This is a genomic window from Paraburkholderia bryophila (genome assembly GCF_003269035.1).
Taxonomy (GTDB): domain Bacteria; phylum Pseudomonadota; class Gammaproteobacteria; order Burkholderiales; family Burkholderiaceae; genus Paraburkholderia; species Paraburkholderia bryophila.
The window spans coordinates 225,619-282,064 of record NZ_QLTK01000004.1 but is presented as its reverse complement, the minus strand read 5'-3'; the positions used below and the strand labels follow the sequence as shown (position 1 = coordinate 282,064).

Here is a 56,446-nt window from a genome sequence, read left to right as displayed (position 1 = left end):
TGGACCGCGTGCTGTCCGCGCCGTTGCGGCGCTTCAAAAAAGCTCGCCGCTGGGCCGATTTCAAGGCGATCGCGGCGTCGATCGCCGAGTTGCGGGCGTACCGTTACGACTACGTCATCGACATTCACGGTGTCTACAAGAGCGCGATCATCGCCTTTCTGGCGCGTTCGGCGCGGCGTATCGGCTATCAGAACCAGGATCTGGGCGAGCGCGGCGCCGCGTTCGCGTACACCGGGCGCTTCGGCCCGCGTCCGCAGTGCGATGCGTGGCATGGCATGCGCGTGAGCACGAGCGAGGCGCTGGGTTATGTCGTCGAAGGCCCGCCCATCTATAACCTGCGTGTGCCCGAGCCGGCCAAACCACCGTTCGGCGGCGAGACCGCGCCGGTCGCGGCGTTTTTTCACGCCACCTCGAAAGACGATAAAAAATGGCCGCTCAGCCATTGGGCCGCGGTGGGTCGCGAATTGGCGCAGCGCGGTTTCAAGGTGGTGTTGCCGTGGGGTTCGGAAGGCGAGCGCGCCGAGGCGGAGCAGATTGCCGCTCAGGTGCCGTGCTCGACCGTGCTGCCGAAAATGAGCGTGACTGAAATCGCGCAAATGATCGACGCCTGCGCGCTGGTGGTCGGCACCGATACCGGCTTCGTCCATCTGGCGCATGCGCTGCTCAAGCGCACCGTCATGATCTTCGTGGCGACCTCGCCATCGCATTGCGGTATCCATGCACCGTTCCGCTCGATCTCGATCGGCGACGGCGGCGCCATGCCGTCCGTCAGCGAAGCGCTCGAAGCAATCGACTACGTCCACGCAGAATCGCACGACGTGGCCTTGCATCATCACGATTCGGCAGCCTGAGCGTTTCTTCTTGCGTCGCAGCGCAATCGTTTGCTGAAAAAGAAAAGAGGCGCGACGCACAGTCCGCCCGAGCGAACGGACGCTGCCACGTTGCGCCTCCAAAAAACGCCCGCGTCGGGGAACAACGGGCGGAGAGGAATCATTGCGAAGAATACGTAGCGCGTGGCGAAGTCGGTTTGCGGCTTCGCGCGCGCATTACACGTCTGTTAAAACTGTCGCTATTCGTTGAGCACCTGATCGTCTACGGCTTGAATCGTGACGCTTTGATTCGCCCGCCTAACCGTGTGCGACGGCGTGTAAATGGATCGCTGCAACCTCCGCGCTCAGGTTGCCGCGCCGCGTAACCGCAGCCAGCAAGGCATGCGCTGGATATCGATGGTCAACCCAGTATAGGCGGTGTTTTCCTCCGATGTGAATCTCACGAAGCGTCAGCTTGGATAGCGCGAAAACGCGCCGCCGAACCTGTAACACCCGCGTGATCTTCCTTTACAAATGGCAACGCCCTTGCGGGGCGCCATCGTGTCCAATCAAATCATTCGGGGTTTCGGCTCGAATGAATCTGACTCGATGGAGAACAACATGAAACGCTTGATCCTGACCCTGATCGCAGGCACTTTGCTCGCCACGGCCCTCGGCGGCTGCATCGTCGCGCCGGCGCCCGGCTACTACTATGGCGGCGGCTACGGCTACTACCATCACGGCGGCTATTACTATCGCTAAGCCTTCATGCCAGCAGCATTTCGAACGCGATGACCGCCGTAATGGCGGCCGCGTTCGCGGCTAGCGCTTCGATCACGATGCCTTTCCAGGTGGCCGGGCGAAAGCGCAAGGCCAGCAGCAGCGAGCACAGCAGCGCCAGCGCAATGATCATCACGACATCCGCGTTGTGGAGATGAATGTTCATCCAGGCCTCCCTGCTTGCCTTAGGGGTATTGAAGTCGAGTATAGGCAAGTCAAAAAGACGCGCAAGGCAGGGAATTTACCCAGAAGTCCGCTGCCTTGCGTCGCTGCGCGTTACATCAGTTGGGTGTCGCGCGTTTCGCGCATGCACAGCACGCCGATCAGGCTGACCGCGGCGGCGATCGACACATACGCGCCGACCCACGGCAGCCCGCCGTGCGCCGCCAGCACCGAGGCGATATAAGGCGCCACCGACGCGCCGAGAATTCCGCCGAGGTTGTACGACACGCCTGCACCGGTATAGCGCACGTTGGTCGGAAACAGCTCGGGCAGCAGCGCACCCATCGGCGCGAAGGTGACGCCCATCAGGAACAGCTCGATCACGAGGAACAGCAGGATCAGCGGCGTCTGTCCGCTGCCGAGCAGCGGCGCCATCGTGAAGCCCGACAGGATCGCGGCGACGATGCCGACGATCAGCACGGGTTTGCGGCCGTAGCGATCCGCCAACCAGGCCGACAGCGGGGTGGCGAGCGCCATGAAGACGACGGCGATGCACAGCATGCCGAGGAACGTCGGACGCGGAATGTGCAGCACCGAGACGCCGTACGACAGCGAAAACGTCGTCGCGTTGTAGAACAGCGTGTAGCAGACCACCATGGCGAGCGCGCCGAGCAGCGTCGGCAGGCCGTGCTGCGACAGCAGCGTCGCGATCGGTACCTTGACGCGTTCCTTGCGTTCGATCGCGGCCTTGAAGGCCGGCGTTTCGGCGATTTTCAAACGCACGTACAAGCCCAGCGCAACCAGTACCGCGCTGACGAGGAACGGCACGCGCCAGCCCCAGCTGCGGAATTGCTCGTCGCTCAACGACAAGGCCAGCGCGAAGAACAGTCCGTTGGATGCCAGAAAACCGACCGATGGCCCCAACTGCGGGAACATGCCGAACCAGCCGCGTTTGCCGGCCGGCGCGTTTTCGGTGGCGAGCAGTGCGGCGCCGCCCCATTCGCCGCCGAGGCCGATGCCTTGCCCGAAGCGCAGCACGCACAACAGGATCGGCGCGAGGCTGCCAATCGAGTCGTAACCGGGCACGAAGCCGATCAGCGTGGTCGACACACCCATCACGAGCAGCGACGCCACCAGCGTCGATTTACGGCCGACCCGGTCGCCGAAATGGCCGAACAGGAACGAGCCGATCGGTCGCGCGACGAACGCGATGCCGAATGTGACGAAGGCCGACAGAGCCTGAGCGGTCGCCGAGCCATGCGGAAAAAACACCGGTCCGATCACGAGCGCCGCGGCGGTCGCATAAACGTAGAAATCGTAGAACTCGATCGCGGTGCCGATAAAGCTCGCGAAGATGATGCGCGTGCTGCTGTTCTGCCCGGCCGCATCGGGCTGGGCCGCGGAAATCGGCGAAGTGGACATGCAAGGTCTCCTGTTGTCGTGGATGCCGGCGGTCACCGTGTGTCTCGACGCGGTGGCGTGCGTGTGCCCGGCATCTCTGTTTGGGTTCGTGCGCTTGGGGCCCTGCTCCGGCGACGGCCGTGGGCCGGGGTGCGGCCACCTGCGGCGTGGGCGACGAAGCAACAGCTTACAACGGCGGCTGGCCGTGTTCGCGCAGGAATGCGGCGATACCAGGGAATAACCCGGGAAATAAGCAGGGGCTTGCGTGACGCGTGCGGGTAGCGCGCCAGCGCAGCATCAGGGCCGACGCCGCGCCGACGGGTGAGTGGGCGGCGTGAGCCATGCCGGATCGAACCGGCGCAGGGCGTCGCAAAATTATAGCGAGCTTGCGGCGAGCGCGGGCTCGGCCCTGCAAGGCGGGGCGAGGCGCTGTGAAGGAGCGCGTCTGGCTCGACGCGGCAAGGCGCTTTCAGTCGATGGTTTGCGCTTGCGGCGAGGCCAGCTCGCGCAACTGGAATTTGCCGTCGTCGTTGAAGAGCCAGTCTTCGAACAGTTCGAGCTGGCCGCGTCCGTCGAGCAATTTGCCGGGCGGTTGCGGCAGCGGCGAAGCGCGCCGCAAGGTGGCGAGCGCGGTGCTTTCGGCTTCGTCGTCGCCGTTGGTGCGATACACCGACGAGTCCAGCACGCGACCGTTGCGATCCACCGTGAACGACACCACCACCAGCGAGCGCAGCATGGCTTGCGGCGTGCCGCGCAACACATAGGACGGATTGCGTTCGATGATGCGTCGCGCGACGGCGTCGCGGTACTGATCGAGCGTCGCGCTGTTGATGGCGGCGGGCGGTATCGTGAGAGCGGGGCGGGTCGGCGGCGTGAACGTGCAGGCGGTCACGGCGAAGGCCATCGCCATCAGGAGGGCCTTGGCCCATCCCGACATCGCACTCCGCGCGCAGCGGGACAAGACGCCGATGCACGAGACGAGCCATGCGCTGAAGCGCGCCTTGCAGGGTCCGGTGAAGCGGCGAACGTGACGTGTGCGGGTAAGCATGGTCGCGGCGGCATTGAGGCGGGGTGTAGTTGGATGGTAGTCAAAAAGCGCCAGGTTTCAATGAGCGTTGTCCCTGCGTGCCATCGAAACTGCCAGCGAAACGCCTGCGCCGCGAACTGACCTATCATGTGTCGCGCCACTCCTCCATTCACCCATTCCGACACGGAAACCGGCAACCATGGTCACCTGCTATCTGCGCTACATCATCGACCCGTACAAGCTGAAAGAATTCGAGCATTACGGCAAGCTGTGGATTCCTCTGGTGGAGAAATTCGGCGGCCGGCATCACGGCTATTTCTTGCCGTCCGAAGGCGCGAACAACGTCGCGCTCGCGATGTTTACATTCGACTCACTCGCGGCTTACGAGGCTTACCGTATTCAGTCGATGGACGATCCCGACTGCCAGGCCGCATTCGCTTATGCGCAGGAAACGCGTTGCATCGAGAGCTATGAGCGCAGTTTTTTTCGTCCGGTTTTTGCCTGAGTTCGACCCGTTCGGCTCGCCGGCGCGGGCCACACCGCAGCTTGTAATAGCCTGAAATATGAGCAGATTTGTTTGTGGCGCAAACGCGCCTACACTCTGCTGGCCTCTTTCGGGAGGCATCGGTGGAAGTCTTTCATTTAGCCCGCTTTATGCGGGCTATTTTTTTGCGCGGCGCATTTTCGCGTCAGGCTCAAGACGAAAAAAAGCGAACCCGGTTCAAGGATTCGCTTTCTATCGCGCCAGCAATGAGCACGCGGCAAGGCGCACTCATCGCCCACCGCGCGCGCCGCATTATTGCAATGCCGCCCGCGCTGCCTTCACCGCCGCCAGCACCTGTTCCGGCGCCGTACCGCCCGGATGATTGCGGCTCGCCACCGACCCCTCCAGCGTCAGATACGAGAACACGTCGTCGCCGATCAGATGCGCGACGTTCGGCAGTTCCGCGCGCATTTCCTCGAGCGACAGATCCGCCAGATCGCAGCCACGATCCGCACAGACCCGTACCGCCAGCGCGACCGCTTCGTGCGCGTCGCGGAACGGCAGGCCGCGCTTGACCAGGTAGTCGGCCAGATCGGTTGCGGTGGAAAAGCCTTGCAATGCGGCATCGCGCATGGCTTGCGGCTTCACCGAAATACCCGCGACCATTTCAGCGAAGATGCGCAGCGTGTCCGCGACCGTGTCGACGGTGTCGAACAGCGGTTCCTTGTCTTCCTGATTGTCTTTGTTGTACGCGAGCGGCTGGCCTTTCATCAGCGTCAGCAGCGCGATCAGATGGCCGTTCACACGGCCGGTCTTGCCGCGTGCGAGTTCCGGCACGTCCGGGTTTTTCTTCTGCGGCATGATCGACGAACCGGTGCAGAAGCGATCGGCCAGATCGATAAAGCCGACGCGCGGGCTCATCCACAACACCAGCTCTTCGGAGAAGCGCGACACGTGCGTCATGACGAGGGCCGACGCGGCCGTGAATTCGATCGCGAAGTCGCGATCGGAAACGGCGTCGAGCGAGTTTGCGCAGATGCCGTCGAAGCCCAGCGTTTTCGCCACCGCGTGACGGTCGATCGGATAGCTGGTGCCGGCCAACGCGGCGGCGCCCAGCGGCAGGCGGTTCACGCGCTTGCGGCAATCGATCATGCGCTCGGCGTCGCGCGAAAACATTTCGACGTAGGCGAGCAGGTGATGCCCGAACGTGACCGGCTGCGCGACCTGCAGGTGCGTGAAGCCCGGCATGATGGTCGACGCGTTCTTCTCGGCCATGTCGACGAGCGCCACGCGCAGTTCCGTCAGCAAGGCGCCGATCCGGTCGATCTCGCCGCGCAGCCACAGACGGATATCCGTCGCGACCTGGTCGTTACGCGAGCGGCCGGTGTGCAGGCGCTTGCCAGCGTCGCCGATCAGCGCGGTCAGGCGCGCCTCGATATTCAGGTGGACGTCTTCCAGGTCGAGTTGCCACTCGAACTCGCCGCGCTCGATTTCACCCTTGATCTGCGCCATGCCGCGTTGGATCGCGGCGAGGTCGTCGGCGGCGATGATTTTTTGCGCGGCCAGCATCGAAGCGTGCGCGAGCGATCCCTCGATATCGACGAGCGCCAGACGCTTGTCGAAGAAGACCGACGACGTATAGCGTTTGACGAGCTCCGACATCGGCTCCGAGAAGCGAGCCGACCAGGCTTCGCCTTTTTTGTGCAGTTGGGACGTCATGGTGTTGGGCAGTTAGGCAGCGGTTAGGCAGCAGTTAGGCAGCGGTTGAGCGAGCGGTGAAGAGGCTGACGGCGCGATTGCACGATGCGTGCAAGGTGCCGCCGAAGCGCGGAAAGACAGGGATTTTAACACCGGCAGGGCGGCCCGAAGACGGGGCGATGAGCAGCGAACCCGCTGCCATCCCGGCGAACGGGTCGGGACACGCACGCTGAGCGGCGTCTCGAGTGCTACATGCGGCTACTCGCGCACTAGCACCACCAGCTTCAGATCCTCCCGATGCGCGGGTTTGAACGTGATCTGGTCATACACGATACGACCGTCGCGCGGATGGTTGAATTCGCGCCGCCCGCCCTCGCGGCCGCCGACGTCCTGCGACGCCCAGAAGCGCGTGAACGCGTCGCTGGCGGCGCTCAGCGAGTCGATCAGGGCGCGCGTGGGCGCGTCGTTCAGATGCCGGATCGAGTCGGCGCGAAATTCGGCGGCGAGCCGCCGCGCGCGCGTTTCCCAGTCGACGATCAGCTCGCTCGCGGCGGGTTCGGTGAAGGTGTAGCGCAGCAGATTGCGGTCGTGCGCGCCATCCAGCCAGCCGACGAACAGATCGGCGGCGCGCTCGTTCCACGCCAGCGCGGTCCACTGACGGTCGAGCACGTAGGCCGGCGCGTTGACCAGCCGCACGGTTTCGAGCAGCGTAGCGGGCGCCTCGGCGGCGGCCGGGTCCGGCTCGGCCGGATCGCGCTGGGCGGCCAGCTCGAACAGATAGGCCCGCTCGGCGCGCGACAGCTGCAACGCGACCGCGATCCGCGCGAGCGCTTCGGCGGAGGCCGACACCGGCCGTCCTTGCTCGATCCACGTGTACCAGGTCGGGCTCACGCCGCACAATTGCGCGACTTCCTCGCGCCGTAGGCCGGGCGTGCGGCGGCGCGGGCCCGGCGGCAGGCCGACCGCTTGCGGCGACAGCCGCTCGCGGTGGGCGCGGATGAAGTCGCCGAGCGCGCGGGCAGGCGTGGCGTCGAGCGGCGGCGGGTGGTCGGCGGTAGGCGGCGTGGTCATTCTGTGCGGGCGGTGCGTAGCGGGAATTATCAGGCGATCTTTTGGGGGTGCTTTCGATACCAGAATAATTGCTTAACTTGTACTGGTACACGACGCGCCCTATTGTAGCGGCAGGAACGCTGCAACGCCTTCCCGTGTCAGCTGGGTTTCACCCTTGGGTTCGACCCGATAACCGATAACCGGAGCCTCCCCATGAAGCATCACGAACAGGTCGCCGACGCGTTCGGCTCGACCGCCGCCGCGTACTTGACGAGTCAGACCCATGCCACCGGCGCCGATCTGCAGACGCTGGCCACGGCGATCGCCGCCACGCCGGACGCCACGGTGCTCGACATGGGATGCGGCGCCGGCCACGCGAGTTTCGCCGTCGCGAAACAGGCGAAAGAGGTGGTCGCCTACGACATCGCGCCGCAAATGCTCGCGACGGTCGAAGGCGCGGCGAACCAGCGCGGCCTCGCGAACATCCGCACGCAGCAGGGCGCCGCGGAAAAGCTGCCGTTCGCCGATCACACGTTCGACTGGGTTATCAGCCGGATGAGCGCGCACCACTGGCACGACGTGCCGCTCGCGCTTACGGAAGTGCGGCGTGTGCTGAAGCCGGGCGGCAAGGTATTGTTCATCGATATCGCCGGCAGCGATCATCCGTTGCTCGATACGTACCTGCAGGCGGTCGAAGTGCTGCGCGACGGTTCGCATATCCGCGATTACCGCGCGGACGAATGGGTCGCGTTTTTCGAGGCGGCGGGATTTCAGGCATCGATTCGCGAGCGCTGGCGCATCGATATCGAATTCGATTCGTGGGTGGCGCGCATGCGCACACCCGAACCGCGAGTCGTGGCGATCCGCTCGCTGTGGGCTCATTCACCGGACGAAGTGCGTGCCTATTTCGGCGTGCAGGAAGACGGCTCGTTCAGGCTCGACGCGCTGATGGTCGAAGCCGCCTGAGTTCTGACGCGGCATGGCGCCATGCCTGCGGCGAAAGTTCGCAATCTCACGCGCTGGCCAAATTGTGGCGCGGCGGGCTGATACGCTTGCGGTCGTTGAATAACCGGAAGCGTCGTCAGCATGCTGCGTCCAATCGTTTGTTTCGCCGCGGCCGTGGCCGCGTTGCCGATGTGCGTATCGGCGGAAAACTATCAGGACTATTATCGCCAACGCGGCACGACCCTGCCGCGTGCCATTGCGTCAGACCCGATCAACCAGCCCAATGACGTTGGCCGCCAGCCCAATGGCATCGTCGACGGGGCGACCATCAACATGTCGCGCGAAGCACGCCGCGAATTCGAAGCGCGTCAGCGATCCGAACTCGACGCGCGCAACGCGGCCGATCAGGCGCGCCGCAATCCCGAGATCCAATTCAACATCCGGCCGCCGGAAATGCCGAAGCCGGTCACGGCAGACTGATCCGCGACCGGCTTCGGTGTTCAAGCAAGCGCCCCGGGCGGGCGCTTAACCCGTATTGCGCAACCCCGCCGCAATCCCGTTGATGCTCAGGTGAATCCCGCGCCGCACGCGCGCGTTGGTGTCGCCCGCACGGTGACGCTTGAGCAACTCCACCTGCAAGTGATTCAGCGGATCGAGGTACGGGAAGCGGTTCTTGATCGAACGTGCGAGCAGCGGATTCTCCGCGAGCCGCTCGTTCTTGCCGGTGATTTCCGACAACACCTTCGAGGTGCGTTCCCACTCCGCGACGATCCGCTCGAACACATGCTTGCGCAGTTTCTTGTCGGACACCAGCGCTGCGTAACGCGAGGCGACCGCGAGATCGGTCTTCGCCAGCACCATGTCCATGTTCGACAGCAGGTTCGAGAAGAACGGCCAGCTCTTGTGCATCTTCTTCAGCAACGTGAGACGGCGCGCGCGTTCGGCGTCGCTCGGCGCGCTATCCAGATGCGCGGCCACCGCGCTGCCGAAACCGTACCAGCCGGTCAGCAGCAAACGGCATTGGCCCCACGAAAAGCCCCACGGAATCGCGCGCAGATCTTCGATCTTGCGTTGCTTCGGATCCTGCAGCTTGCGCGAAGCCGGCCGGCTGCCGATGTTCAGTTCGGCGATTTCCGCGATCGGCGTGGACTCGAAGAAGTACTCCTTGAAGCCCGGCGTTTCATAGACCAGCGCGCGGTACGACGCCATTGCCGCGTCGGACAACTGCTGCATGGTTTCCTCGAACTCCGGCAACTGCGTGGGCGTATTGCCGTGCGGCAGCAACGACGCTTCGAGCGTCGCGGCCACGACCGTTTCCAGATTGCGCCGGCCGATTTCCGGATTGCCGAACTTGCTGGCGATCACTTCGCCCTGTTCGGTCAGACGGATCTGACCGTCGACGGTGCCCGGCGGCTGCGACAGAATCGCCTGGTAGGTCGGACCGCCCCCGCGACCGACGGTGCCGCCGCGGCCATGGAACAGCCGCAGCGTGACGCCGCGCTGATTGAATAGCGACACCAGCGCGAGCTCGGCGCGATACAGCTCCCAGTTCGACGTGAGGAAACCGCCGTCTTTATTGCTGTCCGAATAGCCGAGCATGACTTCCTGCTCGTTGCCCTGATGTTCGATCAGTGAGTCGACGCCCGGCAGCGAAATCAGGTCGCGCATGATGTGCGGCGCGTTGCGCAAGTCGGGGATCGTTTCGAACAGCGGAATCACCATCAGGCCTGCGCGCGCCGGATCGTTGGCATCGCCCAGGCGGCCGTGCAGCAGGCCGGTTTCCTTTTGCAGCAGCATCACTTCGACCAGATCGCTGACCGTTTCCGTGTGCGAAATGATGTAGTTGCGCACCGCGCGCGCGCCGAATTTTTCACGCGTCACACGGGCTTCCTCGAGCACGCCGAGTTCGCTCTTCACGAGGTCGGAATACTCGGCATACGGCAGGCGCAATGGACGCGGCTGCGCCAGTTCGGCGAGCAGCACGGCAAGTTTGTCCGCTTCCGACAGCGCCGCGTAGTCTTCCACGACGCCCGCGCGCTTGAGCAATTCGGCGATCACCGCTTCGTGAATGTCCGAGCTCTGACGCAGGTCGATGCTCGCGAGATGGAAGCCGAACACTTCGGCGGCACGCGCGAGCGGCGACAGACGTGGCGCGGCCAGCGGCGCACCGTGATGCTCGGCGAGCGAGTCCATCAGCACATGCAGATCGCGCACGAAGTCGGCGGCGTCGTCATACGGAATCGCACGTACCGGCGCCGCGCCGCGACCGGCGCTGCGCACCGGCACACTGCCTTCGCCCAGCCGCACGCGAGCGCTGGCGGCCAGCCGCGTGTACATGCCGATCAACGCGCGGCGATAGGGTTCGTCGGTGCGGTGCGGCGACTGGTCGGGCGAGGCGGCGGCGAGCGCCTTGAGCGGCTCGCTGGCGCCGGCCAGCAGGTTCGACACCGACAACTCCGCGCCGAGCTTGTGCACCTGTTCCATGTAGTGTTCGAAGATCACCGCGGCCTGGCGGGTGATCGCGTTTTCCAGCGTTTCGGCCGTGACGTTCGGATTGCCGTCGCGGTCGCCGCCGATCCAGCTACCCATCTGGAAGAACGGCGGCAGACGCGCTTCGAGGCCGTGTTCCGCGAGCGCTTCTTCGATATCGGCATACAGCGCCGGAATCTCTTCGAGGAAGGTGGCGCGATAGAACGACAGCGCGTTTTCGATTTCGTCGGCCACCGACAGACGCGTGTCGCGCAGCATGCGCGTTTGCCACAGCGACGTGACGCGCGCGCGCAGCATCGCTTCATTGTGCGTGCGTTCGCGATCGGTCAATTGCTGGTCACGCTCGGCCAGCAGACGGGCGACGTCGTGCTGCGCGTCGAGAATGCTCTTGCGCTGCACTTCGGTGGGATGCGCGGTCAGCACCGGCACGATCAGCCCTTCGTTGAAGAACTGCTGCAGTACCGGCGTCGCGGCCGCGCCGGCGGCGACCAGCCGTTCGAGCGCATGGGCGATCGTGCCCGGCTGCGAGGTCGAACCGGCCAGCGCGTGAATCCGGTGGCGGCGATTGCGGTGGCGGTCTTCGGCGATATTGGCCAGATGCGAGAAGTAGCTGAACGCGCGCACCACGCTGACCGTTTGCTCCGGGCTCAGCGAGCGCAGTTTCTTGTCGAGCGTTTGCGCGGCCGCGCTGTCGTCCTCGCGGCGAAAGCGCACAGCCGTCTGACGGATCGTTTCGACGACGTCGAACACCGCGTCGCCTTCCTGTTCACGCAACACGTCGCCGAGCAGGCGTCCCAGATACCGGATGTCCTGGAACAGCGGGTGATCTTTGTCCTCGCGCGTGCGGCCGTTGGTTTTCGGTGCGGGCACCTTGTTGTCTTTCGACACGGCTTGCAGTTGGGGCGCCGGCGTGGCCGACGTGGCTTTCTCGGCCTTGACGGTTTTCGCGGGCTTGACCGCCTTGGCGGCCGTGGACGTTTTAGCGGATTTGCCGACCTTGGCGGCGTTGGCCGGTTGGGCGGCACGGGCTGTTTTGCCGGCGCGTTTGGCCGGTGTCGACTGCGTGGCGCTCGCGGCGGAGCCGGCGGAAGCGGTAGGCGCCGCGGCGGTGTCGGCCGCGTTGGTGTTGGGCGATGCAGTGTTGCGGCGGGCAGGGCGCGCCGATCCGGAAGACGTCACGATGGGTTTCCTCAGGGAAGCCGGGGTCTGTTGAGTGATGAACTGCTACTGCGGAACTGCGCTACGGACTGCAATGTGAACAGCACTAACGATAGATGCCGATGGAGAGCGGCTGTGGAACCAGCACGCCGAACCGCCGGAACGCCGGTGAGGGTGACCGGGCGCCGACTGCGATGCACGCCGGCCGGGTCGGCCACGCGTGCAGCTTGCGCCGCAATGCATCATCCCGCATGCCGGGCAGCGGTGCGCGAACGACCGTGCGTGAACAGGCTGGGATGGGGCAGGCGTGCGCCGCGCGAAGCCTGTCTCCTCCATCGATACCGCGCCTGCACGGCGGCTGGCCGTGCCTTGAGACATAAGGGCGCGTGCTAACATTGTTTGTTATTACATCCCGACATTCGATCAGCAAGCTAATGAACACCGAGACGTTTTCCACGCCACCCCACACGCTTGTGATTGCGTCGCGAGAAAGCCGCCTTGCCATGTGGCAGGCGGAGCATGTGCGATGTGCGCTGCACAAATTATATCCATCTTGTGACGTAAAAATCCTCGGAATGACGACACGTGGCGATCAAATTCTCGATCGCACTTTGTCGAAGGTTGGTGGTAAGGGTTTGTTCGTCAAGGAACTGGAAGCGGCGCTAGCCGATGGCCGCGCCGACCTCGCCGTGCATTCGCTCAAGGACGTGCCGATGACCTTGCCCGAGGGCTTTGCGTTGTCGACCATCATGGAACGCGAGGATCCGCGCGACGCGCTGGTCTCGAATCAGTACGAGTCGCTGGCCGCGTTGCCGGCCGGCGCGGTGGTCGGCACGTCCAGCCTGCGCCGTGAGGCGATGTTGCGCATCCGTTATCCGCATCTCGAAGTGCGGCCGCTGCGCGGCAATCTGGATACGCGGCTGGGCAAGCTCGACCGTGGCGACTACGCCGCGATCATTCTGGCGGCTGCGGGGCTTAAGCGGCTGGGTCTCGCTGACCGCATCCGTGCGCTGCTCGATCCCGAAGACAGCTTGCCCGCCGCAGGTCAGGGCGCGCTCGGCATCGAGATTCGCGCCGATCGCGCGGACCTCGCGGCATGGCTCGCGCCGTTGCATCACGCACACACGGCCGCAGCCGTCGAAGCGGAGCGCATGGTCTCGCGCGCGCTCGGCGGCAGTTGCGAGGTGCCGCTCGCCGCGTATGCCACGTGGCATGACGGCGCGTTGCATCTGCGTGGCATCGTCGCGACGCCCGACGGTCAACGCGTGTTGAGCGCGCAGGCCTCGGCGCCCGCGCCGACCGTCGAACGCGCCATCGCGCTCGGCCAGCAGGTCGCCGACGAACTCGAACAGCAAGGCGCGATGGAGATTGTGCGTGCGCTCAGCACGGCGAGCGGTCCCGCTGCCGGATTGGCGAAGGGCGCAGCGACCCGCGCAAATCCCGACACGACCTCCGGCGCGGCGACCGGCGAGTGATGACAGCGGACTTCTCCAGCAACACCTCGTCCTCCACCGTCGGCAAGACGGCGTTCACGGTCGTGATTACGCGACCGGCCGGTCAGTCGAGCGAGTTGATCGCACGGCTCGCCGAAGCCGGTATCGCCACGCTCGACTTCCCGTTAATCGACATCGCGCCGGTCATCGACGCCGCGCCGCTGCGCGCGGTGCTCGCTTCGCTCGAACGCTACGCGCTGGTCGTGTTCGTCTCGCCGAACGCGATCGACCAGGCGTTCGCGCACAGCGGCGCGATCTGGCCGCATGCGCTGCCGATCGGCGTGGTCGGGCCGGGTAGTGTGCAGGCGCTCGCGCGCCATGGCGTCGCGGCGCCGGCGTACAACGTCATCAGCCCGCCGTCGGGTAACGACGAGGAAACCGCGCGCTTCGATTCCGAAGGTCTATTCGCGGCGCTCGAAAGCGCGCTCGGCGCCACCGGCTTCGAAGGCCAGCGCGTGCTGATCGTGCGTGGCGACGGCGGCCGCGAATGGCTCGCCGAGCGTCTGCGAGAAGCCGGCGCCGAAGTCGAGACGGTCGCGGCTTACCGGCGTCTCGTGCCCGAGCCGTCGATCGGCGGTTGGGCGCGCGTGCACGAACTGCTCGCCGGCCTGCCGCATGCGTGGCTGCTGACCAGTTCCGAAGGCGTGCGCAATCTGCACGAACTCGCGCAAGACCATCTGACCGCCGGAGAAATCGCCGCGCTCAAACACGCCACGCTCGTCACGCCGCATCCGCGGATTGCGCAGACCGCGCGGGCATTGGGTTTTGATAGCATGACGGTGTCCGGCGCGGGCGACGACCGGATTGCCCGCGCTCTGCTTGCCGCCGTTCCGACCGTAGTTCAACCGGCACCGTCCAACCCGGCTCATTCACCGGCACAATCACGCATGACTGAAACGACCGCTTCCACGAACGCTTCACCCCAGCCGGCCGCGACCACCGGGTTGCCGCCGAATCCCCCCTTCACGCCCTACGAAGCGCAAAAGCGCCGCAGCGCGAGCGGACCGCTGCTGTGGTTTGTCGTCGTGATCCTGGCCTGTGGCGCGGGCGTGGGCGGCTATGCGCTCAACCGCAAGGTGGAGCGCGCCGGGCAGCAACTCGCGCAACGCCAGCAGGCCAACGACGCGCAGACCAGCGAGTTGCGCGTCAAGACCGAGCAGGCGCTGGCCACGGTGCATCAATCGGACGCCCAGGTCGCGCAGCTCGAAGGCAAGCTCGCCGACGCGCAGACCGCGCAGCAGGCGCTGCAGCAGCAATACACGGATCTCGCCCGCAATCGCGACGACTGGACCTTCGCCGAAGTCGGGCAGATGCTGTCGGCCGCGAGCCAGCAGTTGCAGCTCACCGGCAACACGCAACTCGCGCTGTTCGCGCTGCAAAGCGCGGACACGCGTCTGGCCGCGTCGGACAGCCCGCAAGCCGTCACGGTGCGCAAGGCAATCGCGCAAGACATCGACAAGCTGAAGGCCGCGCCGTCCACCGACCTGACCGGTCTCGCCATCAAGCTAGACAACGCGATCGACCAGATCGACAGCCTGCCGCTGTCGGGCGAGTCGCCGATCGCGCATGCCACGCCGAAGGCCGCGACCTGGGCCGACACGGCGAAGGTGGCCGCGGCCACCGGCGAGCCGCGCTGGAAAGTGTGGTGGCGCGAAGTGAGCACGGGCATCGGCCAGCAGTTGACGAGCCTCGTGCAGGTGCGTCGCATCGACAACGCCGACGCCATGCTGGTCACGCCCGACCAGGGCTATTTCGTGCGTGAGAACGTGAAGCTGCGCCTGCTGTCGGCGCGGCTCGCGCTGCTGTCGCGCAACCAGACCACGCTCAAGTCCGATCTGCAGGCCGCGCAGTCCTCGCTCACCCGCTATTTCGACAACGCGTCGAAGAAGACGCAGACCGTGGAGGATCTGGTCAGGCAGGTGGACGCGGGTTCCGCCGCGGTCGAACTGCCGAATCTGAACACGAGCCTGCAAGCCGTCAATCAATACCGGAACCGAGGTTAATCATGGCGATCCGGGGACTTCTATGGCTTGCGTTGCTGTTCGCCGTCGCGGTGGTGCTGGCGGTGGTGGGGCGCTTCGATATGGGGCAGGTGCTGTTGATCTATCCGCCGTACCGCGTCGACATTTCGTTGAATCTGTTCGTGGTCGGACTGGTGGTGCTGTTCATCCTGCTGTACGCGCTGCTGCGCATCTTCCGCAATATCTGGCGCATGCCGCAGCGCGTGGCGGCGTACCGCGCGCGTTCGCGCGTCGCCAAGGCGCACGCGGCGTTGCGCGATGCGATTGGCAATCTCTATGCGGGGCGTTTTTCGCGCGCTGAAAAGGCCGCGAAAGATGCGCTTGCCAATGGCGACAACAAGGGCGCGGCCGGTCTGATCGCGGCGACCGCGGCGCACCGCATGCACGAATACGGGCGGCGCGACGAATGGCTCGCGCAGATCGACGAAGCCGACTGGCTCGACGCCCGCCTGATGGCCACCGCCGACATGCGCGCCGACGGCCGCGACGCCGACGGCGCCCTGACCGCGCTGACCGAGATGCAATCGCAAGGCGCGCGGCGCATCCACGCGCAGCAGATCATGTTGCGCGCGCAACAGCAATTGAAGAACTGGGCCGAAGTGCTCAAGCTCGTCAAGACGCTGGAAAAGCGCGAGGCGATTCATCCGGCGGTGGCGGTGCGCTTGCGCCAGCTCGCGGCGGAAAACCTGCTGCGCGATCGCCGGCATAACGCCGACGCGCTGCTGGAACTGTGGAATTCGCTGTCGGCCACCGAGCGTCATTCGCCGCGTCTCGCCGACCTCGCCGCCGAACTGCTGGTCGCGCTGAACCGTCCGCAAGACGCGCGCAAGATCGTCGAGGAAGCGTTGGCGCAGAACTGGGACGCGCGTCTGTTGCGCCGTTATCCGGACACCACCGCGGGCGACGCATTGCCGCTCATCCAGAAGGCCGAAGCCTGGCAGAAGGATCGTCCGGAAGATGCCGACCTGATGTTCGCGCTGGGCCGTCTGTGCCTGCATCAGCAGTTGTGGGGCAAGGCGCAATCGTTCCTCGAGCGGGCGTTGAAACTGGCCGACAACGAGACGCTGAAGATTCGCTCGCATCGCGCGTTGGCGCGTTTGCACGAGCAACTCGGCGACACGGATAAGGCGAGTCAACACTATCGCGAGAGTTCGCTGGCCATGAACGTGGTGTGAGATTCGCGGTGGGCGCTGGCTGATTCAGTTATCAAGCCGCGCAAGCCGACGAAGAAAAACCCCCGGCGTTGCGGAACGCCGGGGGTTTTTTGTTGATGCGTCTAGACGTCAGGTGCTGTACCGGTTACGCAGGCAGCGAACGCCTCACGGTGTACGTTCGGCGTGACCCGCTTCACCTGTTCACCATCTTCGCCGGCACGCTGATCGCCAGCAAACCGCCCAGCACCATGAACGCGGCCAGCATGTACATGCCGGAGTCGTTCGCGGCGGTCGCCTGCTTGAGCCAACCCACCGCGTACGGGCTCAGAAAGCCCGCCAGATTGCCGATCGAATTGATCATCGCGATGCCGGCCGCCGCGCCCGTGCCGGCGAGGATCGCCGTAGGCAGACTCCAGAACAGCGGCAGCGTGGTCAGAATGCCCATGGTCGCAAGCGTTAGCGCGGCCATGGCGAGCACCGTGTTGTGCGCCCATGCGACGGAGAGCACCAAGCCGAGCGCGCCCGCGAAGGCCGGCACGGCGATATGCCAGCGCCGCTCGCGGGTGCGGTCCGCGCTGCGCGCCACGAACACCATGGCCACCACCGCTGCCGCGAACGGAATCGCGGACAGCAGGCCGATCATGAACGAGTCGGTGACGCCAGTCGCCTTGATGATGGTCGGCAGCCAGAAGCTCACGCCGTACAGCCCCATCACGAACGAGAAATACACCAGACTCAGCATCAGCACGCGGCCGCTCGTGAGCACCTGACGGATCGGCATATCGTGCTTGGCCGCTTCTTCGGCCGAGACCTGGCTTTCGAGCAGTTGCTGTTCTTCGCGCGTCAGCCATTTGGCTTTCGAGATCCGGTCGTCGAGCCTGGCGAACACCAGAATCCCGACGATCACCGACGGCACGCCTTCGAGCAGAAACAGCCACTGCCAGCCGTGCCAGCCGTTCATGCCGTTGAAGTTCTTCAGGATGTAACCCGACACCGGACCGCCGATCACCCCCGACAGCGCGATCGCCGTCATGAACCAGGTGGTCATGCGGCCGCGCCGGTGCGACGGATACCAGTAGGTGAGATACAGGATGATGCCGGGAAAGAAACCCGCTTCGGCGAGACCGAGCAGGAAGCGCATCGCGTAGAACATGGCCGGCGTGGTGACGAACATGGTCAGCATCGAGATCACGCCCCACGACACCATGATCCGCGCGATCCACACGCGCGCGCCGACCTTGTGCAGAATCACGTTGCTGGGAATTTCGAAGATGAAATAGCCGAGGAAGAAAATCCCCGCGCCGAAGCCGTACACGGCGTCGCTCAGGCCGAGGTCGCTGGTCATCTGCAGCTTCGCGAAGCCGACGTTGACGCGGTCCAGATACGCGACCACGTAGCAGAGCATCAGCAGCGGTGCGAGTCGCCACGTGACCTTGCGGTAGGTGGCCTCCTCGAACGTGGAGGGGGGCGCGCCCGCGCCGGGATGGTGGAGCGGATTTGCTGGACTTGCCATGGTGTCTCCTCTTTTCTTGTGGAATTGAAGTACCGCCTGCGGTCGATTCTAGTCGCGCCAGGTGCTCTGGATGACGAATCGATACCGGGGGAAAACACTGAGGCGGGCGCTACACACAGCGGCCGCCGTCCACTTCGAGACACACGCCGGTGATGAACTCGGCTTCGTCCGAAGCCAGGTACAGCGCGGCGTTGGCGATGTCCTGCGGCGTCGAAAAGCGCCCGAGCGGAATGCCCGCGAGAAAGCGCTGGCGATTGGCCGGCGTATCCTCGACGCCCATGAATTCCGACAGCAGCGCCGTTTCGCCGATTACCGGGTTGATGCAGTTCACGCGAATCCGGTCCGGACCCAGTTCGACGGCAAGCGACTTGCTCGCGATGATCACCGCGCCCTTGCTGCCGTTGTACCAGACGAGACCCGGCCGCGGCCGCACGCCCGCCGTCGACGCGATATTGACGAAGCTGCCGCCGCCTTGCGCGCGGAAATACGGTACGAATTCCTGCACGCTCCAGTAGATGCTTTTGACGTTCACCGCATAGACGCGATCGAACTCGGCTTCGGTGACTTCCATCACGGGTTTGTTGCGATGCGTCGTGCCGGCGTTGTTGACCACGATCTGCACGCTGCCGAAGTCATCGAGCGCGGCCTCGCGCAGCTTCTGCCAGTCGTCGCGCTGCGCGACGTTGCCCGCCACCGCGATGGCGCGGCCGCCGGCCAGCGCGATTTCGCTCGCCACGCGCTCCGCGGCAGCGCCGTTCAGATCGTTGACCACGACGTTGGCGCCTTCGCGCGCGTAGGTCTTTGCAATACCTTCGCCGAAACCCGAGCCGCCACCCGTGACGATGGCCGTTTTACCTGTCAACCGCATGATGTCTCCGTTGTTGGTTGTGACTGCAATCAATTCGCCGCCTGGCTGGAACGCGGAGCAACTGCCGAGCGCCGAGCGCCGAGCGCTACCCGTGCCGGATCGCGATGGTCTTCAGCACCGTGAAACCGTACAGCGCTTCGAAGCCCTTCTCGCGGCCGTGCCCCGAATGCTTGACGCCGCCGAACGGCAATTCCACACCGCCGCCCGCGCCGTAGTTGTTGATGAACACCTGGCCGGCGCGCAGGCGTCGCGCGAGACGCATCTGGCGCGCGCCGTCGCGTGTCCAGATGCCGGCCACGAGGCCGTATTGCGTGCCGTTGGCGAGCGCCAGCGCTTCGTCTTCGTCGGTGAAGGACATCGCGGCGAGCACCGGACCGAACACTTCGTCGCGCGCGAGGCGGTGGCTCGCGGGCACGTCGCGCAGCAGCGTGGGCGCCTGGTAAAAGCCGCTTTCCGGCGCGTCGGCAATCACTTCGCCTTGCGCCGCCATGGCAATGCCGTCGTGCTGGGCGTCCGACAGAAAGTCCCACACGCGCTGCTGTTGCTTCGCGTTGATCAGCGGCCCGCAGTCGAGGTCGGCCTGCGAAGGGCCGACCCGCAGCGCGTGAAACGCGCCGCTCAGGCGGTCGAGCAAAGGCTCGTAAATGGCGCGCTCGATCAGCACGCGGCTGCCCGCCGAGCAGGTTTGCCCGGCGTTCTGCACGATCGCCGACACCAGCACGGGCAGCGCCGCGTCGAGATCGGCGTCGGCGAACACGATTTGCGGCGACTTGCCGCCGAGTTCGAGCGTGACCGGTACGTGATTGTCAGCGGCCATTTGCGTGACCAGCTTGCCGGTTTCCGGCGAGCCGGTGAACGAAATGTGATCGATGCCCGGATGACGGGCAAGCGCCGCGCCGGCTTCATGACCGTAACCGGTGACGATGTTCAGCGCGCCGGCCGGCAAGCCTGCTTCGGCCGCCAGTTCGGCGACCCGCAGCACCGACAGGCACGCGTCTTCGGCCGGTTTGACGACGCATGCGTTGCCGGTGGCGAGCGCCGCGCCGACGCTGCGGCCGAAGATCTGCATGGGGTAATTCCACGGCACGATATGGCCGGTCACGCCGTGCGGCTCGCGGATCGTCAGCACCGTGTAGCCGGCTTGATAGGGCAGCGTCTCGCCGTGCAGTTTGTCCGCCGCGCCCGCGTAGAACTCGAAATAGCGGGCGAGGGCGGCCGAATCGGCGCGTGCCTGCCTGAGCGGCTTGCCGGTGTCGCGTGCTTCGAGTTGCGCCAGTTCTTCCTGATGAGCCGCGACCAGCATGGCGAGCCGGTACAGCACGCGGCCGCGTTCGGCGGCGCTCGCCGCGCCCCATGCGCCTTCGAACGCGCGGCGCGCGGCCTGCACGGCGGCCTCGATATCCGCCGCGGTGCCGCGTGCCAGTTGCGTGAACGGCTGGCCGTCCGACGGATCGAGCACGGCGATCGTCTCGCCGCCTGAAGCGGCGCGCCACTCGCCGCCGATGAAGTGTCGGGCTTCTTCCATGCAGACTCCTTGAGGTGGCACGCGGCGCCGCGCGAGCGCGGGCGGTGACGTGCGGTTCACAAACGAGAGGCACAATCGAATTACGCCGGATGATTATCGCGCCGATCCAGACCGAGGCGCCATCGGCCGATTGGCTATAATGGCGCATTCCGCACTGTCCGGCCGCAGCGCCGCGGCCCGCGGCGATGTGGAGGCAACAGCGGCGAACCGAGTCGTCACGCTTCGCACCGTCCGGGCGCACGCACTGCGCGCCGTGTTCCGAATTCCATCCTGATCAGAGAACGCTCATGAGCTTCAATCACGTCCCCGCTGGCAAAGACCTGCCGCAAGATTTCAACGTCATCATCGAAATCCCGGCGCAAAGCGATCCGGTGAAGTACGAGGCCGACAAGGATTTGGGCCTGCTCGTTGTCGACCGTTTCATCGGCACCGGCATGCGCTATCCGGCGAACTACGGCTTCATTCCGCAAACCCTGTCGGGCGACGGCGACCCGGTCGACGTGCTGGTGATCACGCCGTTCCCGCTGCTGGCCGGCTCGGTGGTTCGCGCGCGCGCGCTCGGCATGCTGCAAATGACCGACGAATCGGGCGTGGACGCGAAGCTGGTTGCCGTTGCGCACGACAAGATCTGCCCGATGACCGCCGACCTGAAGTCGATCGACGACGTTCCGGCGTACCTGAAAGACCAGATCAAGCACTTCTTCGAGCAATACAAGGCGCTCGAGAAGGGCAAGTGGGTGAAGGTCGAGGGCTGGGCCGGCGTCGAAGCCGCGCACAAGGAAATCACGGAAGGCGTGGCGAACTACAAGAAGTAAATCGTCCGTTGCCAGCCGGTCGATCGGTCCGTTGTGGCCGTTCAACTGGCGCCGAGCTTAAAAAAACCGCGCGAGCCCGCCAGGGCCGCGCGGTTTTTTCATGGGCTTTTCAAGCCGATCGCATACGGTTTCAGATAAGGCGCTTGCATAGCCTGCGTGCATCGCCAGGATGAACCGAAGCCATTTTTATAGTTAGGTGTAAACCCGTATTATTTGCGGCTTGCCGGCGTCGCCGTCGCTGTTGCCGTTGTTGCCGGCATTCGTCGTCAGCCAGATCACTACGCGTTTTTAGGAGCACACCGTCCGGATGCTGAATCGCAAGTCCAACCCGTCGTCGTCCGCATGGCCGCAACGCTGGTCGAGCGGGCTTTACGCTGTCGGTACCGCGATCTACCGCCAGCGGCCGGTGTGGATGGTGTCGTTCGCGACCAGCGAGGCCAGTCTGTCGGAGGGTTTGAGGGCGGCTTGCGCGTCGACCGCGATGCTCGCGCTCGGCAATCTGCTGCATGAACCGGCGTTCGCGTGGGCGGCGATCGGCGCGTTCTGGACCTGCCTCGCCGACGCCGGCGGCACCAACCGCGCGCGCTTCGCTTCGATGCTGGGCTTCGCGCTGCTCTCCACGCTGGCCGGTGGTCTTACCGCGCTCGCCTCCAGCGCGGGCACGCTGTGCGCGGCCATCGCGCTGCTGCTGTTCACCAGCCTCGGGGCGTTCGGCCGGATCTGGGGCGCGGCCGCCTCGCAAGTGACGATTCTGGCGGCGACCGCTTGCGTCGTGATGGTCGACCGGCCGATGCACGACCGGCGCGCCGGCCTCGCGTTTCTCGGCGTCTATCTGCTCGGCTGCCTGTTCGCGGTCGTGTTGAGCCTGACTGTCTGGCGGATTCATCCGTTCGGGGCGAGCCGCGCGTCGCTGCGCACGGTGTATCTGCGGCTGGCCGACATCGCGCTGGATAGCGCGCGCCTGCTCGAACACCATGCGCCGCCGAGCGAATGGGCCACGCATGCCGCGAAATTCCGCGCCGACGCGCGCGCCGCACTCGAACGCTCGCGCAAGATCCTCGCGAAGGTGCCGGCCTCCCGAACCGGCGGGCGCGACACCTACGACGCGCTGCTCGCCTTGCTGACCGACGGCGAAGCCTTGTTCGCCTATCTGATCGCCGTGTCGGGCGCGTGCGAACGCGTGCCGGACGACGCATGGCGCGTGCGCCGCGCGGCCCGATTGCTGACGGCGATCGGCAGCGTTCTGCGCGGCACCGGCACGGCAGCGGGCGACGCGCAATGGCAGCACCTTGCCCGTTTGCAGCTACGCTTGCGGCGTCTGGCCGGGCGGCTCGAAACCGCCTTGCTGGAACCGGTGAAGCTGAAGTCCGGCTTCGAACTGGTCGATTTCGCGCCGGCCTTCGCCGAGCCCGAAACCTGGCAGGCCAGCGCGCTGCGGCTGTGGAGATGGATCGTGGCGACGCTCAAAGCGAACCTGTCGATCGAATCGGTCGGCTTGCGTCACGCGGCGCGCGTGGGCGTGACGACCACAGCGGGTTTTCTCGTGATTCGCGCGCTCGGTTTGCCGTTCGGCTACTGGGCCACCATGGCGACGCTGCTGATCCTGCAACCGTCGATCGCCGCGACCTGGCCGCGCAGTATCGAGCGGGTGGCGGGCAGTATCGTCGGTGGCGTGCTGGCGGCGGGAATCGGTTACGCGATTCATTCGCCGCTCGGCATTTCGCTCGCGGTGTTTCCGCTGGTGATGGCGACCATGGCGCTGCGTCCGGTCAGCTATAGCCTGTTCGTGCTGTTCCTGACGCCGACCTTCGTGCTGGTCGCCGATTTCGCGACGCCGGGCGCCAGCGAATTCGCGTACGCGCTCACACGGCTCGGCAACAACGTGCTCGGCTGCGTGCTGGCGCTGCTGGCCACGTTCTATCTGTGGCCGACCCGTGAAAAAACCGACTACCGTGGGACTCTGAACGACGCGGTGCGGGCCAATCTCGCGTATCTGCGGGCCGCGCTGACATCGGCCGGACAGAGCGATAAGGACATGGAACGCTTGCGGCGGGCTGCGGGACTCTCCAGCAACAACGCGGAGGAGGCCGTCGGCCGGATCCGGCTGGAAAAGCTTGAGGATTCGATGGTCGATACGGTGACGCTGACCGTGCTCAGCCTGTTGCGCAGAATGGCCGGGACCGCGACGCAACTGCGGCTCAGCTCGAACCGTCGCGATTCGGCGCAGACGCACGACGAACTCGGCGTGTGGGTGGATAGCGTGAGCGAGGAGATCGACGCCGCGTTGAACCGGGCGTTGCGACCGGTTCGCCACGAACTGCCGGCGCGCGATGGCTTGACCTCGCTGGAAGCCGACGCGGTGGGGCAGCTCGCGTTGATGCAACGACTGCTGACGGAGCGGATGCGGGAAGCACGGGGATAAAGTCAGAGACTTGTGGGCGCGTGGTTTCAGGACGCGCCGTTCTGCGCCGGGCTGTCCTCCACGGCCTCGGCCACCTCCACCACCGGCACCACCGGCACCACCGACTCCAGCGTCCGCACCCCCGCTGCCAACGCCCGCTTCTCCGGCGCCGTCAGCCGCTTGACCCAATACTCCGCGCGCGACGCGCTCGACCGGTCCGCCAGCTCGAACGACGCCAGCACCTGCACCGGCTTGCGCGAACGCGTATAACGCGCGCCCATGCCGCTCACGTGTTTGTCGAACCGCGCCTGGACGTCGGTGGCAATGCCGGTATAGACGCTGCCGTCCGAACATTCCAGCAGATAGAGAAACCACGCCATAAATGCGCTTCAGCCTTTGAACGGATTGTGTTCGCGCAGCTCATCCACGTAGGCGTGGATGCTGTTCTTTTCGTTGTCGAGGAAATGGCCGACCGCATCGGCGAAGGCCGGATGCGCGAGCCAGTGCGCCGAGCGCGTGACCGTGGGCAGAAAGCCGCGTGCCATCTTGTGCTCGCCCTGTGCGCCGCCTTCGAAGGCGCCGAGCTTTTCTTCGATGCAGAACTCCAGCGGCTGGTAGTACGCCGTTTCGAAGTGCAGGCAGGGCACGTGTTCGAGCGCGCCCCAGTAGCGGCCATACAGCGTGCCGCCGGTTCTGGCGTCGCGCTGATACACCACGAGCGAACTGGCGATCGGCTTGCCTTCGTATTCGGCGATCACGAGCAGCAGGTTCTCGGGCATCGACGCGCCGATCATGCGGAAGAAATCGAGGTTCAGATACGGACTCGAAAAGTGCTCGCGATAAGTTTGCCGATAGCACTTGCTGAAGAAGCGCCAGTCCGCGTCCTGAATGTCTTCGCCGCGAATCCGCCGCATCGTCACGCCGGCTTCCTGCACCTTGCGGCGCTCGGCGCGGATGTTCTTGCGTTTCTTCTGTTCGAGCGTCGACAGGAAATCGTCGAAGTCGCGATAGCCGTCGTTCAGCCAGTGAAACTGCACGCCTTCGCGCTGCATCATGCCCATGCCGGTCAGCGCGGCGCCTTCCGCTTCAGTGGGAAACAGCACGTGCAAGGAGGAGACGTCCGCCTGCTCGGCGAACGCCATCAAGGTGGCCGCGAGATGCCGCAACGCATGCGGATCCGCCGACAACAGCCGGTTGCCCTGCACCGGCGTGAACGGCACCGCGCACAGCAGCTTCGGGTAATACGGCAAGCCGTTGCGTTTGTAGGCGTCGGCCCACGCCCAGTCGAACACATACTCGCCGTACGAGTGTCCCTTCAGATACACCGGCGCGGCCGCCGCGAGCTTGTCGGTGCGCGGGTCGGTGAGCGTGACGAATTGCGGCGCCCAGCCGGTATCGGCGACCGCGCAGCGGGTCGCGTGCAGCGCGCTCAAAAACTCGTGCCGCAGAAACGGCGTGGGTTGCGATTGTTGCGCGAGTAGCGCGTTCCATTCAGCGGCGTCTACCTCGGAGGGCGACGCCAGAATGCCCGTGCGATAATCAAAGCGTTCCTGGTTCAATCTGTGTGACTGTTCCCAATGAACCGCGCGGTGCTCGTGCACTACGCCGTTCGTTTATCCGATTTGTCCGTTGCCGTCGAGCCGACCAGCCGCGGTACTCGCAAGCCGTCCGGCTTGCCTGTCGATCCTGCCATGAAGACCCGAATCGCTCTTGCTCAAATCAATGTCACTGTCGGCGACTTCGCCGGCAACGTCGCGAAGATTGTCGCTGCCGCGCGCGCCGCGCACAACGGTGGTGCGAAGCTGCTGATCGCGCCTGAACTCGCGCTATCGGGCTATCCGCCCGAAGATCTGCTGCTGCGTCCCGCGTTCTATACCGCCAGCGCCGAGGCGCTGGCCGATCTGGCCACGCAGTTGAAGCCGTTTGCCGGCTTGCATGTGCTGGTCGGCCATCCGCTGCGTGAGGTGGCTCACAGCGGAGCGCACGGCCATGGTAATGCAAACGCGCCGATCGAGCGCGGCGTGCCGCCGGTCGATACGTTCAACGCGGCTTCGCTGATCGTCGGCGGAGAGGTGGTCGGCACCTATCGCAAACAGGATCTGCCCAATACCGAGGTGTTCGACGAGAAGCGCTACTTCGCCTCGGACCCGCAGCCGTTCGTGTTCGAACTGGACGGCGTGAAGTACGGCGTGGTGATCTGCGAAGACGCGTGGCATGCGTCGGCGGCGCAAATGGCGAAGGCGGCCGGCGCGCAGGTGCTGCTGATTCCGAACGGCTCGCCGTATCACCTGAACAAGGAAGCGGTGCGCTTCGACATTCTGCGCGCGCGGATTCGCGAAACCGGCTTGCCGATGGTCTACGTGAACATGGTCGGCGCGCAGGACGAACTGGTGTTCGACGGCGGCTCGTTCGTGCTCGATGCTGACGGCGCGTTGGTGGCCAGGATGGCGCAGTTCGAAGAGGCGACCGCGATCGTCGAATTCGAAAGCGGCCGGCCGTTGAACACGGCGGTCACGGCGATCGCACCGGAGCTGTCGCTCGAAGCGCAGGTGTATGCCGCGCTCGTCATGGGCGTGCGTGATTACATCGACAAGAATGGTTTCCCGGGCGCGTTGATCGGCTTGTCGGGCGGGGTGGATTCGGCGCTGGTGCTGGCCGTTGCGTGCGACGCGCTCGGCGCCGACCGGGTGCGCGCGGTGATGATGCCGTCACGCTACACGGCGGATATCTCCACGACCGACGCCGCCGAGATGGCGCGCCGCGTCGGCGTGCGCTACGACGAAATCGCGATCGCGCCGATGTTCGACGCGTTCCGCGGCGCGCTCGCCGGGGAGTTCGCCGGCCGCGCGGAAGACGCCACCGAAGAAAACATCCAGGCCCGCATTCGCGGCACGTTGCTGATGGCGCTGTCGAACAAGTTCGGTTCGATCGTGCTGACCACCGGCAACAAGAGCGAGATGGCGGTGGGCTACTGCACGTTGTACGGCGACATGGCCGGCGGCTTCGCGGTGATCAAAGACATTGCCAAGACGCTGGTCTACAGGCTGTGCCACTACCGCAACCAGGCCACCACGTTCACGAAGCGCGACGTGATTCCCGAGCGGATTCTGACGCGCGCGCCGTCGGCGGAGCTGCGCGAGAACCAGACCGATCAGGACAGCCTGCCCGAGTACGACGTGCTCGACGCGATCATGCGCATGTACATGGAAGAGGACCGCTCGCTCGCCGAAATCATCGCCGCGGGCTATGCGGTGGAGGACGTCAAGCGCGTCACGCGGCTGATCAAGATCAACGAGTACAAGCGGCGCCAGGCGCCGATCGGCATTCGCGTCACGCATCGCGCGTTCGGCCGCGACTGGCGTTATCCGATCACGTCACGCTACACCGAACCGGTGGAGTGAGCGGTAGCGAACCCTCACCGCTCGCTTGTACCCGCACCGGGCCCGAAGCACGCGCCGGATTGCCGCAACGCATCCGGCGCGGCGTAGAATAAAAATCATCTAATTCCCTTTCATTCTTCCCATCACGAGACGAGGTTCGCCATGAAGCGCATCACCGCAGTCATCAAACCGTTCAAACTCGACGAAGTGCGCGAGGCGCTCGCTGAAGTCGGCCTCACGGGTCTGACCGTGACCGAGGTCAAAGGCTTCGGCCGTCAGAAAGGTCATACCGAGCTCTATCGTGGTGCAGAGTACGTGGTGGACTTTCTGCCGAAAGTGAAGATCGAAGTCGTGGTCGCGGACAATCAGTGCGACCAGGTGATCGACGCGATCATCGGCGCGGCGCGCACTGGCAAGATCGGCGACGGCAAGATTTTTGTCGCGGACGTGGAGCGTGTGATCCGGATTCGCACCGGCGAGGAAAACGAAGCGGCGGTTTGAACCGGCGTTCGACTTCGCGACTTCGAGCGAAGGATCGGGCGCGCGGGGATCGTTGGCCCGCCACGCGGCACGGTTATGCGGCATCGGAGCGGCACGGCACGGCAACACGGTCCACGAATGCACCGCGCCGGTGCGCCGGGTCTGACGTAAAACCGTGCTCAGAAATAAAAAACGGTGCGATACCCCTGCGGACATCGCACCGATACGCGCCTCTCGCAGCAGCGTGAAAAAGATTCGCTTGAAGACTGTCTGACTCTGCCCCGGAGAAAGTCTCTGGGAAGCGCCCCGAGGAAATCCCCCGGGGCTACCGTTCGCTTAGAACGAGTGTTGAATACCTGCGTACACGCCCGACTGCTGGTGACCCGGCAGCGGGTTGTCGTTGAAGCCGCCGCCCGTCGTCGGGCCGCCTGCGCCTGCCGAGTTCGCTTCGAGACCGAAGTTGGCGGTCTTGCTGTTACGCACGGTCGCGACCTGGATGTCCAGCAGCGTCCGCTTGGACAGGTTGTACGAACCGCCCAGCGTGTAGATCGTTGCGTTGCCACCGCCGTTGTTGGCGTTCACGTGATAGACCGCACCGATAAGCGCAGCTGCCGGCGTAGCTTGCCACGTCACACCGCCCCATTCGTGATCGAGGGTGGTCGGCGTGCCGTATGCCGCGCCAGTCACGCCAGCCGTGCGCACTGCCTGGAACGCGCCTTGAATCTTGAACTGGCCGAGGAAAATGTTGGCTGCGCCCGTGTATTCACGCGAGAAGTTGAACGGGTCGCCCAAGCTGCCGTTGGCCGGGTTGCGGATTTCGTCGTACATGCCGCGCAACTGGAACAGCGAGGACGTGTAGGTGATCTGTGCACCGGCTTCGCGACCTTGGGCCGTCGTGCCGTTACCGTTCCAGCTCGTTGCGTTCGACAGCGCGTATTGACCGTAGAAGTCAAAGCCCGCGATCTTCGGCGACTGGTACGCGAAGTTGTTGCTCGATTGCGGCCAGTTGCGGCCACGCACCAGCGACGCCGACGACCAGTTCGATTGACCGAACGGGTCGAAGTCCCACACGCCGTTCGAGATGTACAGCATACGGCCCATCGTGAAGGTACCGTACGCGTCGTTCGACAGACCGACCGTCGCCCAACGATTGAAGAGACCGCCACCGCCAGGGCCTGCGCCGGTCATGGTGTTGAAGGAGCCTTCCAACTGGAACAGAACCTTGTTGCCGCCACCGATGTCCTCAACGCCCTTCATACCCCACAGGCTGGTACCCCAGTCGCCGCTTTCTGCCTTGAAACGGTTCGTCGATCCGCCATTGCCGTTCGACAGGCCGCTGATGTACTCCAGGCCTGCATCCAGGCGGCCGTACAGCGTGACGCTGCTTTGGGCGTGCGCAATAACACCGGCCGACATCAGCGCCGCGGCGAGCAAAGCTTTCTTCATCTTCTCCTCCATACCCTGTCAAATAGTGAAACCCAGTACTGCGAATGGTGTTCGGACGCAAGCGAGCCGAACAGAAATCGGTACCAGGGAGATTAGCGGGTGGATTGGGTCTCCTGCCGTGACGTGTAGCCTGGGGGCTATCTGGTCGTCATGCCGATCCCTCGCCGACCGGTTCTCCTCTGTGCTTTGAAGTAAAACTACTTTTAATCAACTTTGTTTTGCTACTTTGGTTACTAATTTATCAAAAATACCCTTCGCTGGGAGAAGAAATTGGTACCCGCCATGATCGATGTCTCCAAATTGCAATAAGAATGTGCGCAATGACCCTTTGCAACAGCTTCGAAAAACGCGGAAACCCTTATGCGATAAGGGAATCACGGATCGGTGGCAGTAACGTTAAGGATTGCCACTATTGACGCTTGAAAAGCAGCGGAGTAAGGCGGAAACAGGGGGCGGGGGATGGGCGGGAGACGAGTTTTCGTGGCCAAAACAGCCCGAATACGCAGTTCAGCGAAACAAAAAGGGCGCTCGTAAGCGCCCTGTAATGCTACTTTGACTACAGCCCAAATGATGGGCTATATAACCGTGCTTATTTGAGGCTGCCGGACAGGAACTGTTTGAGACGTTCGCTGCGGGTGTTTTTGAACACCTCGTCCGGGTGGCCTTCTTCTTCCACGCGTCCCTGGTGCAGGAACATCACGTGATTCGAGACGTTGCGGGCGAACGCCATTTCGTGTGTCACGACGATCATCGTGCGGCCTTCTTCGGCGAGCGTCTGCATCACCTTGAGCACTTCGCCGACCAGTTCGGGATCGAGCGCGGAGGTCGGCTCGTCGAACAGCATCACGTCCGGATGCATGGCCAGCGCCCGCGCAATCGCCACACGCTGCTGCTGGCCGCCCGACAGATGCGACGGGTACTGCTTCTCCAGGCGCGGCGCGAGACCCACTTTCTCCAGGTACTCGCGGGCGCGTTCCTCGGCTTCCTTGCGCTTGAGGCCCAGCACGTTGACCGGCGCTTCGATGATGTTCTCGAGCACGTTCATGTGCGACCACAGGTTGAAGTGCTGGAACACCATCGACAGACGGGTGCGCACGCGCTGCAACTGCTTCGGGTCGGACACGCGCAGCGCGCCGTTCTTGCCGATCTGCGTGCGCACTTCCTCGCCGTCGACGAAGATGCGGCCCGAGTTCGGCTGCTCGAGAAAGTTGATGCAGCGGAGCATCGTGCTCTTGCCGGAACCGGACGAGCCGATCACGCTGATCACGTCGCCGGCATTGGCCTTCAGCGACACGCCCTTGAGGACTTCGTTGTCGCCGTACTGTTTGTGAAGCTCGTCGACGAAGAGCTTCTGCTTCTTGGTGTTCATCAGGGTCCTTGGGCGTGCTGGCTGAAGGCGCGGTGCCTCGGGTTACTTGCCTTGCGGCCGCAAATAAGCGAGCCAGCGGTGCTCGGCGCGGCGGAACAGCCACACGAGCGCGAAAGAAATGCACAGATAGAGCAGGGCGGCGAGGCCGAATGCGTTGAACGACTGATACGTCGCGGAGTTCACGTCGCGCGCGATCTTGAGGATGTCCGGCACGGTCGCGGTGAAGGCGACGGTGGTGGCGTGCAGCATCAGGATCACTTCGTTGCTGTAGTACGGCAACGCGCGGCGCAGCGCCGACGGCAAAATCACGCGCCGATACAGCGTGAACGACGACATGCCGTACGCGCGCGCCGCTTCGATCTCGCCATAGGGCGTCGCCTTGATCGCGCCGGCGAAAATCTCGGTGGTGTACGCGCAGGTGTTCAGCGTGAAGGCGAGCAGCGTGCAATGCATGCCGTCGCGGAAGAACGCGTTGGTGAGTTCGTGACTGCGCACGATCTCGAGGCTATACAGGCCCGTGTAGCAGAGCAGTAGTTGCACGTACAACGGTGTGCCGCGGAACACGTACGTATAGAGCCAGACGCTGCCGCGCAGCCACTTTTTCTTCGACACGCGCGCTACCGCGAGCGGGATCGACAGGCAGAAGCCGAGCCCGATCGACACCACCAGCAGCCACAACGTGATCGCCACGCCGGTGAGGCGGTAGCCGTCGGTGTAGAGATAGTTGCGCCAGTATTCCTGAATGATCTCGATCATAGATCCGCCTTTCGCACGCCGGTCGAGTAACGTTTTTCGAGGTACATCAGCACGAAGTTGGACACTGTGGTGATGACCAGATAGATCGCCCCGGCGAGCAGGGTGAAGAAGAAGAACCGTAGCGTGCCCTTGCCGGCGTCCTGCGACGCCTTGACGACGTCCGCGAGACCGATGATGGACACCAGCGCGGTGGCCTTGACCATCACCTGCCAGTTATTGCCGATGCCGGGCAGCGCGAAGCGCATCATCTGCGGGAACATGACGCGCGTGAATACCTGCCAGCCGGTCATGCCGTAGGCCGCGCCCGCTTCGAGCTGGCCGCGCGGCACGGCGAGAAATGCGCCGCGGAAGGTCTCGGTGAAGTACGCGCCGTAAATGAAGCCGAGCACCGCGACACCGGCCACGAACGGATCGATGTCGATCTGATCCCAGCCGAGCAGGTCGGTGAGGTTGTTCAGCCAGATCTGGATGCTATAGAACAGCAGAAGCATCAGCACCAGATCGGGCACGCCGCGCACGAGCGTCGTGTAGACGGTGCCGACGCCCTGGGAGAAGCGGTTCCTGGACAGTTTCGCCGCCGCGCCGAGCAGGCCCAGCACAAAAGCGAACGCCAGCGACAACACCGCCAGTTTGACGGTTTGCCAGGTGCCGTTAAGAAGCAGCGGGCCGTAGCCTTGAAGGTACATAGGGGGTCCTTGACGATGTGCTTGTGACACACCGCGAAAGACGCGGTCAGCTCCGCACCGCGTTTGCCGCGAGCCCGAAGCTCGCCGCGACCGGCGGCGCGCAGCGCACCGCTGTGCAAATCATGACTGCACGGCCGTTGCCGGACGTGCAGCGCGCTTTTCGACTCTCGTGATGAAAACTGCCTGTGAAGCTACTGCGGGTGAAGCGACTGCCTGACGACTGCCCGATCCGGGCTCGCCGACTGTATTACGAAGCCCGGCTCAGCGCCCGGGATAAATGTCGACGTCGAAGTACTGCTTCTCCAGCTTCCTGAACGTGCCGTCCTGGTGAACCTGCGCCAGCGCCTTGTTGAACATCGCCTTCAACTCGGTATCTTCCTTGCGCAGACCGATGGCGGTGCCTTCGCCGATCGTCTTCGGGTCCTTCACGTCCGGGCCGGCCCAGGCAAAGCCCTTGCCGCGCGGCGTCTTGAGGAAGCCCGCGTCGGCCTGGATTTCGTCTTGCAGCGTCGCGTCGAGGCGACCCGAGGCGAGGTCGGCGTATACCTGATCCTGGTTCTGATAGGGCACCACGGTCACGCCTTTCGGTTCCCACCACGCTTTGGCGTACGCTTCCTGAGTCGAACCCTGTTCGACGCCGACCCGTTTGCCCTTCAGCGATTCAGGCGTCGGCAGCAGCGGTGAGCCGGCTTTGGCGATCATGCGGGCGGGCGCGTCGAACAGCTTGTCGGAGAAGTCGATCTGCTCGCGGCGCTTGTCCGTGACGGTTAGCGACGACACGATCGCATCGTATTTCTTGCCCTTCAACGCCGGAATGATGCCGTCGAGATCCTGCTGGATCCACACGCACCTGACATTCATCCGCGCGCACAGCGCCTGCGTCAGATCGGCGTCGAAGCCGACCACCTGGCCGCTCGGCGCCACCGATTCGAACGGCGGATAGCTGGCGTCGACGCCGATGCGCACGGTCTTCCATTCCTTCGCCGTCGCGCTGGTGGCCATGACCGCAAGCGCCACGCACAGTGCGAACTTCTTCATGTTTCTCCTGGATCAAACAGGTCGTCGTGGTGCTTCGATCTCGACGAACGCCGGCTCGCGGCCGGCCGTCGCTATTCTAGGCGGTCAAAATTGTCGCGCCGCGCGGGATCGGCGCGGCGCTTCGCGGGCTGCGTTTTCAGACGGGGCGGCGGGGGCGGTGCGGGGTGACATGCCGTTGCGGCGCGGCTGTCAGGGCCGACCGGCGTGTCTTCGGCGCCCACGTGTCTCGAAAAGGGCGGTATTTTACCCGAACGGGGACGTGGCGCCAGTGTGGCGCGTCCGGGGGCGGCCACCCGGCGAGCCATGCGTTGTGCGAGCGCGACGTCGCGCGGCGCGGCCGGCTTAAACCGCCACCGGCCTTCGATTGCATGGATTTGTGGAACGATCCGGTGCGCCTGCGCCGATTGTGTAGCGGGCCGTGCGCCCCTACATTCAGTACATCGCCAATCACTCACCGGGAGTCTTTCCATGATCGAGATCCGCCGTTCCGAAGAACGCGGCCATGCCAACCACGGCTGGCTCGACTCGTATCACAGCTTCTCTTTCGCGGACTATCGCGATCCGCAGCACGTCCATTTCGGCCCGCTGCGAGTGATCAACGAAGACCGCATTGCCGGTGGTCAGGGCTTCGGCACGCATGGCCATCGCGATATGGAAATCGTCACGTATGTGCTGGACGGCGCGCTGGCACACCGCGACAGCATGGGCAACGGCTCGACCATCCGTCCGGGCGACGTGCAGCGCATGAGCGCCGGCACGGGCGTGCAGCACAGCGAGTACAACGCGTCGCAGGAGGACGAAGCGCATCTGTTGCAGATATGGGTGGTTCCGCAACGCACGGGCGACGTCCCCAGCTACGAGGAAAAACGTTTCGTCGACGCCGACAAGCGCGGCCGTCTGCGCGTCGTCGCCTCGCCCGATGGCCGTGATGGTTCGGTGACGATCCACGCGGACGCGTCGATTTACGCGGCGCTGATCGACGGTGCGGAACGGGCCACGTTGACGTTGCCGGCGGGGCGTCTCGCGTACGTGCATGTCGCGCGCGGCGCGCTGACGGTGAACGGCGAGGCGCTTCGTGCGGGTGACGCGGCCAAGCTCAGCGAAATCGACTCGGTGACGCTGGAGAAGGGGGTAGACGCGGAAGTGCTGCTGTTCGATCTCGGAACGCTGAACGGATGATGGTCGGGCGATCGGTCGCCCGCCCCTGCGGTGCGCCGCGCGAGCGCCTTGCAAACAGAAACGCCACGGAAATTTCCGTGGCGTTTCTGTTTGCGGAAGGCGACTGCAGCCGCCACCTTCCGCCTGCGCTGCCGCGCATTACTGATTCGCAGCCGGCGCCGACGCTGCGCCCTTGTGATGTTCCCAACGTTCGCGCATCTTGTCGTGACGCGCTTCCATTTTGGCAAAGCGCTGCTTCAGCGCCGTGCTGACGGTGGTCTTCTGCTGGTCGTTCAGGCCGTTATAGAACGACAGCCAGGCGTCGGTGGTTTGCTGGCGCAGTTGCGCGTCTTTCTGCTCGACCTGCTGATGCGCGGCGGCCATCGCGCTCAGATCCAGGATGGGTTGTTGCTGCGCGGCCTTGAACTGATCCTTGATCTGTTCATGGTTGGCGCGCATGGCTTCATGGTTCTGCTTCATCGTGTTGAGCGCGGCTTGCCACTGCTTTTCCTGATCCGCGTTGAGCTTCAACTGGTCGTGCAGCTGCGTGAGTTGCTTCATGAACCCGCCGTGCCAACCGCCGGGGCCGCCGTGACCGGCGGGTTGGGCGGCATAGGCCGCACCCGCGCCGATGGCGAGAGCAGTGGCGGCAACGGCGAGAACGCGCGACATCTTTTTGGTGGACATGTAAGGCTCCTTGTAATGGAATAGCCGACGATGCAACCGATAACGTGGACGGCCTGCATTCGGTAAGTCACAGCGTAGAGAACTGCGTCGTGCGCTGTGTTACGTGGCTCGATCCGGCTATTACGGGTCATTACGGGTGGCTTTCACCGTAACACCCGGTAACCCTTGAAGGCCGTCCGGAAACGAAAACCCTTTCAGCTGCGCGTTAAACTCCATCCATGGCTACTCAAATACTGGTTGTCGACGACGATGTCGAATTGCGTGATCTGCTGCGCGACTATCTGGCCCGTCAGGGCATCGAGGTCTCGGTGCTGCACGACGCGGGCTCGCTCGAGCGCAGGCTCGAGCGCGAGCGCCCGGACCTGATCGTGCTCGATCTGATGATGCCGGGTGTCGATGGTTTGACCGCGCTGCGCAAGCTGCGCGCGTCGGGCGACGACATCCCCGTCATCATGCTCACCGCGCGCGCCGACGACGTCGACCGGATCGTCGGCCTGGAACTCGGCGCCGACGACTACCTCGGCAAGCCGTTCAACCCGCGCGAGTTGCTGGCGCGTGTGCAGGCGGTGCTGCGGCGGCGCCGCACGTTGCCGTCGGCGGCCGCGCCGGAACAGCGCGAGCCGTTCAACTTCGGCCGCTTCACGCTCGACTTCCAGTCGCGCACGCTGAATCTGGAAGACAAACCGCTGACGCTGTCCGGCAGCGAATTCGCGCTGCTCAAGATTTTTGTCAATCACCCCATGCGCACGCTGACGCGCGAACGCCTGCTCGAACTGCTGCACGGTCCGGAATACGACGGCACCGACCGCGGCATCGACGTGCAGGTATGGCGTCTGCGGCGCATTCTCGAAACCGATCCGTCCACGCCGCGCTTCATTCAAACGGTGCGCGGCCGTGGTTACGTGTTCGTGCCGGATGGCGAACAGCATGCGTCGGCCCATTGATTCGCTCTTCGGACGGCTGGCGCTGCTAGTCGTCGCGGTCCTTCTCCTGTCGCATTTCGCGTGGTTCGCGCTGATGCGCCTGGAGCGCAGTCAATTGCAGACACGCTACGCGGTGGAAGAAGCCGTGTTCCTCGTCGACGCGGTGCGTCAGCACGTCGCGCGTACGCCGGATCAGCCGTTGCCGTCGCGTGTGAAGCTGGTCGACCCGTCCAGCCCGGACGTTCCGGCGGAGCGAACCGCCATGCCGGCGCCGCTCGAACGCTTTATCGAAGACGCGCGCGACCGCATGCCGCCCGGCACCCAGGTGCGGGTCGGCGAGCCGGGCCGGCCGCCCACGCTGTGGGTGCGTGGCGTGTCCGACGCCGACTGGATCGTGGTGCCGGTGCAGCCGTTGCGTCCGCCGCGCTCGCTCGACCGCACCATGCTGTGGCTCGCGATCATTTTCTCGTTTGCCGTCATGGCGGCGCTGTTCGCGGCGTGGGCCTTGCAGCGTCCGTTGCGCTCGCTAGCCCAGGCGGTGGCGCGTTTCGGCCGCGGCTTGCCGGTGCCGCCGGTGCCGGAGCGTGGCCCGCGCGAGTTGCGGCAATTGACCCACGGTTTCAACCAGATGGTGCAGGAAGTGGCGCGCACGGAAAACGATCGCGCGGTGATGCTGGCCGGCGTCGCGCACGACCTTAAAACGCCGCTGGCGCGTTTGCGGCTGCGCGCCGAAATGATGGAAGAAGTGAAGATGCGCGACGGCGTGGTCCGCGACGTCGATTCGATGACACATATCGTCGAGCAGTTCCTGGTGTTCGCGCACGACGGCGCCGATCGCAGCGAAGCCGTCGAGGTCGACGCGCAATGCGAGCGCGTGGTGCGCAGCTATCGCGCGGTGGCGGGCGGCGCGCCCGCCGTGCAGACCGAGTTGCAGGCGGGGCCGGCATTCCTGCTGCCGGCTGCCACACTCGACCGGATTCTGTCGAACCTGCTCGATAACGCGCATGCGTATGGCGCGCCGCCGATCGTCGTTGCTACTGCGCGAACCGCGCAAGGCTACACGCTATCGGTCAGCGACAGCGGCGGCGGTATCGCCGCACAAGACCTGATCAATGCCAGCCGGCCGTTCGTGCGGCTCGATCCCGCGCGCGGCGGCAACGGTCATAGCGGGCTGGGGCTCGCGATCGTCGAGCGGCTGGTGCGGCGGGCGGGCGGGGAGTGGGAGCTCGGCAACCACGGCGGTCGTGGTTTGCGCGTGTTGATGAGCTTTCCGTTCGAGGCGGTGCCGCGAATCGCGGCGCTGTCGGAAAGCGTCTGGTAATCAGTTTGGCGAACAGCTCCGGGCGCAACGCCCGGAGAGTCTGGCCGCTCATTCGCGGCCGGTCGCTTCTCTCGGCCAATACGTTAGTGCAATACGCTAATCCGAGAACAACGTGTTCAGCGCATTGGCCGCGTCGCCGTCCACCGTATTCCACGTCACCGTTTCGGCTTCGAAAATATAGTGCGTGGTGTACTTGCCGAGCCTCGCCAGGATCTCCTCCTGAATCAGTTCCGGCGCAACGTCCAGCTTCAGATACCACGCGGTCGACGACAGGCGCGTCTGGAATGCGCCGTACTCAGCCAGCAGATGATCGAATGCATGCGCATCCTGATCCCGACAGACGATGACCAAATTTCCCTTCATGCGAATCTCCCGTTAAAGCGGTAGCGGCAACCTAGATATCAGGGTCGATCATACCTGCTTCATTACGGAAGCCATGAGGTGGTCGCTTGCGTTGCGTCAGTGGCGCTGCATCGAGGAGCACTTCGCTGCGCGCCGGCGGCAGCCGGCGGAGCAAAGCCACGATTGCAGCCACGATTGCAGCCACGGTGGCCGGTTCACCAAACGTTGGCCACCGTACGCGCCGGCGGCGCGGTGTCGTCGGGCGGCAGGGCTTCGGTGCGGTCGCGGCCGCCCGATTTGGCCGCATAGAGCGCGGTGTCGGCGCGGCTCACGATCCGCTCGGGCAGGTCGTCGGGCGAGAGTTCGGTAATCCCGATGCTCACGCTCAACCCCACCGAGGCCGGCAATTTCGGCGAAGGTATCGCCTTCAGCCGCAACCGCAAACGCTCGACCACTTCACGGCCTCCGGCTAGATCGGTAGCCGGCAGCAGCAGCCCGAACTCTTCGCCACCGAGCCGGCCGATCGCATCCGAGCCGCGTAGTTCGGCGCGACAGGTGTCGACGAAGTGTTCGAGCGCGCGGTCGCCGGCGGCGTGGCCGAAGCGGTCGTTGATCTGCTTGAAATGATCGAGGTCGGCGATCGCCATGCACAGCGGCTCGTTGTTGGCATGCGCGCGCTCGATCTCATGGCGCAGCAGGTCCAGAAAGTAACGCCGCGACAGCGCCCCGGTCAGCGCGTCGTGGCGCGCTTCGGCCGACAGCAGCGTATTGGCCGACTGCAACTGCTCGGCGAGGTCGCGCGTGGCGCGATGGTGGCGCCGCTCGCGCACGTACGACACGGTGATCACCCAGGCCAGCGCGACCGTGCCGGCCAGCGTCAGGAACACCAGCAAGTGATCGCGCTTGTGATTGCGCAGCAGTTCGGGCCAGGCCGCCAGCGGATCGACCAGATGCGCCGAGAGCCCCGAGTTCAAGCCGGTGCGGGCCTGGTAAAGCGACGGCACCGGCCGCTCGCTCATGCCGAACAACTGTCCGGCGATCGAGGCGGGCACCCACGGCGCCTGGTCGCGCACCAGCGCGTCGACCTGAATGCTGATGTCGGAGAACGTCTCGCGGCGGTAGATGATCTTGCGATCGGCGGCGCTCATCTGCATGACGCGCGAATTGGGCAGCGCGTGACCTTCGAGCGCGCTGTCGTGCGCCATGATGATGACGCCGTTTTCGTCGGCGACGAAGGTGCCGGCGTGGGCGACCCAGTGGCGCAACCGCGCGATCCCGACCTTGGCGACCACCACGCCGGCCAGCAGGCCGTCGGCATAGACCGGCGCGGCAATGAAGATGCCCGGCTCGCCGCTCGCCCGGCCGACGCCATAGGCTTCGGCAAAAGCGCCGAGCAGTGCGTTCGCCAGATAGCCGCGCTCGCGCATGTCGACGCCGACGAACGACTGTTGCGCCGCCTGCGCATTACTAATGGCGTTGCTCGACGCGACGCAGATGCCGTTGGCGTTGACGAGCCAGATCTGGTCGAGCCCGGAGAAGCCTTGCGCGTCGTGGAGGAACTCGCTGACGGCACGCAGGCGCGCGTCTTTTAACAACGCGGCGTGCAGGGCGGGTTCCGCCGCTGCGCCGTTCGCGGCATAATTCTGGGATTGCACCAGGGCATGCTGGATGACGTCCATTTCGGCCATGGTGGCGGGAATGGCCCGCGACATTGCAAGGTCGCTGGCAATCACTTCCGCCATGTTGTCGACGATCGACGTGGACATCTGCCGCTGCGTGTGCAGGGCCGCGTCCAGCTCTTGCTGTACCATCCGGTCCGCGACCATGCCGGCCACGAACCAGCAAACCAGTACGATCAGCGCGAAGCTGATCGGCCCGGTTGCCTGGCGCAAGGTTGTCCTGTTCATCGACCCTCTGATCCGTCTGGCTGTGACATGCAACTCGCTCATTCGTGGCAGCGCGCTGGCGCTGTTCGGCTCCCGTGGAAGCGGCTTGCGATGCGCCGCTGCCGGGTCCCGGCATGGTGGCCGGGCAGACCTGCGGCCGGTGCGTCATCTCCTGATTTTAACCGTCATGGGGCCTGACGCCACCGTTATTGCGGGAATGCAAACGGTGTGCGGCGGCGATCAGGTTGATAACGGCAGCCCAGCCCGTTTCTTGATGGTCGTGTGGGTTTTCCGCACGCGAAGCCGACGACTGGATCAAGCCTGACCTGAAACTCCGTCAGGCTTCAGACAGGCGTTTGCCGCGAGATACCGCTATTTAGCGCGAAAGGTTGTGCCTGAAACATAGGATGGTGTAGTGTCGTGCCGTCCAAAACAAGGAAAGCCCGCCAGCCTTCGGGCGGCGCCTGCGGCGGCAGGAGCCCGGCTCGACGGTTGCGGTCCGGGACGGCTCGTCCACGGACACGGCCGTCACCGGCCCACGTGCCTCCAACGCTAACGATTTACCGCGCCCACGCGTTTTTGCCATGCCTGATTTCCGCTTTCCGGACCGATCTTCAGACCGTCGCGCGCCTGCCTCGGCCTCCTTCGTACGTTTCGCTTTCATCAACGGGAAGGGCCTCTGATGGATTTCAGCTTCAACCTGAAGCGCACCGCCAATGCGTCCGCATGGCGGGTGTTGCCCAATCGCTGGGACTTCGTCGCGTTTCCGCTGATCATCTGCATCATCGCGATGGCGGCGATCGGTTTCCACGAAACGCTGGCGCCGATGTCGACGCTCAAGACCCAGGCGATCTCCCTCGATCCGTCGAATCTGCCCGAATATGCAATGCGCACCACGTTGCGCATGCTCGCGGCCATGGTCGCGTCGCTGCTGTTCACGCTCGTGTACGGCACCCTGGCCGCCAAGAGCCGGCGCGCCGGTCTGGTGCTCGTGCCGATTCTCGACATCCTGCAGTCGGTGCCGGTGCTGGGCTACATTTCCTTTACGGTCACCTTCTTTCTCGCGCTGTTTCCGGGCCGCGTGCTCGGCGCCGAACTGGCGGCGATCTTCGCGATCTTCACGAGCCAGGCGTGGAACATGACGTTCAGCTTCTATCAGTCGCTGCGCACCGTGCCGCGCGATCTGGACGAAGTGTCGCGTGGCTTTCATCTGACCTCGTGGCAACGTTTCTGGAAACTCGAAGTGCCGTTCTCGATGCCCGGCCTCATCTGGAACATGATGATGTCGATGTCGGGCGGCTGGTTCTTCGTGGTCGCTTCGGAGGCGATCACCGTCGGCAACAACACGATCACGCTGCCCGGGATCGGCGCGTATCTCGCGCAGGCGATCTCGGACAAGAACCTGCACGCGATCGGCTGGGTGATTCTCGCCATGACGGTCGTGATTCTCGCGTACGACCAGTTCCTGTTCCGTCCGCTGGTGGCGTGGGCCGACAAGTTCCGCATGGAGAACACCAGCTCGGGTGACGCGCCGGAATCCTGGCTGCTGGATCTGATTCGCCGCACCCGTCTGATTCACCGTCTGCTGGTGCCGATCGGCTGGATGTTCGCACGGGCCGCGCGGGTGAATTTCCGCTTGCCGGCGTTCAACGCGCCGCGTTTCCAGATTCCGCAGCGCGAGAAATCCTCGAAGCTCGGCGACCTGCTTTGGGCCGCGCTGGTGCTGGTCGCCACGGTGTATGTGGTGTATCGCGTATTCATTTACGTGCGCACCGGCGTCTCGCTCGACGAAGTCGGCCACGTGTTCCTGCTGGGTCTCGCCACACTGCTGCGCGTCGTGTTGCTGATCGCGATCGCCTCGGTGATCTGGGTGCCGATCGGGGTGCTGATCGGGTTGCGTCCGGCGCTGGCGGAAAAGATCCAGCCGCTCGCGCAGTTCCTTGCCGCGTTCCCGGCCAACCTGCTGTTCCCGGTGTTCGTGATCGTGATCGTGCGCTTTCACCTGAACCCGGACATCTGGCTGTCGCCGCTGATCGTGTTGGGTACGCAGTGGTATATCCTGTTCAACGTGATCGCCGGTGCCAGCTCCTATCCGAACGACTACCGCGAAGCCGCCAAGAACTTCCATATTCGCGGCTGGCAGTGGTGGCGCCAGATCATGCTGCCGGGCATTTTTCCGTACTACGTGACCGGTGCGATCACCGCGTCGGGCGGCGCGTGGAATGCGAGTATCGTCGCGGAATTCGTGCAGTGGGGCGACACCAAGGTCGCCGCGCACGGCTTGGGCGCCTACATCGCGCAAACCACGGCGGCCGGCGACTATCCGAAGATCATCATGGGCATCGCCGTGATGTCCCTGTTCGTGACTCTGTTCAACCGCCTGCTGTGGCGTCCGATGTACGCCTATGCCGAAGCCAAGCTCCGGCTCGATTAAGTAATAAAGGCTAAACGCGATGCAAAATCCTAAAGCTGCTATGACCGCCGCGCCGATCCAGACTCCGCCGATGCCGCCGCGCCTCGGTGAAGAGATCCTGCGCGTCAAGGACGTGTGCCGCGGGTTCAACAAGTCGCAGGGCGAGCTGCTCGTCCTCGACGACGCGAACCTATCGCTGCGCGAAGGCGAGATTGTTGGCCTGCTGGGCCGTTCGGGCTCGGGCAAGTCGACGCTGTTGCGCATCATCGCCGGTCTGATCGAACCGACCGACGGCGAAGTCACCTATCTGGGCAAGCCGCTTAGCGGTCCTGCGCGCGGCATTGCGATGGTGTTTCAGACCTTCGCGCTGTTCCCGTGGCTGACCGTGCTGCAGAACGTGGAAGCGGGTCTGGAGGCGCAAGGCGTCGGCGCGAGCGAGCGGCGCACCCGCGCGCTCGCCGCGATCGATCTGATCGGTCTGGACGGCTTCGAAAACGCCTATCCGCGCGAGTTGTCGGGCGGCATGCGCCAACGGGTCGGCTTTGCCCGCGCGCTGGTGGTCGACCCCACGTTGCTGCTGATGGACGAACCGTTCTCCGCGCTCGACGTGCTGACCGCCGAAACGCTGCGTACCGACCTGCTCGATCTGTGGACGCAAGGCCGCATGCCGATCAAGGCAGTGCTGATCGTCACGCACAACATTGAAGAAGCCGTGTTCATGTGCGACCGGATTCTGGTGCTGTCGTCGAATCCGGGCCGCGTGATCGCCGAGATCAAGGTGCCGTTCAAGCACCCGCGCAACCGCTTGGACCCGGCGTTCCGCCGCCTCGTCGACGAAATCTACGCGAAGATGACCGCGCGTCAGACCGACGAGAAGACCAAGAAGGGCCTCGAACTGCATAGCTGGCTGCCGCATGTGTCGACCAACCTGATGGCGGGTCTGATCGAGACGCTGGCCGCCGCGCCGTACCACGGCCGCGCCGACATGCCGGAAATCGCCCGCTCGCTGCATCTTGAGGTCGACGATCTGTTCCCGGTGGCCGAAGTGCTGCAACACCTCGGTTTCGCGGACGTGCGCGAAGGCGATATTTTCCTGACGCCGCCGGCGCGCGTGTTTTCCGAGTTCGGCACCCAGGAACGGAAGATGATGTTCGCGGAGCATCTGTTGCGGCACGTACCGCTCGCCGCGCGGATCAAGAAGGTACTGAACGAGCGGCCGGGGCATCGCGCGCCGCGCGTGCGCTTCGAGCAGGAGCTGGAGGATTTTCTGTCGGACAGCGCGGCGGAAGAGACGCTCGACGCGGTCATCAACTGGGGCCGTTATGGCGAGATCTTCTCGTATAACGACCAGACCGAAATCTTCAGTCTGGAAGACGTGGAGTCTTAAGCGCGGCGGGGTGGGCGCGGTTCGGACCGCCCGCACGCAGCAAACGGAAACGGCGGGGGAGACCCCGCCGTTTTTTTATTCCCGCGCGCCTGGTGCCGGCTGCGTGTCGCCTGGCGCTCGCCGCCCGGTGCTGGCCGCTAAACGCGCAGCGCCGCCGAAGCCTTATTGCAGATTGCCCCAGCGTTCGACCGCCGGCTCCGCCGACGCCCACTTCCAGCCCTTGTCCTGCTGGCAGGCGCTGGCCGTGTACCAGTCTTCATGCGCTTTCGCTCCCTCGCCGTCCTGCACCGAGAACACGAACTCCTTGCACAGCGTGAGCGCCGAGCCGAACGCGCGCGTCACACGCACCTGGCCGTGGCCGTTCTCGATTGGCAGCGTGTGCTTGATCGCCCACGGCCGCGTTTCGCCGACCGGCATCGCGCCCGCGAGCGCGGCGATCAGGTTCTGCTGATCTGCATGCATGTTGCGCATATAGCGGCCGACGGCTTCGTCGGTTGCGGCTTGCACCGCGATACCGACGCCGATGCCGACCGCCGGGTTCGACGTCACGAGGCCCGACGCGACTCCGGCAGCAGCGCCACTCGCCGCGCCGACCGACGAGCAGCCGCTCGTCGACAGCGCCGCGCCGACGCACAACGCGCCGGCCAGCATGAGCCGCCATTGGCGGCCGATTGATTTGCCGGATTGATTGCCGAATGGTTTGGCTGAGTGGCGCCCTGAAAGCGCGGCGCGCAGCGGGCGCCGTGCGTTCCCGGCGGCGGCCGGCGAAGCGGCGGACGAGCCCGCCGTCATTGCAGCGCACCCCAGCGTTCGGTAGCCGGCTCGGCCGACGCCCATTTCCAGTTGTCGCCGTCGCGGCAGATCGACGCGACATAAAACGCGCTGCTGGCCGGCACATTCTTGGTGGCGCTGGTGTCGACCGAGAAGACGATTTCCTTGCAGTCGAGCGCGCCTGCGCTGATCGCGCGGCTGACGGTCACGCGGCCGTGTTCGTCGTCTTCGATCGGGAACGAGTGGGTGACGCTCCACGGCGCCACTGCGCCGACTTCCAGCGGCCCGGCGATTTTGGCGATGCCGTCCTGCGTATTCGTGTGGACCACGCGCTCCGAATACTGCACGCCGGCTTTGGCCGCGGCGACCGCGCCGAGACCGATGCCGGTGGCGACCGCCGCATTGCTGGTGACCTTGGCCGCGAGCGCGGCGCCGCCAATACCGGCGCCGGCAACGGCGCCTTCCGAATACAGCGAACTACAGCCGCTCAATGCCGTCGAGATCGCCATGGCCAGTGCAACGACCGCGGTTGCATTGGGATGTCCACGCCCGGCCGTCTGTTTTACCCATTCGGCCCACACCGTACTTTTTTGCATTTCCCTGTCTCTGCTCCTGCAAGTGCCTTTCGTTTCACCCTCAAACAGCGCCGGGTGAGCGAACGGCACGTCATCCCAATGCGGCACTACGCAGCACTGCGTGCTGCCGCATTTTGCAGGATGCGATTTGTAATTGGCAGTGGCAAAGTGCAAGCAATTGCAAAAAGTGGTGCGACTCAGGCAGGTTTCTGATTGACATTGATCCGTTTGCTTGGCGGTACGAAGGGATTGTCGACGCGCCTGTCAGCGTGGCGTGAAGCCGTGTGGCGGAATTTTCTACTGCTCGACTTCGTCGTCCGTGCCGCCCTCGTCGCCGTACGCGCTCAAACGGTTGTAGAGCGTTTTGAGACTCACGCCGAGCGCTTTCGCCGCGCGTCGTTTGTCGCCGCCGCAATATTTCAGCGTGCCGAGAATGATCTGCTTCTGCGCGTCGGCGAGTGGTGTGCCGATCCACACGCTCATCGCGTCGCCCTGCGTCACGGGTTTTTTCACGCGCGACGCGAGATGCGGATGCGGCAATTCGACCGTTTTCTCCGCGAGAATAAACGCGCGATACACCGCGTTTTTCAGCTCGCGCACATTGCCCGGCCACGACCAGGTGCGCAGTGTTTCGAGCGAGCGTTTGCTGAAGCTTTTGCTGGCGGATTCCTGCTGGTTCAGCAGCGCGAGAAAGTGCTGGGCGAGCAGTTCGCGATCGCCTTCGCGCTCGCGCAGCGGCGGCGCGCGCAACGGGAAAACCGCGAGACGGTACATCAGGTCTTCGCGCAGCCCGTTTTCCTTCACGGCCACAGCCGGGTCGCGATTGGTCGCGGCGATCACGCGCACGTTGCCGCTGATCAGGTCGGTGCCGCCGACGCGGTAGAACGTGCCGGTTTCCAGCGCGCGTAGCAGCTTGACCTGGCGCACCGGCGCCATTTCGGTGATTTCGTCGAGGAACAGCGTGCCGCCGTTCGCGTGTTCGAAATAGCCGACGCGGCCTTGCACCGCACCGGTGAAGCTGCCTTTTTCATGGCCGAACAGTTCGGCCTCGATCAGCTCGTCGGGAATCGCGCCGCAGTTCACGGCGACGAAGGGCATGTTCTTGCGGCTGCTTTGATCGTGGATCGTGCGGGCGATCAGCTCCTTGCCGGTGCCGGATTCGCCGATGATCAGCGCGGTCGCGTCGGTGCTGGCCACGCGTTCGATCTGTTCGTACAGATCCAGCATGACCGGCGACGAGCCGTATAACAGCCCGTACGATTTGAGTCCCGCGATGCCGTCCGCGACGCGCTGCTTCGCCTGTGCCGAAGTATTGCCGCCGGCGGAGACGGGCGAGTCCAGATCGATTGACGCCATAAACGGGGAGTCCTGTGCAAAGGGTTGCGTTGTTGCGGCGCGCAGGCCTGAAACGAAATTGGCCGCGACGGCCAATATCTCACAAAGGTCGATTTAACCACTTCGACGCCGCTTCCGGCAAACGATGTGACGGTGGCGGAGAGCACGCTCCGCGCCGTCGGTCGAAAGTGCCTGAAGGGGATTTGCCCGGATCGGGGAAGGCAAACTTACCGGGCACGGCGTTTGCTCCTGATACCCGACACGCGTGTGTTTTTTGCACCATCCATTGAAGCAAGGCGGGCGCGGCGCTGGCGGTACGCCAGGCCGCACAAGCGCGGGAAAGGCCCCGCCCACGCCGAACTCGAACAAGGAGTGAATGATGACTGACACGACGCAACAGCTTGCACTCGGCGGCCAGAAGATCGTCGAGGATCTGCGGGTGCTGCTGAAGGACTCGGAAGAAATCCTGCGGCTGGCCGCCAATGTGCCGGGCGAGGGCGTGGACGCGCTGCGCGACAAACTCGGTGCCCATGTCGAGACGCTGCAGTCCGCGCTCGGCGACGCGCAGCAGGACGCCCAGCGGCGCTATCGCACGGCGACCGTCAATACCGAGCGCTATGTGCGGCGCAATCCGTGGCGCTCGATCGGCATTGCCGCAGGCGTCGGCTTTGTGCTCGGCGTGCTGACGGCACGCTGAGGCGCGCTGAGGCGCGGCACGATCCCTGTTCGCTTTACGACCATAAGGAGTTCACGATGGCACGACCCAAGATCGGTATCTTCGGCGCGCTGATGGCGCTCGGCGGTTTCCTCGCGGTTCGCTACGTGCAGCAGCGCAACCGCGCCGCGCGCGGGCCGGCGGCGCGTGAATTGAGCCGCTGGGAAGGCGAGGGTGGCGCAGTGGCGCCGCCGGTTGCGGCGGCCAACCCGGACACCGATGGCACGTATGGCGCCAATGGCACCAACGGCGCGGCGCATCCGAACGGGCACGACGCCGCGTGGCCGTTTCCACGCAGTTAGGTAGTGCGCCAGTTAGTGCGCCGCCGGTATGCGGGCACGGAAGGGTCGATAGCGGCAAGACGCGGCTGGCGGACTTGTCAGCGAGCTGAAGAGGCGTGCCGTTTTGCCCGCCGGTGCCATCCGGGAGGCAATCCGGGGGTGCAAGGCGCGCCTTGCTAAACTGTCTCGATAAAGCTTTATAATGGGTAAATAAACAACAATGGCAGCGGCATCATTGTGATTTCGCTGCCAATTGTTGCAGTAATGAACTAAGTTGCCGGTTTGGCGGGTCGTGCGAAGTTAGCGTGTGCTCACGTCGCAAGAACCTGCGCCGCAGCCGGGCGCACCGCCGCCGAGCCCCTTTTCGACATGCGTCCCAGCATGTTCTCCACTCACGCTTGCAGGCTTTCGAGACGCGATGCCACATGTACTGATTGTCGATGACGACGCGAGTACCCGCGAGGCGCTTGCCGCCATCATTGGGGAAGACGGCCTGACCACCGCCACGGCGGGCGATTTGCGCGAAGCGCGCATTCAACTGGTCCGGCAGATGCCAGACGTCGTCTTTACGGACCTGAAGCTGCCCGACGGCCTCGGGGTCGATCTGTTTGAGGATCTGGACCCGCGCTCCGGTGTGGAAGTGATCGTGATCACCGGTCACGCGACGGTCGAGTCGGCGGTGAATGCGCTGAAAATGGGCGCCACCGACTATCTGGTGAAGCCGATCAACATGCAGCGCGTGAAGGCGATTTTGTCGCGCCTGCCGCGCGCCGGCGACCTCAAGGCGGAAATCGGCACGCTGCGCGGCGAGTTGCGCCGCATGGGCCGTTTCGGTCTGATGCTCGGCAATTCGCCGGCCATGCAGGAGGTCTACGACCAGATTGGCCGGGTCGCGCCGACGGCGGCCTCGGTCATGCTGGTGGGCGAATCGGGCACCGGCAAGGAAGTCGCCGCGCAGACGCTGCACGAACTGAGCTTGCGCCGCAAGCACGCGTTCCTCGCGGTCAACTGCGGGGCGATCTCGCCGAACCTGATCGAGTCGGAAATGTTCGGCCACGAACGCGGCTCGTTCACCGGCGCGGACCGTCAGCACAAGGGTTATTTCGAGCGCGCGAACGGCGGCACACTGTTTCTCGACGAAATCACCGAGATGCCGATCGAGTTGCAGGTGAAGCTGCTGCGAGTGCTGGAAACCGGCATGTTCATGCGGGTCGGCACGACCAAGGAAATCGAAACCGACGTGCGGCTGATTGCGGCCACCAACCGCGATCCGGAGCAGGCCGTGCTGGAAGGCAAGCTGCGGCTCGACCTGTATCACCGGCTGAATGTGTTTCCGATCAGTCTGCCGCCGTTGCGCGATCGCGGCAAAGACGTCGAACTGCTGGCGCAGGCGTTCCTCGACGAACTCAACGAACGCCATGCCACGAAGAAGCATTTCCCCGCCGCCGTGAAGGACATGCTGATGTCGTATCCGTGGCCGGGCAATGTGCGTGAGTTGAAGAACTACGTGCAGCGCGCGCACATCATGTCGGGCACGGACTCGGACAGCACCGCCACCGTGCCGTTGCAGATCACGCTGTCGAAACCCGCGGCCGGCACAGCCATCACGATTCCGTTCGGCACGTCGCTCGCCGAAGCGGATCGTCAGTTGATTCTGGCCACGCTCGAGCAATGCGGCGGCGTGAAGACGCGTGCGGCCGAGATTCTCGGCATCAGTTTGAAGACGCTGTACAACCGTCTGGTGGAGTACGGCAATGACGCGCGTGACGACGGCGACGCCGCCGACGAATCGCGCGCGCTGGGCGGCGCGGGCGCTTAAGCGCGTCACGGCTTGGACTCGCCTGGCAGACGGCCAGGCGTTCAAGCGTGAACGCTTTATCGCCGCGACGCTCCTTCAGCGCCTGGCGCCTAGCGACTGCGGCCGCAAAGGCACACGCCTTGCTGCATTCCATGGCAACGGAACGCAAACAAGGATAACCACTATGCCGGACACCACCGCCGCTCCCGCGCTTCCCTTGCCGAAGCACGCTCACCGTCCCGAACCGATCGAGCCGCCCTCGGCGCCGCCGATTTCTCCGCCCACGCCCGGCGAGCCCGACACGGTTCCGAGTCCGACGCCTCCCGCGATTGAACCGATCGAGCCGGTCGGTCCGCCGATCGGCGATCCGCCGCCGCAGCCCACGCAAACGCCACAAGCTAGCCGGTGCCGGCCTATGGATTCGCGCCGCATGCAACTCTGACACGCTAAGTGCGCTGCGCCCCAGTCCGGCGCAGCGATTTTATGTACTTGTTACAAACCCGGCGAATCTTTTACCGGAAATTTGCCGTTGTGCCCCCTAGACTGTATTGATGCCGCCGATCCGGCGGAGAGCTTCCCCTGGAGGCATCGAACATGAGACATCCAGCACTGCGACGCTCGGCGCGCCATACGAAGCGCGACGCCCGGCCGGGCTCCGGCAAGAGCGGTCCGCCCAATAATCCGGCGGATTCACCCGAGTCGCACGATCCGGCCGCGCAGAACCGCGTCGCGCCGGACGCCCCGCCGGACGGCGAGCACAACCAGGGCGGCGTGCGCAAGGAAGGGCTGGAATACCAGCGCGATCTGGGCTCGGAGCAGGACGCGTAGGGACGCGTAGGGCGGTTCCGGCCGCGTCCGCGCCCGGCAGCAGCGATTCCTGTTTCATCATACAAAGCAGAAGAAATTTCTTCGCGGCGCGCCGCCGTCGCGCGTTTCTGCTCGTCCGTCACATTTGCATACATTTTTATTTTCAGCATCTCATAAAAAGGCACGCGACTTGCATGCACCTTTTCGGCACATATCCGACTACAACGAAGCAACTGAACCAGGTGGAGCATTAACCAATGAGCAGACTGATCGTGGTATCGAATCGTGTCGCACCGACCCAGGAAGGCCGTCCCGCAGCGGGTGGCCTGGCGATCGGCGTGCTGGACGCGTTGAAGGAAACCGGCGGAGTCTGGTTTGGCTGGAGCGGCGAGACGGTGGCGGAGCCGTCGGCGCCGGTGATCGAGAAGCAGGGCAATGTGACGTACGCGACCGTGGGGCTGACCAAGCGCGACTACGACCAGTACTACCGCGGCTTTTCCAACGCGACGCTATGGCCGACCTTCCACTATCGCAATGACCTGTCGCGCTACGACCGACAAGAGTACGCCGGCTATCAGCGCGTGAATGCGACGCTCGCGAAGCAGTTGAAGGAGTTGCTCAAACCCGACGACATCATCTGGGTGCATGACTATCACCTGCTGCCGTTCGCGCGGTGTCTGCGCGAGCTGGGCGTGAAGAATCCGATTGGCTTTTTCCTGCATATTCCGTTTCCGGTGCCCGAGGTGCTGCGCACGATTCCGCCGCACGAGGAACTGGTCAAGGCCATGTGCAGCTACGACGTGATCGGCTTCCAGACGGAAGCGGATCGCCAGTCGTTCGTCGATTTTATCGAGCGCGGTCAGCATGGCACCTCGAGCGAAGACGGCATGGTGCACGCGTATAACCGCTTCCTGAAAGTCGGTGCCTATCCGATCGGTATCTATCCGGATGCGATCGCCAAGGCCGCCGAGCAGTTCACCGACCGCAAGCCGGTGCGCAGCCTGCGCGACGGCATGCGTGGCCGCAAGCTGATCATGAGCGTCGACCGGCTCGATTATTCGAAGGGGCTGGTGGAGCGCTTCCAGGCGTTCGAACGTTTGCTGCTGAATGCGCCGGGTTGGCACGGCCGGGTTTCGCTGGTGCAGATCGCACCGCCGACCCGCGCGGACGTGACGACGTATCAGCGGATTCGTCAGACGCTGGAAGGCGAGGCGGGCCGCATCAACGGTCGTTTCGCGCAGCTCGATTGGACGCCGATCCAATACCTGAACCGCAAGTACGAACGCAATCTGCTGATGGCGCTGTTCAGGCAGTCGCAGGTGGGCTACGTGACGCCGTTGCGCGACGGCATGAACCTCGTCGCCAAGGAATACGTCGCATCGCAGGACCCCGCCGATCCGGGCGTGCTGGTGCTGTCGCAATTCGCCGGGGCGGCGGAACAGTTGCCGGGCGCGCTGGTGGTCAATCCCTTCGATCTGTCGCAAATGGCCGAGGCGTTGGAGCGCGCATTGTCGATGCCGCTCGCGGAACGCCAGGCGCGGCACGCCGACATGATGGCGCCGATGCGCGAGAACAATCTCTCCGTGTGGCGCGATACGTTCCTCGGCGATCTGCGCAATGTCGCGACCGCTTCTTCGATGACGGCCAAGGCGGTAAAGCTCGCTGACGTGACGGCATCGTCGTCGTCGTGACCGTCGGGAGACGGCACGCGGGCTGATCACGTCTTAGCAAGATTGACCGACGAAAACAGAAAGGGCGCGAATCGCATGGTGCGATTCGCGCCCTTTCTGCATTGGCATCGGCATCGGCTAGCCGAGCGCGAGCGAGCCTTAACCCGTCGATTCAAAACCTCATGCCGGTTGTGCGCTCATCCGGTGCCTGACCCGCAACGTACTGACGACCGCGGCGACCGCCGAAAAAACCGCGGCCACATACAGCGCGAGCGTCGGTCCATGCTGCGGCGCGATGCCGAAGATCAAAGCGACCAGCGCCGCGCCGAGCGTCTGCCCGGTCAGCCGCGCGGTGCCCAGCATGCCGCTCGCGCCGCCGCTGCGTTCGCGCGGCGCGGCCGACAACATGGTGCGATTGTTCGGCGACTGAAAAATGCCGAAGCCCGCGCCGCACAACGCCATACGCCACGCGATCTGCATGGCGTCCGGATGCGCGCCGAGCGTGGCGAGCAGCAGCAGGCCGACGGTCATCGCGGCGAGGCCCACGCCGCCCAGCCAGCCCGACGACACCTTGTCCGACAGCACGCCGGCAATCGGCGCGGCGATGATGATCACCGCCGGCCATGGCGTCATCAGCAGACCGGTTTCCACCTGCGACAAACCCAACGTCTCCTGCAGCAGAAACGGCAACGACACGAAGGCCAGCATCTGCGCGCAGAACGAACAGACCGACGTGCCGATCGACAGCGCGAACACGGGAATTTTCAAGAGATCGATCGGCAGCAACGGCGCTGGCTGCGTCAACTGACGGCGCACGAAGAAGTAGCCGATCACCACCGCGGCGAGCGCTTCGATCAGCACGTAGCCGAGCTGTTCGCCGTGGCCGAGCCCGTCGACGGCGAAGATCAGCAGGCCGAACACGAACGCGTTCATCACGGCGCTCAGGTAGTCGTAGGGCGATTCGTGGCCGGGGTTCATGGGCAGCGCCTTGAAGCCGCCGACAATCGCGGCGATGCCGATCGGCACGTTGATCGCGAACAGCCACGGCCACGACGCCACGGCGAGCACGCCGGAGGCGATGGTCGGGCCGAGCGCGGACGACACCGCCACCACCATCGCATTGATCGCGACGCCGCGACCGAGTTGCGCGGGCGGGTAGATCATCCGCACCAGCGCGGTATTCACGCTCATCACGCCGGCCGCGCCGAAGCCCTGGACCACGCGCGCGAGGGCGAGGGTGTTCAGCGAGGTCGACAACGCGCAACCGAACGACGCCACCGTGAACAGGATCAGCCCGCCCAGATAAATGCGCCGGTAGCCGATGCGATCGCCGAGCGACGCGAGCGGCAACAGCGAAATGGTGATGGCCAGCTGATAGGCGTTGACGACCCAGATCGAGCTGGCCGCGCTGGCGTGCAGCGTGCGTGCGATCGTCGGCAGCGCGACGTTGGCGATCGCGCTGTCGAGCACCGCCAGCGTGAGGGCGAGCGCGATCACCAGCATCGCCCAGTAGCGCTGCGGAATCGGCAGGCCCTGTTCGGTGCCGTCCGACAGCGGGGTGGAAGGGGCGGGCGTTGCGCCGTCCTTGCGCGATGGTTGTGGGTGCATCGATTGTTCGAGTGGGGGTGAGACGGAGCGCCGACCGCGCGACGGGCCATCCGCGTTGTCCGCCTGTGCCGGATAAGCCGTGGTCGATCCGCTACGTGGCCGGCGCTGCGAAGCGCACGCCGGCCGCGCGTGCTCCGCGTTATTTGAGCTCGTAGAGCCCCGTGTGCGTGGTCGAATCGAGTTCGTTGAGATGTGTCATGAAACGCGCGACGGCGTTGGTGGTGTCCGCATCGATCGGCAGATGCGGCACCTTCAGCGCATGCAGACGGAAGATGTAGCGATGCGCCCGGTCACCCCGCGGCGGCGCGGCGCCGCCGAAGCCGGCCGTGCCGTAGTCGTTGCGTAGTTGCAGCGCGCCTTGCGGCAGCAGCGAGCCGTCCGCTTTGCCGGCGTCGCGCGGCAACGTGCGGGCGTCGGCCGGGATGTTCACCACGACCCAATGCCAGAAGCCGCTGCCGGTCGGCGCGTCGGGATCGTGAACGGTGAGCGCGAAGCTTTGAGTGTCGGCGGGCGGCGCGTCCCAGTGCAGCACCGGCGAGATGTTTTCGCCGTCCACGCCGAACGCTTTGTCGTGATACTCGTGGGCTTTCGGCATGAAGCCGTTGGTGGGAAAGTCGTCGGACCAGAGACGGAAATCAGCCATGATGTGTCTCCCTAGTGAGTGGTTCTGTGCTGCTCGGGCTGGGCGATCCGGCTGCCGCGTGGCGCTTGCGGCGAGCGCTGCAACAACGCGCGGCGAGGCCTCGAGTTAGCCAATCGAGTGTATCACCAGCAGCGCTGGGGTTCGCTCGAACCAGCCAGGCGACAGGCGGCTTTCAGCCGCGTTCCTCGAAGCTCGGCGCGTCGCTCTTCAACCACGCCACGAGCCGCTCCAGCACGCCCGCGATATCGCGATTGGCACCACGCAATGCGCATTCCCACACCACCGCGACGCGCCAGCCGTCGGCTAGCAAGGCCGCGCTCACCTTGTCGTCGTTGCTGCGATTGCGGCCGATCTTGTCGCGCCAGAACTCGGGCCGGGTTTGCGGCCATTTGAAAAGACGACAGTCGTGGCCATGCCAGAAGCAGCCGTGTACCAGCACCACGGCGCGATAGCGCGGCAGCACGATGTCGGGACGTCCCGGCAGATCGCGCGCGTCCAGACGGAAACGGAAGCCTTGCCGATGCAGCAGGCTGCGGATCAGGATTTCCGGTTTCGTATTGCGGCCGCGGATGCCGGACATCATCCGGCTGCGGGTCGCGCTATCGACGATATCGACCATGGTCAGACGCGAGCGCGCCGGTTTTTCCCGCAGGGCGCTTTAAACGACCGGTCAGGCGTACAGCGAGAGGGCTTGCTTCGAACCACGGGGCGCCTCCTCGGCGAGCAGGGTTTGGACATGCGGCAGCATGATGCGCGCCACTTCGCGCATCACGGGCATGACGACGCTGTTGCCGAACTGCCGGTAAGCCTGGGTGTCGCTGACGGGGATTCTGAAGGTGTCGGGAAAACCCATCAGCCGCGCGCATTCGCGTGGCGTCAGGCGGCGCGGTCGCAGCGACTCGCCCTGATGGACCAGAATCTCGGAGCCGTCCTTGTGATAACGCGCCGACAGCGTACGTGTGACGCTATCCGGATAGGCCATGCCGAAACCGAAACCATTGCCCGCCGCGCGGTGCTTTTCCGCGTAATTCTGCAGATAGGTCCACAGGTTCGAGGTGAGCGTGTACTTCGGCTGGACGCGTTGGGCGGTGTGATCGAAGAAGCGGTCGTGGTCCCACGGCAGCACCGGCTCGCCGCCGTCGGTGCGATGCAGGATCGAGCCGAGCCGCGGGCCGTGTTCCGGCAGGCGCAGGTCGTCCCACGAAAAGGAGGTCTTGCCGCGAAAGCCGACGATGATGATCCGCTCCCGATGCTGCGGCGTGAAATGCTGACCGTCGATCACGCGGTAATGCACTTCGTAGCCGAGTTCGTCGCGCAGGGTTTGCAGGATCACGTCGAACGTGCGGCCTTTATCGTGCGACAGCAGGTTCTTCACGTTTTCCAGCAAAAACGCGGCGGGGCGCTTGGCCGCGATGATGCGCGCGACGTCGAAAAAGAGCGTGCCCTGCGTCGTGCATTTGAAACCGTGCGGCCGCCCCAGCGCGTTTTTCTTGCTGACGCCGGCGATCGAAAACGGCTGGCAGGGAAAGCCGCCGAGCAGCACGTCGTGGCTCGGCACGTCTTCGGCCGGAAACGACACGATGTCGCCGATCAGCGCATGCGAAGCGCCGTCGGGATAGTTCTCGCGATACGTCCGGGTGGAAAAGTCGTTCCACTCGCTCGTGAACACGCACTCGCCGCCGTGTGTTTCGAAACCCATGCGGATACCGCCGATGCCCGCAAACAGATCGACGAAGCGGAACGGCGCAGCGCCGGAGGCTTTGCGCGCGCTGCCGGCGTCGCGCCGCGCATTGCCTTGCAGCAGATCGCGCAAGGCCGGCTCCAGCATGGCGGGGCACGGGGTGGCGCCTTGTTCCCAGCGGCGCACCGTCTTGATGTCTTTGCCGACGTGCGCGGCGATTTCGCGTTGAGTGAAGCGGGCGCGCGCCTGCCGGAGCAGTTCGAGCGGTGCGGCGAGGGTCACGGAAGTCCTTGCTGGGAATTTTTGCGGACATTATGACCTAAGGTCGTCCCTTTTTCCCTATTTCCGGCGAGCAGAGGCAGAAAATTTCGACCTTCGACAACGCGCATTGGCTAAACGCGGCTGTCACAGTTGGACGTGTACGCTACCGAAGCGACGCGACATCCCTGCGTGGCGACGTGTTGAGGCCGCGGCGCGGTTCGCGGCCGTTTTTTTATTGGCGGGCGTGACGACGCAGCCGGGCTGAATTTCAGCCGCGGCAGGATTGGAACTGAGCAGCGCTCGGTGTCAACCTCAAACGAGGCGACTGGTATCGACCGGATAAGGCGGCGCGAACAAAGCGGCGACCGCCGGTGTGAGCGTGTCCCATGCCATTTGCGGTTCGGCCGCGAACTGGTCGAGCTGGAGCAGCAGGCTATCCACCGCGCACAGTTGCGCGTGGGAGAGGTAGCCGGTGTCGAGCAGCGTGTATAAACGCTGGCGCCAATAGGCCGGAGGCAGGATCGGACCGCCGAGATCGCCGTGTAAAGAAAGCCGCATTGCGCGCGAAATGTGCGCGATATCCCGGTCGACCAGCGCGGCCTGGGATGACCCCGTCAACGTGATGAATGTGCGGTCCATGGCACCTCCTTGGCAGCTTTACGGCAGGCGGGCGGGAATCTTTAGACCTGTGGCGATTATTTTTCGGGCAGCTCGCCGCGTGCGAAAACGCGCATTGCCGGCGTCGGGCACACCCGTTGCTCAATAGGGATACTGGCGTAATCTCGCGCCGGCATTCCAGATTAAGGAGCCGATCATGAACAAGGATCAGGTAAAGGGTGTGGGCGAGCAGATCAAGGGGAAGGTCAATGAGGCCGTCGGCAAGGTGACCAACAACCCCGGCAAGGAACTGAAGGGCGACTTGCAACAAGGCGCGGGTAAGGTGCAGAAGGCCTACGGCGACGCGAAGGAAGACGCTAAGGACAATGCCAAGCGCAACGCGCCGTAATCCGGTTTGCTGTGCTGATTTGTCGATTGAACGGGAAGGCGCTTCGGCGCCTTTTCCGTTTCAGGTTTCCGGTTGTGGCTGGGGTGCCGGTCGCTCGTAGGCGGTTGGCGGATTTCGCCTGGGAGTAACCCGCAGTGAGGCTCGGGAGCGTGCCGCGCGTGGTGTGTCGCTATTAGACTTGGGGACCCAATCCGGAGATCGCGCCCATGACACCCGAAAAATTGCTTTC

General features: G+C 64.6%; 52 protein-coding genes (2 of these 52 running past the window's edge). 25 read left to right on the top strand and 27 right to left on the bottom strand.

Features of this window, described 5'->3' with window-relative positions:
* Positions 1-851, top strand: partial view of a lipopolysaccharide heptosyltransferase I gene (waaC, locus tag BX591_RS10000; protein ID WP_111930919.1) — the 3' portion only. The gene continues 154 nt to the left of window position 1, outside the view; only the last 851 of its 1,005 coding nucleotides appear in the window; its start codon lies beyond the left edge, outside the window; its stop codon occupies positions 849-851.
* Positions 852-1,430: 579 nt separating this feature from the next.
* Complete coding sequence (locus tag BX591_RS36430) at positions 1,431-1,571, top strand: hypothetical protein (protein ID WP_167444522.1); 141 nt, start codon at positions 1,431-1,433, stop codon at positions 1,569-1,571.
* A gap of 4 nt (positions 1,572-1,575) precedes the next feature.
* Here the strand turns inward: BX591_RS36430 and BX591_RS09990 are convergent, their stop codons facing one another.
* The 3 genes from BX591_RS09990 to BX591_RS09980 form a co-directional block, all read right to left on the bottom strand.
* Entirely contained in the window at positions 1,576-1,755 is a 180-nt protein-coding gene (locus BX591_RS09990) for a hypothetical protein (RefSeq protein WP_111930726.1), read from the bottom strand.
* 110 nt (positions 1,756-1,865) lie between these two features.
* The gene (locus tag BX591_RS09985) at positions 1,866-3,173 is read right to left on the bottom strand and encodes an MFS transporter (protein ID WP_111930724.1); all 1,308 of its coding nucleotides are present in this window, start codon (positions 3,171-3,173) and stop codon (positions 1,866-1,868) included.
* Between the two features lie 448 nt (positions 3,174-3,621).
* Positions 3,622-4,089 (bottom strand): energy transducer TonB family protein, encoded by a 468-nt coding sequence (locus tag BX591_RS09980; RefSeq protein WP_111930722.1) that lies wholly within the window; start codon positions 4,087-4,089, stop codon positions 3,622-3,624.
* 289 nt (positions 4,090-4,378) lie between these two features.
* Here BX591_RS09980 and BX591_RS09975 point away from each other — a divergent pair, with 289 nt between their 5' ends.
* A complete protein-coding gene (locus BX591_RS09975; protein ID WP_111930720.1) occupies positions 4,379-4,684 on the top strand; it encodes an NIPSNAP family protein in 306 nt (101 codons plus the stop codon).
* 291 nt (positions 4,685-4,975) lie between these two features.
* Here the strand turns inward: BX591_RS09975 and argH are convergent, their stop codons facing one another.
* Complete coding sequence (argH, locus tag BX591_RS09970) at positions 4,976-6,382, bottom strand: argininosuccinate lyase (protein ID WP_111930718.1); 1,407 nt, start codon at positions 6,380-6,382, stop codon at positions 4,976-4,978.
* Positions 6,383-6,619: 237 nt separating this feature from the next.
* The gene (locus BX591_RS09965) at positions 6,620-7,432 is read right to left on the bottom strand and encodes a helix-turn-helix transcriptional regulator (protein WP_111930716.1); all 813 of its coding nucleotides are present in this window, start codon (positions 7,430-7,432) and stop codon (positions 6,620-6,622) included.
* 192 nt (positions 7,433-7,624) lie between these two features.
* On the opposite strand from BX591_RS09965, the gene BX591_RS09960 reads away from it, so the two are divergent.
* Positions 7,625-8,377, top strand: a complete 753-nt coding sequence (locus tag BX591_RS09960; RefSeq protein WP_111930714.1) for a class I SAM-dependent methyltransferase — start codon at positions 7,625-7,627, stop codon at positions 8,375-8,377.
* Positions 8,378-8,530: 153 nt separating this feature from the next.
* Positions 8,531-8,836, top strand: a complete 306-nt coding sequence (locus BX591_RS09955; protein WP_146749752.1) for a hypothetical protein — start codon at positions 8,531-8,533, stop codon at positions 8,834-8,836.
* 45 nt (positions 8,837-8,881) lie between these two features.
* Here the strand turns inward: BX591_RS09955 and ppc are convergent, their stop codons facing one another.
* Entirely contained in the window at positions 8,882-12,025 is a 3,144-nt protein-coding gene (gene ppc, locus BX591_RS09950) for a phosphoenolpyruvate carboxylase (protein WP_111930710.1), read from the bottom strand.
* A 413-nt stretch (positions 12,026-12,438) separates the two neighbouring features.
* Here ppc and hemC point away from each other — a divergent pair, with 413 nt between their 5' ends.
* From hemC to BX591_RS09935, 3 genes are read left to right on the top strand one after another with little or no spacing between them, the layout of a single operon-like run.
* Entirely contained in the window at positions 12,439-13,479 is a 1,041-nt protein-coding gene (gene hemC / locus BX591_RS09945) for a hydroxymethylbilane synthase (RefSeq protein WP_111930708.1), read from the top strand.
* The gene (gene hemDX, locus BX591_RS09940; RefSeq protein ID WP_111930706.1) at positions 13,479-15,500 is read left to right on the top strand and encodes a fused uroporphyrinogen-III synthase HemD/membrane protein HemX; all 2,022 of its coding nucleotides are present in this window, start codon (positions 13,479-13,481) and stop codon (positions 15,498-15,500) included. Before hemC ends, hemDX begins: the two co-directional genes overlap by 1 nt.
* Before the next feature lie 2 nt (positions 15,501-15,502).
* Complete coding sequence (locus tag BX591_RS09935; protein ID WP_111930704.1) at positions 15,503-16,693, top strand: heme biosynthesis protein HemY; 1,191 nt, start codon at positions 15,503-15,505, stop codon at positions 16,691-16,693.
* Between the two features lie 172 nt (positions 16,694-16,865).
* Here the strand turns inward: BX591_RS09935 and BX591_RS09930 are convergent, their stop codons facing one another.
* The 3 genes from BX591_RS09930 to BX591_RS09920 all read right to left on the bottom strand — a co-directional run bounded on the left by BX591_RS09930 (position 16,866) and on the right by BX591_RS09920 (position 20,578).
* Positions 16,866-18,185, bottom strand: a complete 1,320-nt coding sequence (locus tag BX591_RS09930) for an MFS transporter (RefSeq protein WP_111930702.1) — start codon at positions 18,183-18,185, stop codon at positions 16,866-16,868.
* Positions 18,186-18,294: 109 nt separating this feature from the next.
* Positions 18,295-19,053, bottom strand: a complete 759-nt coding sequence (locus BX591_RS09925) for an SDR family oxidoreductase (RefSeq protein WP_111930700.1) — start codon at positions 19,051-19,053, stop codon at positions 18,295-18,297.
* An 85-nt stretch (positions 19,054-19,138) separates the two neighbouring features.
* Entirely contained in the window at positions 19,139-20,578 is a 1,440-nt protein-coding gene (locus BX591_RS09920; protein ID WP_111930698.1) for an aldehyde dehydrogenase family protein, read from the bottom strand.
* A gap of 287 nt (positions 20,579-20,865) precedes the next feature.
* Here BX591_RS09920 and ppa point away from each other — a divergent pair, with 287 nt between their 5' ends.
* On the top strand, positions 20,866-21,393 hold the full coding sequence (ppa, locus tag BX591_RS09915) for an inorganic diphosphatase (protein ID WP_111930696.1): 528 nt from the start codon (positions 20,866-20,868) through the stop codon (positions 21,391-21,393).
* A 307-nt stretch (positions 21,394-21,700) separates the two neighbouring features.
* Positions 21,701-23,815 (top strand): FUSC family protein, encoded by a 2,115-nt coding sequence (locus tag BX591_RS09910; protein WP_111930694.1) that lies wholly within the window; start codon positions 21,701-21,703, stop codon positions 23,813-23,815.
* A 26-nt stretch (positions 23,816-23,841) separates the two neighbouring features.
* Here BX591_RS09910 and BX591_RS09905 read toward each other — a convergent pair whose 3' ends face one another.
* Both BX591_RS09905 and BX591_RS09900 read right to left on the bottom strand, forming a co-directional pair.
* Positions 23,842-24,174: a GIY-YIG nuclease family protein gene (locus BX591_RS09905; protein ID WP_111930692.1), complete on the bottom strand. Its 333-nt coding sequence runs from the start codon at positions 24,172-24,174 to the stop codon at positions 23,842-23,844.
* 9 nt (positions 24,175-24,183) lie between these two features.
* Complete coding sequence (locus tag BX591_RS09900) at positions 24,184-25,353, bottom strand: GNAT family N-acetyltransferase (protein WP_111930690.1); 1,170 nt, start codon at positions 25,351-25,353, stop codon at positions 24,184-24,186.
* 132 nt (positions 25,354-25,485) lie between these two features.
* Between BX591_RS09900 and BX591_RS09895 the strand changes: the two genes are divergently transcribed.
* Positions 25,486-27,195: an NAD+ synthase gene (locus tag BX591_RS09895; protein WP_111930917.1), complete on the top strand. Its 1,710-nt coding sequence runs from the start codon at positions 25,486-25,488 to the stop codon at positions 27,193-27,195.
* A gap of 141 nt (positions 27,196-27,336) precedes the next feature.
* The gene (gene glnK / locus BX591_RS09890; RefSeq protein ID WP_006048444.1) at positions 27,337-27,675 is read left to right on the top strand and encodes a P-II family nitrogen regulator; all 339 of its coding nucleotides are present in this window, start codon (positions 27,337-27,339) and stop codon (positions 27,673-27,675) included.
* A gap of 315 nt (positions 27,676-27,990) precedes the next feature.
* Here glnK and BX591_RS09885 read toward each other — a convergent pair whose 3' ends face one another.
* The 5 genes from BX591_RS09885 to BX591_RS09865 form a co-directional block, all read right to left on the bottom strand.
* Entirely contained in the window at positions 27,991-29,100 is a 1,110-nt protein-coding gene (locus tag BX591_RS09885; protein ID WP_111930688.1) for a porin, read from the bottom strand.
* A gap of 589 nt (positions 29,101-29,689) precedes the next feature.
* The gene (locus tag BX591_RS09880) at positions 29,690-30,469 is read right to left on the bottom strand and encodes an ABC transporter ATP-binding protein (RefSeq protein WP_105507592.1); all 780 of its coding nucleotides are present in this window, start codon (positions 30,467-30,469) and stop codon (positions 29,690-29,692) included.
* 42 nt (positions 30,470-30,511) lie between these two features.
* Positions 30,512-31,225, bottom strand: coding sequence for an ABC transporter permease (locus tag BX591_RS09875; RefSeq protein WP_111930686.1), 714 nt, complete (start codon positions 31,223-31,225; stop codon positions 30,512-30,514).
* Complete coding sequence (locus BX591_RS09870; RefSeq protein ID WP_035552272.1) at positions 31,222-31,911, bottom strand: ABC transporter permease; 690 nt, start codon at positions 31,909-31,911, stop codon at positions 31,222-31,224. The genes BX591_RS09875 and BX591_RS09870 overlap by 4 nt, the downstream gene beginning before the upstream one ends.
* 261 nt (positions 31,912-32,172) lie before the next feature.
* A complete protein-coding gene (locus BX591_RS09865; protein WP_111930684.1) occupies positions 32,173-32,949 on the bottom strand; it encodes an ABC transporter substrate-binding protein in 777 nt (258 codons plus the stop codon).
* Between the two features lie 468 nt (positions 32,950-33,417).
* On the opposite strand from BX591_RS09865, the gene BX591_RS09860 reads away from it, so the two are divergent.
* Complete coding sequence (locus BX591_RS09860) at positions 33,418-34,128, top strand: pirin family protein (RefSeq protein ID WP_111930682.1); 711 nt, start codon at positions 33,418-33,420, stop codon at positions 34,126-34,128.
* Positions 34,129-34,266: 138 nt separating this feature from the next.
* Here the strand turns inward: BX591_RS09860 and BX591_RS09855 are convergent, their stop codons facing one another.
* Positions 34,267-34,794, bottom strand: coding sequence for a periplasmic heavy metal sensor (locus tag BX591_RS09855; protein ID WP_111930680.1), 528 nt, complete (start codon positions 34,792-34,794; stop codon positions 34,267-34,269).
* Between the two features lie 218 nt (positions 34,795-35,012).
* Here BX591_RS09855 and BX591_RS09850 point away from each other — a divergent pair, with 218 nt between their 5' ends.
* Together BX591_RS09850 and BX591_RS09845 are read left to right on the top strand one after the other, a co-directional pair.
* Entirely contained in the window at positions 35,013-35,738 is a 726-nt protein-coding gene (locus BX591_RS09850; RefSeq protein ID WP_035552258.1) for a response regulator, read from the top strand.
* Complete coding sequence (locus BX591_RS09845; RefSeq protein WP_111930678.1) at positions 35,722-37,038, top strand: ATP-binding protein; 1,317 nt, start codon at positions 35,722-35,724, stop codon at positions 37,036-37,038. Before BX591_RS09850 ends, BX591_RS09845 begins: the two co-directional genes overlap by 17 nt.
* Positions 37,039-37,134: 96 nt before the next feature.
* On the opposite strand, the gene BX591_RS09840 is transcribed toward BX591_RS09845, so the two are convergent.
* On the bottom strand, positions 37,135-37,401 hold the full coding sequence (locus tag BX591_RS09840) for a hypothetical protein (RefSeq protein WP_105507597.1): 267 nt from the start codon (positions 37,399-37,401) through the stop codon (positions 37,135-37,137).
* Between the two features lie 194 nt (positions 37,402-37,595).
* Positions 37,596-39,287 carry a sensor domain-containing diguanylate cyclase gene (locus BX591_RS09835; RefSeq protein WP_111930676.1) on the bottom strand — a complete coding sequence of 564 codons (1,692 nt, stop codon included), beginning with the start codon at positions 39,285-39,287 and terminating at the stop codon, positions 37,596-37,598.
* Positions 39,288-39,948: 661 nt separating this feature from the next.
* Here BX591_RS09835 and BX591_RS09830 point away from each other — a divergent pair.
* Both BX591_RS09830 and BX591_RS09825 read left to right on the top strand, forming a co-directional pair.
* Positions 39,949-41,700, top strand: coding sequence for an ABC transporter permease (locus BX591_RS09830; protein ID WP_111930674.1), 1,752 nt, complete (start codon positions 39,949-39,951; stop codon positions 41,698-41,700).
* 19 nt (positions 41,701-41,719) lie between these two features.
* A complete protein-coding gene (locus BX591_RS09825) occupies positions 41,720-43,066 on the top strand; it encodes an ABC transporter ATP-binding protein (RefSeq protein ID WP_035552249.1) in 1,347 nt (448 codons plus the stop codon).
* 162 nt (positions 43,067-43,228) lie between these two features.
* Here the strand turns inward: BX591_RS09825 and BX591_RS09820 are convergent, their stop codons facing one another.
* From BX591_RS09820 to BX591_RS09810, 3 genes are all read right to left on the bottom strand, one after another.
* Positions 43,229-43,717, bottom strand: a complete 489-nt coding sequence (locus BX591_RS09820; protein ID WP_111930915.1) for a hypothetical protein — start codon at positions 43,715-43,717, stop codon at positions 43,229-43,231.
* Positions 43,718-43,854: 137 nt separating this feature from the next.
* Entirely contained in the window at positions 43,855-44,433 is a 579-nt protein-coding gene (locus BX591_RS09815; RefSeq protein WP_111930672.1) for a hypothetical protein, read from the bottom strand.
* A 276-nt stretch (positions 44,434-44,709) separates the two neighbouring features.
* On the bottom strand, positions 44,710-45,768 hold the full coding sequence (locus tag BX591_RS09810; RefSeq protein ID WP_111930670.1) for a sigma-54 interaction domain-containing protein: 1,059 nt from the start codon (positions 45,766-45,768) through the stop codon (positions 44,710-44,712).
* Between the two features lie 358 nt (positions 45,769-46,126).
* On the opposite strand from BX591_RS09810, the gene BX591_RS09805 reads away from it, so the two are divergent.
* From BX591_RS09805 to otsA, 6 genes are all read left to right on the top strand, one after another.
* Positions 46,127-46,444 (top strand): ElaB/YgaM/YqjD family protein, encoded by a 318-nt coding sequence (locus BX591_RS09805; RefSeq protein WP_111930668.1) that lies wholly within the window; start codon positions 46,127-46,129, stop codon positions 46,442-46,444.
* A gap of 56 nt (positions 46,445-46,500) precedes the next feature.
* Positions 46,501-46,764, top strand: coding sequence for a hypothetical protein (locus tag BX591_RS09800; RefSeq protein ID WP_111930666.1), 264 nt, complete (start codon positions 46,501-46,503; stop codon positions 46,762-46,764).
* A 397-nt stretch (positions 46,765-47,161) separates the two neighbouring features.
* Positions 47,162-48,562 carry a sigma-54-dependent transcriptional regulator gene (locus tag BX591_RS09795; protein WP_111930664.1) on the top strand — a complete coding sequence of 467 codons (1,401 nt, stop codon included), beginning with the start codon at positions 47,162-47,164 and terminating at the stop codon, positions 48,560-48,562.
* Positions 48,563-48,725: 163 nt separating this feature from the next.
* Complete coding sequence (locus tag BX591_RS36895) at positions 48,726-48,983, top strand: hypothetical protein (RefSeq protein ID WP_111930913.1); 258 nt, start codon at positions 48,726-48,728, stop codon at positions 48,981-48,983.
* A gap of 152 nt (positions 48,984-49,135) precedes the next feature.
* Positions 49,136-49,369 carry a hypothetical protein gene (locus BX591_RS09785; RefSeq protein WP_111930662.1) on the top strand — a complete coding sequence of 78 codons (234 nt, stop codon included), beginning with the start codon at positions 49,136-49,138 and terminating at the stop codon, positions 49,367-49,369.
* A 236-nt stretch (positions 49,370-49,605) separates the two neighbouring features.
* Positions 49,606-51,039, top strand: a complete 1,434-nt coding sequence (gene otsA / locus BX591_RS09780; protein WP_111930660.1) for an alpha,alpha-trehalose-phosphate synthase (UDP-forming) — start codon at positions 49,606-49,608, stop codon at positions 51,037-51,039.
* A gap of 159 nt (positions 51,040-51,198) precedes the next feature.
* On the opposite strand, the gene BX591_RS09775 is transcribed toward otsA, so the two are convergent.
* From BX591_RS09775 to BX591_RS09755, 5 genes are all read right to left on the bottom strand, one after another.
* On the bottom strand, positions 51,199-52,626 hold the full coding sequence (locus tag BX591_RS09775) for an MFS transporter (protein WP_111930658.1): 1,428 nt from the start codon (positions 52,624-52,626) through the stop codon (positions 51,199-51,201).
* Between the two features lie 139 nt (positions 52,627-52,765).
* A complete protein-coding gene (locus BX591_RS09770) occupies positions 52,766-53,269 on the bottom strand; it encodes a YbhB/YbcL family Raf kinase inhibitor-like protein (RefSeq protein ID WP_111930656.1) in 504 nt (167 codons plus the stop codon).
* 172 nt (positions 53,270-53,441) lie between these two features.
* On the bottom strand, positions 53,442-53,888 hold the full coding sequence (locus BX591_RS09765; RefSeq protein WP_111930654.1) for a very short patch repair endonuclease: 447 nt from the start codon (positions 53,886-53,888) through the stop codon (positions 53,442-53,444).
* 51 nt (positions 53,889-53,939) lie between these two features.
* Positions 53,940-55,232 (bottom strand): DNA (cytosine-5-)-methyltransferase, encoded by a 1,293-nt coding sequence (gene dcm, locus BX591_RS09760; RefSeq protein WP_111930652.1) that lies wholly within the window; start codon positions 55,230-55,232, stop codon positions 53,940-53,942.
* A 291-nt stretch (positions 55,233-55,523) separates the two neighbouring features.
* Positions 55,524-55,850 carry a hypothetical protein gene (locus BX591_RS09755; RefSeq protein WP_111930650.1) on the bottom strand — a complete coding sequence of 109 codons (327 nt, stop codon included), beginning with the start codon at positions 55,848-55,850 and terminating at the stop codon, positions 55,524-55,526.
* Positions 55,851-56,025: 175 nt separating this feature from the next.
* Between BX591_RS09755 and BX591_RS09750 the strand changes: the two genes are divergently transcribed.
* The gene (locus BX591_RS09750) at positions 56,026-56,217 is read left to right on the top strand and encodes a CsbD family protein (protein WP_111930648.1); all 192 of its coding nucleotides are present in this window, start codon (positions 56,026-56,028) and stop codon (positions 56,215-56,217) included.
* A gap of 206 nt (positions 56,218-56,423) precedes the next feature.
* Positions 56,424-56,446: the 5' portion of a hypothetical protein gene (locus BX591_RS09745; RefSeq protein WP_035552216.1), read on the top strand. The gene runs 199 nt beyond the window's last position; 23 of the gene's 222 nt are visible here — the first part of the coding sequence; its start codon is at positions 56,424-56,426; the stop codon falls past the right edge of the window.

Bases quoted from the DNA above. Each gene is read 5' to 3' on its own strand.
- otsA (WP_111930660.1), top strand. From the start codon at position 49,606: ATGAGCAGACTGATCGTGGTATCGAATCGTGTCGCACCGACCCAGGAA.
- BX591_RS09835 (WP_111930676.1), bottom strand. From the start codon at position 39,287: ATGAACAGGACAACCTTGCGCCAGGCAACCGGGCCGATCAGCTTCGCG.
- BX591_RS09985 (WP_111930724.1), bottom strand. From the start codon at position 3,173: ATGTCCACTTCGCCGATTTCCGCGGCCCAGCCCGATGCGGCCGGGCAG.
- hemC (WP_111930708.1), top strand. From the start codon at position 12,439: ATGAACACCGAGACGTTTTCCACGCCACCCCACACGCTTGTGATTGCG.
- glnK (WP_006048444.1), top strand. From the start codon at position 27,337: ATGAAGCGCATCACCGCAGTCATCAAACCGTTCAAACTCGACGAAGTG.
- BX591_RS09875 (WP_111930686.1), bottom strand. From the start codon at position 31,225: ATGATCGAGATCATTCAGGAATACTGGCGCAACTATCTCTACACCGAC.
- BX591_RS09825 (WP_035552249.1), top strand. From the start codon at position 41,720: ATGCAAAATCCTAAAGCTGCTATGACCGCCGCGCCGATCCAGACTCCG.
- BX591_RS09920 (WP_111930698.1), bottom strand. From the start codon at position 20,578: ATGGAAGAAGCCCGACACTTCATCGGCGGCGAGTGGCGCGCCGCTTCA.
- hemDX (WP_111930706.1), top strand. From the start codon at position 13,479: ATGACAGCGGACTTCTCCAGCAACACCTCGTCCTCCACCGTCGGCAAG.
- BX591_RS09935 (WP_111930704.1), top strand. From the start codon at position 15,503: ATGGCGATCCGGGGACTTCTATGGCTTGCGTTGCTGTTCGCCGTCGCG.
- BX591_RS09865 (WP_111930684.1), bottom strand. From the start codon at position 32,949: ATGAAGAAGTTCGCACTGTGCGTGGCGCTTGCGGTCATGGCCACCAGC.
- BX591_RS09845 (WP_111930678.1), top strand. From the start codon at position 35,722: ATGCGTCGGCCCATTGATTCGCTCTTCGGACGGCTGGCGCTGCTAGTC.
- BX591_RS09960 (WP_111930714.1), top strand. From the start codon at position 7,625: ATGAAGCATCACGAACAGGTCGCCGACGCGTTCGGCTCGACCGCCGCC.
- BX591_RS09810 (WP_111930670.1), bottom strand. From the start codon at position 45,768: ATGGCGTCAATCGATCTGGACTCGCCCGTCTCCGCCGGCGGCAATACT.
- BX591_RS09795 (WP_111930664.1), top strand. From the start codon at position 47,162: ATGCCACATGTACTGATTGTCGATGACGACGCGAGTACCCGCGAGGCG.
- BX591_RS36895 (WP_111930913.1), top strand. From the start codon at position 48,726: ATGCCGGACACCACCGCCGCTCCCGCGCTTCCCTTGCCGAAGCACGCT.
- BX591_RS09895 (WP_111930917.1), top strand. From the start codon at position 25,486: ATGAAGACCCGAATCGCTCTTGCTCAAATCAATGTCACTGTCGGCGAC.
- BX591_RS09980 (WP_111930722.1), bottom strand. From the start codon at position 4,089: ATGTCGGGATGGGCCAAGGCCCTCCTGATGGCGATGGCCTTCGCCGTG.
- BX591_RS09925 (WP_111930700.1), bottom strand. From the start codon at position 19,053: ATGCGGTTGACAGGTAAAACGGCCATCGTCACGGGTGGCGGCTCGGGT.
- BX591_RS09815 (WP_111930672.1), bottom strand. From the start codon at position 44,433: ATGCAAAAAAGTACGGTGTGGGCCGAATGGGTAAAACAGACGGCCGGG.
- BX591_RS09805 (WP_111930668.1), top strand. From the start codon at position 46,127: ATGACTGACACGACGCAACAGCTTGCACTCGGCGGCCAGAAGATCGTC.
- BX591_RS09880 (WP_105507592.1), bottom strand. From the start codon at position 30,469: ATGAACACCAAGAAGCAGAAGCTCTTCGTCGACGAGCTTCACAAACAG.
- BX591_RS09855 (WP_111930680.1), bottom strand. From the start codon at position 34,794: ATGTCCACCAAAAAGATGTCGCGCGTTCTCGCCGTTGCCGCCACTGCT.
- BX591_RS09965 (WP_111930716.1), bottom strand. From the start codon at position 7,432: ATGACCACGCCGCCTACCGCCGACCACCCGCCGCCGCTCGACGCCACG.
- BX591_RS09775 (WP_111930658.1), bottom strand. From the start codon at position 52,626: ATGCACCCACAACCATCGCGCAAGGACGGCGCAACGCCCGCCCCTTCC.
- BX591_RS09770 (WP_111930656.1), bottom strand. From the start codon at position 53,269: ATGGCTGATTTCCGTCTCTGGTCCGACGACTTTCCCACCAACGGCTTC.
- BX591_RS09910 (WP_111930694.1), top strand. From the start codon at position 21,701: ATGCTGAATCGCAAGTCCAACCCGTCGTCGTCCGCATGGCCGCAACGC.
- BX591_RS36430 (WP_167444522.1), top strand. From the start codon at position 1,431: ATGAAACGCTTGATCCTGACCCTGATCGCAGGCACTTTGCTCGCCACG.
- BX591_RS09860 (WP_111930682.1), top strand. From the start codon at position 33,418: ATGATCGAGATCCGCCGTTCCGAAGAACGCGGCCATGCCAACCACGGC.
- argH (WP_111930718.1), bottom strand. From the start codon at position 6,382: ATGACGTCCCAACTGCACAAAAAAGGCGAAGCCTGGTCGGCTCGCTTC.
- BX591_RS09765 (WP_111930654.1), bottom strand. From the start codon at position 53,888: ATGGTCGATATCGTCGATAGCGCGACCCGCAGCCGGATGATGTCCGGC.
- BX591_RS09755 (WP_111930650.1), bottom strand. From the start codon at position 55,850: ATGGACCGCACATTCATCACGTTGACGGGGTCATCCCAGGCCGCGCTG.
- BX591_RS09870 (WP_035552272.1), bottom strand. From the start codon at position 31,911: ATGTACCTTCAAGGCTACGGCCCGCTGCTTCTTAACGGCACCTGGCAA.
- BX591_RS09850 (WP_035552258.1), top strand. From the start codon at position 35,013: ATGGCTACTCAAATACTGGTTGTCGACGACGATGTCGAATTGCGTGAT.
- BX591_RS09830 (WP_111930674.1), top strand. From the start codon at position 39,949: ATGGATTTCAGCTTCAACCTGAAGCGCACCGCCAATGCGTCCGCATGG.
- BX591_RS09800 (WP_111930666.1), top strand. From the start codon at position 46,501: ATGGCACGACCCAAGATCGGTATCTTCGGCGCGCTGATGGCGCTCGGC.
- BX591_RS09785 (WP_111930662.1), top strand. From the start codon at position 49,136: ATGAGACATCCAGCACTGCGACGCTCGGCGCGCCATACGAAGCGCGAC.
- BX591_RS09930 (WP_111930702.1), bottom strand. From the start codon at position 18,185: ATGGCAAGTCCAGCAAATCCGCTCCACCATCCCGGCGCGGGCGCGCCC.
- BX591_RS09990 (WP_111930726.1), bottom strand. From the start codon at position 1,755: ATGAACATTCATCTCCACAACGCGGATGTCGTGATGATCATTGCGCTG.
- BX591_RS09975 (WP_111930720.1), top strand. From the start codon at position 4,379: ATGGTCACCTGCTATCTGCGCTACATCATCGACCCGTACAAGCTGAAA.
- BX591_RS09885 (WP_111930688.1), bottom strand. From the start codon at position 29,100: ATGAAGAAAGCTTTGCTCGCCGCGGCGCTGATGTCGGCCGGTGTTATT.
- ppa (WP_111930696.1), top strand. From the start codon at position 20,866: ATGAGCTTCAATCACGTCCCCGCTGGCAAAGACCTGCCGCAAGATTTC.
- BX591_RS09840 (WP_105507597.1), bottom strand. From the start codon at position 37,401: ATGAAGGGAAATTTGGTCATCGTCTGTCGGGATCAGGATGCGCATGCA.
- BX591_RS09750 (WP_111930648.1), top strand. From the start codon at position 56,026: ATGAACAAGGATCAGGTAAAGGGTGTGGGCGAGCAGATCAAGGGGAAG.
- BX591_RS09820 (WP_111930915.1), bottom strand. From the start codon at position 43,717: ATGCTGGCCGGCGCGTTGTGCGTCGGCGCGGCGCTGTCGACGAGCGGC.
- BX591_RS09905 (WP_111930692.1), bottom strand. From the start codon at position 24,174: ATGGCGTGGTTTCTCTATCTGCTGGAATGTTCGGACGGCAGCGTCTAT.